The organism is Achromobacter sp. EG18 (assembly GCF_059759395.1).
The window spans coordinates 5,332,362-5,388,305 of record NZ_CM186213.1 but is presented as its reverse complement, the minus strand read 5'-3'; the positions used below and the strand labels follow the sequence as shown (position 1 = coordinate 5,388,305).

Genomic DNA, 55,944 nt, shown 5'->3' with positions numbered 1-55,944 from the left:
AGGCCCGCGCCGAACTGCGAGAAATCCACCGTCAGCGCGTCGGCCTCGACCACCGTCAGGCGGCCTTCCTCGAATTGCTTGCGCAGGCGCGCCGCCAGGTCGCGGTCGATCTCGACCGCGGTCAGGTGATCGAGCCGTTCGAGCAAGGGCCGCGTCAGCGCCGACAGGCCGGGGCCGATCTCGACCACGGTATCGCCGCGGGCGGGATTGACCGCCCGCACGATCGACTCGACCACGCTTTCGTCGGTCAGGAAGTTCTGGCCAAAGCGCTTGCGCGCCTGGTGTTGAGACATGAAAAACCCGGGCTGCGATCAGCGGTTGTTCTGGTTGATACGGTCCTGCTTTTCCAGCCGGTTGTCGATGTACGCCTGGGCGCGCAACTGATCCAGCCAGTCTTCGAAAGCGGGTTGGGCGCGGCGCTCGAACAAGGTCTGGCGCGCCTTCATGCGGGCCAGGTCGTCGGTGGCGTCGTGCTGGCGGCGCTCTTCGACCTGGATCAGGTGCCAGCCAAACGGCGTCTGGATGGGCTGGCTGATCTCGCCGGGCTTGAGCGCGTTCATGGCGGCCTCGAAGGGCGGCACGGTCTCGCCGGGGTTGAGCCAGCCCAGGTCGCCGCCCTGCGGCGCGGTCGCGTCCTGCGAATACTGGCGCGCCATGTCGTCGAACTTGGCATCGCCGGCCACCAGGCGCTGGCGCACTTGCTCCAGGCGTTGGCGGGCCTGCTCGTCGCTCATGACCGTCGAGGTCTTGATCAGGATGTGGCGCGCATGCGTCTGCATCACTTCCACCGGGCCTTGCGGCGCCTGGGCCTGCGGCTGCGGACGGGGCTGCGGCGCCGGCGTGGGAACCGGGGCGCGGGCGGTGCGGCTGGGCGCCGGCTGGGCCGTGCCACGATCCATCACCTTGAGGATATGGAAGCCGTTGCCGCTCTGGAGCAGACCGCTGACCTGGCCCTTCTGCAGATTGGCGATGGCCTTGGCGAACAGGTCGGGCCAACCGTCCAGCGGACGCACGCCCATGACGCCGCCCTGCAGCGCTTCGGGACCGTCCGAACTGGCGGCGGCCAGGCTGGCGAAGTCGTCGCCGCGCTTGACGCGCGCCAGCAGGTCTTCGGCCTTCTTGCGCAGCGCGGCCAGTTGCTCTGGTGACGAGCCTTCCGGCACCCGCACCAGGATCTGGGCCACGGCATAGAGCATCGGGCCGGCCGGCGCGGCGGCCTGCTCGGGCGCGGCTTCCGGTTGCGGCTGCGGCTGGGCCTGCTGCGGCGCGGCCGCGAAGGCCGGATTGCGGCGCTGGTCCTTCAGGAAGGCGTCGACCTCGGCATCGGAGATGACGATGGTGGAATCCACCGCGCGCTGACGCAGGCGGTCCGACCGGATCTCGTCCATCAACGACTTGCGGTAGCTGTCCCAGGAGACGCCGGATTTCTCGATCTCAGCGCGCAGTTGCGCCACGCTGATCTTGTTGCGACCCGCGATCGTGGTGATGGCCTGATCGACCTGGGCGTCAGTGACGCGGATGCCGAGCCGGTCGGCTTCATGACGTTGCACGCGTTCCATGATCAGGCGCTGCAACACCTGATGCTGCAACGCCTTGTCGTCGGGCACCTGGATGCCACGGGTCTTCAATTCAGCGGCAATGCGCAGCGAGGCGTCGCGTAGTTCACGCAGGGTGATCACGTCTTTGTCGACCACGGCCGCGATGCCGTCGACGAACTGCTCCCCGGCCGGCGCCGGTGCGCTTTTCTGCGTGGCGGCGGGCGCGTTCTTGGTCCCCTTGCCATTCGGCTCCACCGCATGCGCGGCGGAGAAGGCGGCGCAAACAGCCAGCAACAGCGCATTGCCGGAGAAGCGGCGCAAAGAGTGCAACCTACGCATCATTCATACCTTTCAAATGTGGTCCCGGTCGGCGCGGGCGGGGTGATGCGCGAGTAACCGGGGATACTTCTGTTCAGCAGGTTCATCGGATCGGTTCCCAGGGAACCCAGGCCGGTCAACTCGAGCTGGAAGAACAGTGCCGTATTGGCGTCGGTGGCCGACACGGCGTAGCGCTGGAAGACCATGCGGCCGACCCAGCAGCAGTCGCCCTTGTATTCGAGGCCGGCGATGGCCTGCGTGACACGGGGCGAATCGGTGGTGCCATTGACCGTGCTGGACGGGCCGTCGCGCAAGGAATAGTCGACCCGGCCCACACCGTACCAGCGCTTGGTGAACGGCCATTGCACCGCCAGACTGATCTGGTTCTGCCCTTGCGGCTGGTAGAGCACGCCGGGCTGCGGATCGCGCTGATAACGATAGGCCAGCGCCACCGTCGTCAAGCGCTGCGGCGACCAGCGGGCGCTAAGCAGCCCGCGCGACCATTGGTTGTCATAGGGGTTGTACTGCGCGGCCACGTCGGTGGTGAGGGTATCGGTCAGCGCCGCGCTGGCGCCCACGAGGAAGTCCGACCGGACATTCTCGCGCGGCGTTTCTCCCGGCAAGGTGACCTTCTGGTCGGCGAAGTACAGGCGCTGCGCCACGGCCACCGAGGCGCGCTCGAAACCGGTCGACGCATCGAGCCAGCGCGTGGTCAGGGCGGCAGTGAGCTGATTGGCGTTGGAAATGCGGTCCCAGCCGCCCGAGTAGATGTTCTCGTCGAAGGCCTGCGAAAAGCTGAAATCGGACAGCGACGTGTCGTAGACCGGAATCTTGGATTGGTCGCGGTACGGCACGCGCAGGTAGTACAGCCGCGGCTCCAGGGTCTGGATCGAATCCTTGCCGAACAGCGTGGTGTCGCGCTCGAAGATCAGGCCGGCATCCAGCGACATGATGGGCACCGTGCGCGACTGCGAGCGCGGGTAGCCGAACGAGGTGCCGGCATTGGCCGTGCCCGAGTTCAAACCGAGCCAGTCGCCGTTATACCAATCGGTCTGGTATTGGGTGTAATTGACCCCGGCCTTGGGAATCACGAACCAGCCCGGACGGACGATCGGATACGACACCGTCGGGTAGGTCTGCAGGCGGTCGCCGTTGGGGCCGTTGCGATTGCCCAGGAACAGCGGCTTGCTGAAACGCACCGCGGTCGAGGTCCAGTCCAGGTCGAAGCCGCCCCAATCGTAGCGTGCGCCTCGCAGGTACAGTTCGGGCTGCTTGTCATAGGGCGGCGTCAACAGCGCATCCGGATCCTGCAGCGTCTGGTACTTGTAGACCTGCGCATAGGCGCTCCAGTACGTCGAGGACCAGCCCACCCGCGCGCGCTGCGGCAGGTAGGTGGTGGATGCCTGGTTCAAACCCAGCTGCGAAATATCGCGGAAGTAATCGTTGTCCGAGACCTTGGCCACGTCCCAGTCGGCGTAGAAGCCGTTGCCGAGCAATTGCTGGTGACGCCACCAGTACATCCAGCGGTCTTCGCCACTGACGTTGTCATGCGGCAGATAGGCGCCGTAGACACTGCCGGCGTAGCTCGCCCCCAGGTAACGGAATTCCCCCCCCAGTTGCAGCCCGCGCTTGGAGAAGTAGCGCGGCTGGAGGGTTGCGTCGTAATTCGGCGCGATGTTCAGGTAGTACGGCAGCGAGAAGTCGAAACCGCCTTTGCTGGTGGTGCCGTAGGTCGGCATCAGGAAACCCGACTTGCGCTCCTTCTTGACCGGGAAGGTCATGTAGGGCGAAGCCAGAATCGGCACGTCTTTGAAGTACAGCACGCCATTGCGCGCCACGCCTTCGTTTTCGTCGAAGTCGATGTCGACCGTGTTGGCCTTGATGTACCACGACGGCGTCTCGCACGAGCAGCCGCTGTAGGTCACCGTGTGCAGCCGCATCTGCGACTTGCTGAAGATGTCGGCTTTGTCGGCCACGGCGAAGCCGCCGGTGGCGCCGAGCCAGAAATTCGGCTTTTCGACTTCGCCCGAATACTTGTCGACGTTGAACTTGGCGTTGGGCCCGGTGACCAGCGTGCCATCGCGCATCATGCGGGCGTTGCCCTGCACGTCGACCTCGCCGGTGTCCTTGCGGTAGTTGATGCGGTCGCCCTTGATCACGCCGTCGATGCGGCGAACCTGCGCCGCGCCGGTCAGGGTCAGGTCGGAATCCGGATCACCCTCGATGGTGTCCGCTTCCATATAGGCGGGAATGTTGCCGTCCGGCAGGCGGTGCATCCGCAGTCCGGGGGACGTGCGCAGCTCGGGGGCCGCGGTGATCGACGTCGCCGAGGAAGCCGAACCTTGGCTGCCCTGGGCCTGAACGGCCCCGGCGACGCTGATAGCAGATAGGATCAACCACCGAACCTTGCGCACGAGTGAAAACAGCCCTTTTTTACGATGGGGGAACCAGGCAAAGGCGCCCGGGAAGGGCCAATGCTAACGGAAACGAGCCGGTATTATAGAGAAGCCGCGCCAGACGCCCAGCCTTATGTGCGCGCAACCCATTTTTCCGCAATATTGCACTTCTGACACGGATCTTCCTTGAAAAACGATCATGACCCCCGCCTGGAGCAGATCCGCGCCTGGCTGCAAGGCCTGCCCGCCGCGCTGGGACTGGCGGTGGATACCCTGCGCCCCGCCTCCGCCGACGCCAGCTTCCGCCGCTATTTCCGACTGGACGCCGCCGGTCGTACCCTGATTGTGATGGACGCCCCGCCCCAGCATGAAGATTGCCGCCCCTTCCTGCATGTGGACCAGCTTCTGAGCGACGCCGGCCTGAACGTGCCCGCCGTCATCGAGCAGGACCTCGGCCAGGGGCTGCTGCTGTTGTCCGACCTGGGCGAGCAGACCTATTACCAGCGCATCCAGGACGGCGTGGACAACGCCAGCCTGCAATCGATGTACCGCGACGCCCTGGCGGCGCTGGTGCGCCTGCAGCAGGCCAGGACCACCGGCCTGGCCCGCTACGACAGCGCGCGGCTGGCCGATGAACTCAAGCTGTTTCCCGAGTGGTACGTACAGAAGCACCACGGCGCCACGCTCGACGACAAGACCGCCCAGGCCCTGGAAAAGATCTTCGCCCTGCTCTCGGCCAGCAATGGCAACCAGCCCACGGTGCTGGTGCATCGCGACTACCATTCGCCCAACCTGATGGTCTGCGACCAGCCGCAATACGGCCCCAACCCCGGCGTCATCGACTTCCAGGACGCCCTGGCCGGCCCCATCACCTATGACCTGGCGTCGCTGGTGACGGATGCCCGGACCACCTGGGAAGAGCCCCAGCAGCTCGACTGGGCCATCCGCTACTGGGAAATGGCGCGCGCGGCCGGGCTGCCGGTCGACGCCGATTTCGCCGAGTTCCACCGCGCCTACGAATGGATGGGCCTGCAGCGCAACCTGCGCATCCTGGGCGTGTTCGCGCGCCTGAACCACCGCGACGGCAAGGCCCACTACCTGGCCCATATGCCGCGGGTGAACGGCTACGTGCGCCAGGTGGCGCAGCGCTACGGCGTCTTCACGCCCCTGCTGCGCCTGCTGGACAGGCTCGACGACCGCCAGGTCAGCGTCGGATACACCTTCTGATGCGCGCCATGATCCTCGCCGCGGGCCGCGGCGAACGCATGCGTCCGCTGACCGACCGGCTGCCCAAGCCGCTGCTGCCGGTCGGCGGCAAGCCGCTGATCGCCTGGCACCTGGAACGGCTGGCCGCGGCCGGCTTCCGGGACGTTGTCATCAACCACGCCTGGCTCGGCCACGAGATCGAGCGCGCCCTGGCCGACGGCGCCGCCTTCGGCCTGCGGATCCGTTATTCGCCCGAGGCCGCCGCCCTGGAAACCGCCGGCGGCATTGCCCAGGCGCTGCCGCTGCTGGGACCGGATCCGTTCCTCGTCATCAACGGCGACATCTGGTGCGACTGGGACCCGGCCGCCGCCCCCGCCCTGGCAACCGCGCTGCCCGCGGGCGGCGCCTGGCTGCTGATGGTCGACAATCCGCCGCAACATCCCCTCGGCGATTTCGCGCTGGACCGCGACGGCCGCGTCCGCGCTGACGGCGAACCCCGTTTGACCTTCTCCGGCATCGGCGTCTACCATCCCATGCTATTCGCGGGCGTGGCCCGCGGCACGGCCGCGCGGCTCGCACCGCTGCTGCGGCAGGCCATGGAGCACGATCACGTCCGCGGCGCGCGCCACACCGGCCGCTGGGTCGACGTCGGCACCCCCCAACGGCTGGCAGACCTCGATGCCGAGCTCGGTTCCAGTCCGGTCTGAGGTCCGCTCGATGCCCACATATTTCACAATATCAAGGTGCGCAACCAGGCTTGTCCGCGTACCCATCGCGCCCGGTTAACCGGGTATTCTCTGACGCTTTGGCCAGTGCGCGCGGCGCGCGGCCAGGCACAACACACAGGACGTTTTCTAGGAATGGGGATGTTTGGAAGATCGCAACGGGCCGTATTCAAGCCCTCCGTATACCAACCCGGCCAACGTACGCGCCGCATGCCGCGCTGGCTGGTCCTGCTGCTGGTGGGCATCGCCCTCGGCGCGGGCGGCGTGCTCTTCCTGCAGACCAACTACGGCCCGCAGCGGCTGACCGTCGAGCAATCCGAACAACTGCACACCGAACTCAGCGCCTCCAAGCTGGAAAACCAGCGCCTGCAAAGCCAGCTCGAAGAAGCCACGCAGCAGCGCGACGCCAACAAATCCGGCCATGAAAAGCTCACCGCGGACCTGGCCGACGCCCGCGCCAAGCTGGACACGCTGAACAAGGAACTGGTGTTGTTCCAGGACGCCATGCCGCCCGATCCGCGCGGCGGCAACCTGGGCATCCGCTCGGCCACCTTCAAGCGCCAGCCCGGCCTGCTCGACTATCAGGTGCTGGTGATGCGCGAAGAGCGCACCGGCGCGCCCTTCAAGGGCACGCTCACCTTCTCGATCGATGGCAGCTACTCCAATGGCCGCGCCGCCACCGTCACGCCGGAAGGCCCCGCCCTCAATGTCGACCGTTACGACTACGCCCTGGGCCAGTTGAAGTTGCCGGACGGCTTCACGCCCAAGGTCGTGGTGCTGCGCGTCATGGACGGCAACCAGAAACAGCAGGCGATGCGCATCTATTACGTGCGCAACTGAGGTGCGCAACTGAACGCCATCGCGCCACACGGAACCCGCCCTCGCCGGCGGGTTTTTTTTGGTCCAGCTGAAATAGTTGCGCTCTCAACTATTTCGATCATATAGTTGCGCAAACAACCAACTATCGGAGACCTGATGACACTGCCTGCCCACGTGCCCGTCCTGATCGTCGGCGGCGGTCCGGTGGGGCTCACCCTGGCCGCCCTGCTCGCGCACTACGGCATCGCCTCGCTCACGCTGGAAGCCGACGACGGCTATTGCGACGGCAGCCGCGCCATCTGCATCTCGCGCCGCTCGCAGGAAATACTCGGCTGGATCGGCGCCGACGCGGCGCTCAATGCCACCGGACTGCCGTGGACCGGCGGCCGCAGCTACTACCGCGACCGCGAAGTGCTGCACTTCGAAATGCCGCACGACCCGCTGCAGCGCTTCGCGCCCATGGTCAACATCCAGCAGTACTTCGTCGAGGAATACGCCCATCAGGCCTTGCAACGCCAGCCAGGCCCGGCGGCACTGCATTGGTCCGCCCGCGCCGTCGGCGTGCGCTCGACGGCGGACGGCGTGCAGGTCGATGTGGACATCGCCGGACACCGCCATGCCTTGCGGGCCGACTGGCTGGTGGCCTGCGATGGCGGGCGCAGCAGCGTGCGCGAAGCGCTCGGCCTGAAGCTGGAGGGCATGCAATACGAAGGCCGCTACGTCATCGTCGATATCGAGCAGGCGTCCCGCCGGCCGGTGGAACGGCTGGCCTGGTTCGATCCACCCTCCAACCCCGGCTCGACGCTGTTGATGCACCGCCAACCCGGCAATGTCTGGCGGGTGGACTACCAGATCCGCGACGACGAAGACGCGGCCGACGCCGTCGCCCCCGGCAACGTGCTGCCCCGCGTGCAGAGCCATCTGGACATGATTGGCGAAACAGCGCCATGGAAGCCGCTCTGGATCTCGCTCTACAACGCCAAATGCCTGACGCTGGAGCGCTACCGCCATGGCCGCGTGCTGTTCGCGGGCGACGCCGCCCACCTGGTGCCGATCTTCGGCGTGCGCGGCCTGAATTCGGGCCTGGACGATGCCGGCAACCTGGCCTGGAAGCTGGCCTGGGTCCTGCGCGGCCAGGCGCCCGACAGCCTGCTCGACAGCTACAGCGACGAACGCGTCCACGCCACCCGCCAGAACCTGGCCTACGGCGCCAAGAGCACCGAATTCATGGCGCCCCCCGACTTCGGCTTTCGGCTGATGCGCGAGGCCGCGCTGCGGCTGGCCTTGAGCGACGAGCGGGTGCGGCCGCTGATCAATCCGCGCCAGTCCGCCCCCATCTCCTACGAGGGCTCGCCGCTGAACCTGGCGGACGATGCCGCCGCGCAGCCCCTGGCCGCCGCGCCCGGCCAGCCGGCTCCCGACCTGCTGCTGGCCGATGCCGACGCCGTTCCGCGCTACCTCAGCGCTTGTTTCGGCCAGGGCTTCGTGCTGCTGGCCTGCGCGCCGGATGCGGCGATGGCCGCTGGCCTGCAAAGGCTGGCCGCCGCCACCCGCCAGGCGCCCTGCCCGCTGGTCACGATCGTGGTGGGCGGGCCCGCGCCGGGCGCCTGGAGCGATCCGCACGGGCATCTGCACGACCGCTTTGGCTCGCAACCCGGCACGGCCTGGCTGCTGCGCCCGGACGGCTACGTGATGGGCCGCTGGGCCATGCCCGACGCAACGGCCCTGCGCGCCGCACTGGCGCCCTACTACCCCATGCTCGAATCGTCCCGCCAGGAGACACAACCATGAACGACGACCAATTGGACCAGGTCTACACCCGGATGGCGCAGGCCCTGACACGGGTGGGCGAAGCGCGGGCGCCGCTGTTCCTGTCGATCCTGGGCCTGTCGGCGCTGGCGCGCCTGCCCGACGCCCAGGCGGCCTGCGCCTTGCTGGCGCAGGCCGAGGCCGCCTGCGCCGCCCCTGTGGCAAACTATCCCGCCGCCACCGCCGACAGCCCGACGTGACCACGCCCGCCCTCGAACGATTCCTGACCTATCGCCTCCACGTGATCAACAAGATCACCGACCGGGACACGAATCGCGCCTACCTGGAAGATTGCGGCATCCCGCTGGGGGAAGCGCGCTGCCTGGCGGCCATCGGCCGCTACGCGCCGCTATCGGTCAACGACCTGGCCCGGGCCGCCAACCTGAACAAAGGCCAGGCCAGCCGTTCGGCCCAGGCCCTGGCCGGGCGCGGGCTGATCGAGAAAAAGGATTCGGCCGCGGACGGCCGCGGCGTCGTGCTGTCCCTGACCCCCACCGGCCAGGCGCAGTATCGGCGCATCATCGACCTGATCGCGCGCCGCAACCAGGATATCTTCGGCTGCCTGAGCGCCAAAGAGCAGCGCCAATTGGGCGACATGCTCGACCGCCTGATCGCGCACCAGCGCGAACGCCCCGAGGCGCCGCAAGACTGAGCGCCGCCGGCTCGTCCGCCCGCCGGTGGGCGGGCGGACTGCCTTCCCGCCGCCTCCTAGAGGCCCGCTTTCGGCGCGGTCGCGCCCATCTGCGCGGCGGCCTCGTCCATGAATTGCGCCATGCGCACATCCAGCTCGGTCACGCCGCCCGCGTCATGCGTGGTCAACATGACGTCCACCCGGTTATAGACATTGGTCCATTCGGGGTGGTGATTGAGCTTCTCGGCGAACATGGCCACGCGCGCCATGAAGCCGAAAGCGGCGTTGAAATTGGGGAACCGGAAGCGCTTTTCGATGGCGTCGCGCATCGCGACCGCCTGCCAACCGGACAGGGCGGCGACCGCGGTGTCGGTGCCAATGCGGGCTGGGGGAAACATGCTCATGGTGAACTCCGCTACGACTTGACCGCGTACAGATAGACTTCGACCCGGCGATTCAGCGCCCGGCCTTCGGCGGTGGCATTGTCGCCGATCGGATCGCTGGGTCCGCGTCCCTCGACCGAAAGCCGTGTCGCCGCCACGCCCTGGCGCGACAGATAATCCGTCACGCTGCGCGCCCGGTTCACCGACAGGGTCTGGTTGTGCGCCAACGCACCCGTGCTGTCGGTATGGCCCACCACCTTGGCGCGCAACTCGGGATGCTGGTTGAGCGAACGCGCCACGCTGTCCAGCACCGGCAGCAACGCCGGCTTGAGATCGGTCTTGTCGGTGTCGAAGGACACATTGCTGGGAATATTGACCTTCAGGCTGCCATCCGGCATTTCGACCACATCGATGCCCAGCGAAGTCGCGCCCGAGCGCTGCACATCGTCCTTCACCACCTTCCAGTTGTAGCCGATCAGGCCGCCGGCCACCGCGCCGATGCCGGCGCCCACGGCCGCGCCGGTGCCATGGCCGATCAGGGCGCCGATGCCGGCCCCCACGGCGGCGCCGGCCCCGGTCCCCACGGCGGTATTGGTTTGCTGCTGGGTGGCGCAACCCGCCAGCAGGGCGCCCGATGCCGCGACTACAGCGATACGCTTGAGCATTGTTCTTGAGTACATGACAACCTCCACGATCCTGTCGGTGCGCCGGCACCATGCCGGCAGGATCATGTTAAGCCCAGGTCCGTCCCCCGTGTCAGCCGGCTACGCGCAACAGTTTGTACCGTCGCGGCCGGCCCCGCCGAACCGGGCCAGCCACGGCAACGCATCTTCCAGTCGCGCCGACTGCGCGGCGGGCGCCGGCGCGCCCGCCGGCAATGCCAGGCCGACACGATTGTGCCAGTAGGTGGCCAGCCCCACCTTGCTGGTGCCGAACAGGTCATATCCGGAACCCGCCACGAACGCCGCCTGCGATGCCGGCGTTTCCAGGCGCGCCAGCGCCAGCTGGTAGGGCCGCGGGTCCGGCTTGTAGTACCCCGCCTCTTCCGAAGTCACCACCACGTCCCAATCCACGCCCAGCAGGTCCGCCGCGCGGTGGCCGAGGCGCCGCGAACAATTGGTCACCACGCCCAGCCGGCAGTGCGGCCGCAAGGCCGCCAGCAACTCCCGCGCTCCATCCCACGCCGCAAGCTGATCCCAACCCGCCTCCAACGCCGCCGGCGCGCTGGCCGGCAATCCGACCGCCACGGCCGCCGCCTCGACCAGTTGCTCATACGGCTGGTATGCGCCGCAGCCATAGGTCAGGCGCAGATATTCCGCGCGCCAGGCCCGGCCTCGCGCCTCGGCCCCCGCGGCGGCATTCCACACCGTCCAGGAATCCAGCAACGCGGTCAACAGATCGAACAACACGACACGGGGATAGGCGGCGGGCGCGGCAACGGCGGACATGGCAATACTCCTTGGAATTCGATGGCACCACTATAGAGACATGGCCGCTGGCCGTGATTTAGCCTGGATGCAAGCACCTTTAAGTTGAACCTTAATGCCGGCAGGCGGGCGCGAAGTCGGCACGGCAGGCTTGCGCGGCGCGATCCAGGGCAGTCCAGGCGATCGCCACGATCACGAAAACGTGCCGTCCGGCGGCGCGCGAACGCGCGGAGCGGCCGGGCTTGCAATTGAATCGGGTCACGATAAAATCGCCGTCGAAACAATTGCAATTGCAATTATCTTGCCCGGCGTGGCGTGATTGGCCGCGGCCGGCCCTTCCCGCCCTTCTCCGGATCACGCAGCATGCGTCTCTTGAACATCGAGTCCTCCCCGCGCGGCCCCCGCTCCGCGTCGATCTCCATCGCCAACGCCTTCATCGATGCCTACGGCAAGGCCTGTCCCGCGCTGCAGGTCGATACGCTGAATGTCTGGGAGGAAGACCTGCCGGAATTCGACGGCAAGGCGATAGGCGCCAAGTACAAAGGCGTGTCGAAAGAACCGCTGGACCCTGCCGAAGCGTCGATCTGGACACGCATCGGCGCGCTCGCGCGGCGCTTCCAGCAAGCGGACCGGATCGTCCTGGGGGTGCCGATGTGGAATTTCGACTACCCCTACAAGCTCAAGCAGCTGATCGACCTGGTCAGCCAGCGCGGAATGTTGTTCGGCTTCGACGGCAAGGCCTACGAACCGCTGCTCGGCATCCCGCGCGCCTTGGTCATCCACGTGCGCGGACAGTGCCACGATCCGTCCACATACGCGGCCAGCCCCGGCTTCGCGCACCAGGCCGACTATCTCGACTTCTGGCTCCGGTTCATCGGCGTCAAGGAGATCCGGCGCCTGATGGTGGAACACACCTGGGATGGCAGAGCGACGGAGACCATTGCGCGAGGCCGGGCTGACGCCGCGACGATGGCGGCGGATTTCTAGTCCGGGGCCGCCCCTCCTCGTCCGCGGGTTCCGGCGGCAGTCTCGTCCGGCGGAGTACTGCCAGGCGGCCATGGCTATCCCGCCTGTCGGTACTTCCTGGTGGCGAGTGCCGGTGACTCCGTGGCGGCGTTATGCCCTTTCCCAGACCAGCTTTTCATTGGACAACGTGTCTTCTCCGTCCCAACGGTACGCCACGAGGGGGCCGCCCGCCGCGGCCGACCAATCCAGGCATGCGAGCTTCCCGCTCTCGATCCTGGGCTGCCCCTTGAACCAATGATGGCCGATGAAAATGGGCGCGCCGGTGGTGGGAGTCCGGTTGAAGCCCTCGGGCAATGCCAAACCATGAATCTGTGCTTCCTGGCCAGCAGGCACCAAGGCGACCTCATGCAAAGCGCTCGCCCAATCGCGCCAATTGGCCAGCCGCACCTCGTAATGACGGTGCCCCTCCTTGTCCTCTATGTAGCGGCCGTCAGGCAAAGCCAACTCCGCGCCTGAAGTGAGCAGCTTTCTCGCTCGCTCCAGATCCGAGCCCTTTTCATGAGTGGCCACCAGCATGGCGTCATCCAGCGGCTGGCCAGGCAGCCAGCCCGCATCGGCCAACGCCTTGACGGCACCGTCGTCCCAGCATGCATGGGCAACGCGAATGCCGCCCAAGTCCATGTAGGGCGGCAACTGGCGGAACCAGGCGACCCAGGCGGCATGCTCCGGGCTGCCTTCACCTATCTGATTGATGAAGGCACTGTGCTGCTTGCGGTTCTTTCGGCTCTTCTCCGAATCGCCACGATTGGGGCGCAGGAACTCGCCTGGATTGTGCGGGTCTTCGGTGGCATAGCCAATGGCGTTGAATTCGTGGTTACCCATGATGCACAAAGCCTGGCCATCATCCATCATGGCGCGGACGATTTCCAGGACACGGCGCTGCCCCGCGCCTCGATCCACCAGATCACCAAGGAATATTGCCTGATGGCCCTGCGGGGCCTTGTAGCCCCTGCCCGCCGGCACGTATCCGAGGCAGCGCAGCAACCCCTCGAGTTTCAGGTCCTCTCCGTGGATGTCGCCAATGATGTCGTACATGCATCCTCCTGTATGGCTTCCCCCTCTGACGATCTGCGGGACGCGCCCGACAGGCTGGGGAGATGACGCCAATCCAACAGCCTCTGCAGCCTTGTCGAGGACGATGATACACACGCGAAAAGGTTGGCGTTGTTCCAGACAACCCAGGGGGTGTAAGGCCAAAACATGTGAGGCCAGAAGATGTATGGCCAAAACTGCGTGGCCAAAACTGCGCGGTCGAAATACGCGCGGCGAAACTCCCGCGGCCAAAATTCCCGAAAAGCAAAAAGCCCACCGTTTCCGGTGGGCTAAGCGCTTGGCACTACTAGAGAATTCTGGTGGGCTGTGAGTGGCTCGAACACTCGACCTACGGATTAAGAGTCCGCTGCTCTACCAACTGAGCTAACAGCCCTGCATGCTCATTCACACCTGCTTGGGATTCGGCGCTTTCGCGTCGTTGCCGCTGCGTTTCGTTGTGTTTGAACTGCGAAGAAGCGAGATTATAGGGAGCTTTTTTTAAATGTGCAAGTCGGTTGTCGATCCGCCGCAAAAAGTTGCCAGTCGGGGACAACCGAAGCGCCGCGATCAGGCCGCGTAGCCGCCATCCACCGCCAGGCTGGCTCCGGTCACGTAGCGCCCGTCCGGCCCGGCCAGGAAGGCGACCATGCCCGCGATGTCGCGCGTCTCACCGTAATGTGGCAGTGACAACACCGCCACCAGGTCGCCGGCGCGTTCGCCGTCGGCCGGGTTCATGTCGGTGTCGATGGGCCCCGGGTGCACCACGTTGGCGGTGATGCCGCGCGCGCCAAGGTCGCGCGCCAGTCCACGCGTCATTCCCAGCAACGCCGACTTGCTGGCCGAGTACAGCGTCACGCCCGCGCGGCCCGAGCGTTCCGCCAGGCAGCTGCCGATATTGATGATGCGCCCGCCGTCCGGCATCGACGCCTGCGCCGCCTGGATGGCCACGAATGGCGCGCGCACGTTGATGTTCATGGTGCGCTCGTAGTCGTCCAGCGTGACCTCGCCCAGCGGGCCGGCGAGAAAGATGCCCGCGTTATTCACCAACACGTCCACCGGCCCGAGTTCGTCGACGGCCTGCTCCACCGCCTGGCGCACCTGCGCCGGATCGGCCGAATCCGCCTGGATGGCCCGCGCGCGGCGGCCGCCGGCTTCCAGCTCGCGTGCCAGCGCGGCGGCGCTGTCGCGCGACGACGCGCTGACATAGGTGAAGGCGACGTCGGCGCCCTCGGCGGCCAGGCGCCGCACGATCGCCGCGCCGATGCCGCGGCTGCCGCCGGTCACGAAAGCCACTTTTCCGTTCAGATTCTGCATGGTTCAACCTTAATTTGTAGTGATCAGTACAAATATGATCCGACGCCCACGAACGGGCGTCAATGATTTTTTTATCGATCAACACAAAATATCTGTCCCGAGTAAAATCACGCGCATATGGCAGAACGTGGGCGCCCCCGGAACTTCGACCGAGCCCAGGCCTTGCGCAAGGCCATGGAAGTCTTCTGGTCGAAGGGATACGAAGGAGCATCGCTAACCGATCTGACGGCCGCGATGGGTATCAACTCGCCCAGCCTCTACGGCGCATTCGGCTCAAAAGAAGGACTATTTCGCGAGGCCGTGCAGCTTTATCGCGACACCGATGGCGCCGCTTCGCGCCGCGCGCTGGCCGCGGGCGCCACCGCCCGCGAAGGGGTCTGCGGCATGCTGCTGGCGGCGGCCGAGCGCTTCACCGCCCCCGGCGCCCCGCCCGGTTGCCTGATCGTGCTGGGCGCGCCGTCCGGCGCGGAAAGCCACGACGGCGTGGGCGTCTTCCTGGGCGACAACCGCCGCGAAATGCAAGGCCGCATCCTCGCCCGCCTGACCGCTGCCGCCAGCGCCGGCGAGCTGCCCGCGGGGGCCGACCTGAAAGGCCTCGCGGCGTTCTACACCACGATCCTTCACGGAATGTCGATCCAGGCGCGCGACGGCGCCAGCCGCAAGACCCTGCAAGCCGTGGCGCGCCAGGCAATGTGCGCCTGGGATGCGCTCACAGGCAGCGCGCCCCAATCCGACCCGCCCTCCGGCCGGGCCCACGCCTGACGCCCCCTTCCATGCTCCGCATCGACCTACGGCGCCTCATCCTCTGGATCAGCCTGCTGTCGATCTTCCTGGTACTGGCGGCGGGCCTGCATGCCAGCTACCTGGTGCAGCGCGACCTGCTGCTGCATAACGCGCTAGAGAGCAACCGGGTCTACGCGGCCAAGCTGGCGGCCACCACCGAGTATTTCCTTGGAGACCTGCGCCGGCACCTGGCCTATAGCGCCGATGCGCTGGCGGACATGGAAGCCCATCCCGAACTCATGGCGTCGGAAACCCGCCGCCAGGAAGAGCAGCTGGGCCATTTCAACTCCAGCTTCGTGGTATCGGCGCAAGGCGAGGTGCTGGCGGTGTCGACCTCGTATCCGCAGCTGCGGGGCCAGCACATGACCAGCGACGCCGCCAAGACGGCGCTGACCACGCGGCGGCCATTCATCAGCGAACCGTTTCGCGCCAGCAACGGGCGCTGGCTGATCCTGTACACCCATCCCATCTTCTCGCGCGACTACCGCTATCTCGGCTATATCGCCGGCACGCTCTACCTGCACGAGGACAACGTGCTGGACCGCCTGCTGGGCCAGCATTTCAACCGCGACGATTCCCTGCTGTACGTGCTGTCGCGCGATGGCACCCTGATCTACCATCCGGACCGCAGCCGCCTCGGCCAGGCGTCCGCCGACAAGGCCGCGCTGGCCGCGGCGTTGCGCGGCGAGACCGGCGAAATCCGTTTCACCGACGCCTCCCGCAACGCGATCCTGGCAGGCTATGCGCCCGTGCCCAGCACCGGCTGGACCATCATCGCGCAACGGCCGGTCGCCAGCACCTTGCTGCCGCTGAACGATCTGCTGATGGCGACGGCGCGCAACACTCTGCCGTTGCTGGTGATGTCGATCGTGCTGATCTGGTTGCTGTCGCGCTGGATCGCCCGCCCGCTCGGCGAGCTGGCCGGCATTGCCAAGCGCATGCAGGACCCCGATTCCGCCGAGCGCATCCGCAAGGTGCGCTCCTGGTATTTCGAAGCCTCGCAGCTCAAGCGCGCGCTGTTGATGGGACTGACGTCGATCCAGCACAAGATCCGCGACCTGCGCCGCGCGTCCACCACCGACACCCTGACCAGCCTGCTGAACCGGCGTGGCCTGAACGAGGCCATGGCGTTGCTGCAGGCGGCCGAGACGCCGCTGGCCATCGTGGCGCTGGACATCGATCACTTCAAGAACATCAACGACCGCTACGGCCACGCCGCCGGCGACCGCGCCCTGCAGATTCTGGCGGCGTTGCTGACCGAAGGTTCACGCGGCGGCGACACCGTCGCCCGCAGCGGCGGCGAGGAATTCGTGATGCTGATGCCCGGCGCGTCGCTGGCGGCCGCGGTGGGCGCCGCCGAGCGCCTGCGCCTGAAACTCGAACGGCTGGGGACCGACACGGGCCTGCCCGCGCCCATCACCCTGTCGGCCGGCGTGGCCTGCTACCCCGCCCATGGCGCGACGCTGGACGAAGTCATGCAACGCGCCGACCGCGCCCTCTACTACGCCAAGAACCACGGCCGCAACGCGGTCTGCGTGGCGGACAACCATGCCGCGGACGGCGCGCGCATGGCGCTGCCGCGCTGACCGCGCCTACTTGCCCTTGGGCTCGGGCGCCTTGGGCGGTGTCCGCATCTGCTTGAGCAGCGTGCCGCAAGAATTGTCGTCGGTCGTGCTGGGCGCGATCAGGGCCAGCAGGCCGGCGGCGGGCGTCAGGATCACGCCCAACGCCACCATGCCCGCGCCGCGCGCCGCCAGCGGTCCCACGTGCACGCCCACGTCCGGCGATCCGAAGGTGCCGCGCACGTACAGCGGCGAACGCAGCGAGAAGATGCGAAAACCCTTGCTGTCCGGCGTGATGTCCAGATCCAGTTTCTCGTTCTTGAAATCGGTGGTGCCTGTGATGTTGATCAGCGCGTTCTCGGTGTCGAACACGAATACGCGCGGTGTCATCACGCCGTTCTTCATCGACAGATCGGCGGCGCCGCAGTTGATCTTCACCTCGTCGTCACCGAACAGTTTGGAGACCACATAATTGCCGACATTGAGTCCGGCGATCTCCATCAGGCTGCGACTGATCACGCCATCGTTGACCAGCATCTTCACATCACCGCTGGCCGATCCCAGCAGCGCGGCCACCGAATTGCCGGTGCCGGACAACGCCAGGTCGCCATTGAGTTCGCCCAGCGTCTTCTGCATGGCCTGCGCGGAGGGAAACAACTGCTTCAGGCGCAGCCGCCGCGCATGCATGTCGACGCGTCCCGTAAGCGTCTGCTGGGAACCGTCCAGCCGCACCGTCGCGGCCATGCTGCCGCCCGCCATGCCGAAGCGCAGCGGGTCCAGCGTCAGCTGGCCGTCCTGCAGCACCAGATGGACCGACAGATCGGACAGGGGCAACTTGGCGTCATGGACGATGCGGCCGGCCTCCAGCGCCACGTCGGCGTCCATGTCGCGCCAGCGATCGGTACGAAACGCCTGGGTCGGCAGGACCTTGCCGCCGGCCCGCTTGGCCGGCGCATCCTTGGGCTTGTCCTGGGCCGGCGCCTGCTTGCCCGAGGGCACGCCGATCAGCGGCCCCAGGTCTTCCATGCGCAACTGCCTGGACGTCAGCTTGCCGGTCAGCTTGGGACGCGGCGCGCTCAACGCGAACGACACGTCGCCGTGCAGGTCGCTGCCGCCGACCCGGCCGTTGAAGTCGCGGTAATCGAAGACGGCGCCGCCGGCGTTGCGCAGCTTGGCCACCAGATGGCCGTCGGTCGAATACGGCGGCGTGTCCGGCAGGGTCACGCCGGTCAGCGGATACAGTTGCGCCATCGACCCCCCGGAGAGTTTCAGCCGCAGGTCCAGCGCGCCCAGGTTCACCGGGTCGGTCAGCGTGCCGGCGACCGCTGCCTTGGTGCCGCCGATTGTCACATCGGCCTGCACCGGGAAGGGCTGCCTGGGGTCCTGCAAGGCGAGCATGCCGCCCACCTTGCCTTCGCCCTTGGTCGCCAGGCCCTTGTATTTGCCCTCGGCCTTCCAGCCGAAAACGTAGTCGCGCGGCGCCGTGGCGGCCGCATCCTCCGGCACGAAGGAAGCGCCCGCGACATCGGCGAAAGGCACCGGTTTGCCCAAGGGGTCGACCACCACGGTCAGGTCGGCCTGCAGGATCGCGTCCGACAGGCCGACCCGCCCCTTGTCGAAGCCGATTTCATTGATATCCAGCACCCAGGGCGACGGCTCGCCCGACTCGGGCAGCGTGAAAACCCAATTGGCGCGGCCATCCGCCAGCCGCTCCAGGTCGGCGGCGGGCTCGGTCAGCTGGATCCGACGTATCACCACCCGCTGGCTCAGCAACGGCAGCGGCGACAGGCTGAACTCGCCGCGTTTCAGGGTGGCGAACTGCGGCGCCTTGCCCCATTCGGTGTTGGCGACGCTGATGTCATTGGCCACGACGCGCGGCCATGGCACCCAGGCACGCCAGCCGCCTTCGTCCGATTCCCGCGACCATTCCACGCTGAGATCGCCATTGATGGCGAAGGGACGGCCGATGGCCGCGCTGACCCGCTCGTTGATCATCGGCCGGGCACGGTTCCAGTCGAAGGTCGCGACCACCACCACCAGCACCGCCACCAGGAGGACAACGCCCCCCACGATTCCGCCCGCTATTTTTGTTTTGCGTGTCATCGTTATGATCCTTGCCGTTGCCGCCGGAATGCCGATACCGGCCCTATTTACCCTCAAGGGTAGCGCGCCCGGCCGGGCGGGTTAAGCTTGCCGGCCCCATAATGTGTACGGATTTTTCCATGTCATAGAGAGCCCGGTCGGCAAAAGTTACAAAGCGGCCGGGCGAAAGCGGAGGTTTCGCTGGCATGGCAGGAATAATCCATACCGAATTTTTGACGCCGACCCTGTTCAAATGCGCGGGGCGATCGACCCGCCGCGCGTTCGGCGCGGAACCGCGGCACTACCTGGAGGCCCGATGCGGCATTCAAGCTTGATTTTCGTGGTGGCGGCCTTTGCGCTGCTCACCCTCAGCCGCCTGGCCCTGGCCGCATGGCAATGGCAGCGCGTACGCAACGCGGGCGGCCTGCTGCCGCTGCTGCTGGGCGGCCTGCGCATCGACGCCCACCAGATCGGCGTCATGGCGGCGCTGCCGGCGGTGTTGTCGCCATGGTTCGGGCATTTGCCATTTGCCGCCACGGCCGCCGGCATCTGGTATCTGGTGGCTTTCATCCTGATGGCGTTCCTCGAGGTGGCCACGCCGCCTTTCATCCTGGAATACGACACCCGTCCCAACCGGCTGTTCGTCGAATACCTGAAGCACCCGCGCGAAGTCTCCGGCATGCTGTGGCGCGGCTACAAGGGGGCGCTGCTGGGCGGCTTCGGCGCCCTGGGGTTGATCGGCTGGGGCGCGTATGAGCTGTTCGGCCACGCCGTGCCCGATGCGCCGCTGGCCTGGTGGCAGATGCCGCTGGCCAGCCTGGCGATCCTGGCCGTGGTAATCCTGGCGATCCGCGGCACGCTGGGCCACCGTCCCATCAATCCGTCATCGGTCGCCTACAGTTCGGACGGCATGCTCAACACCCTGGCGCTGAACTCGCTGTACAACGTGTTCTATGCCGTCTACAGCATGAAGAACGAGAAGTCGGCCTCGGCCGTGTATGGCGGCATGGACGACGACGACATGCATCGCCGCGTGCTGGCGCAAGCCGGCCTGCCTTACCCGCCGGCCAATGCCGACCACCCCAGCCTGCATCGCCAGCCCGCCAGCCGTAAAACCGCCCGCCCCCTCAACCTGGTCATCATCCTGGAAGAGAGCCTGGGCGCCCAATACAGCGCCGGCCTGGGCGGCATGGACCTGACGCCCGAACTGGACGCGCTGGCGCGCCAGGCCTGGACCTTCACCCGCGCCTACGCCACCGGCACGCGCTCCGTGCGCGGCCTGGAGGCCGTGGTGACGGGTTTCCTGCCGACTCCGGCGCAGGCGGTGCTGAAGCTGCCGCGATCGCAGCGCGGCTTCTTCTCGCTGGCCGACCTGCTGGGCCGCCACGGCTACCACTCGCGCTTCATCTACGGCGGCGAATCGCACTTCGACAACATGAAGGGCTTCTTCCTGGGCAACGGTTTCAAGCAGATCGTCGACCGCGAGGACTTCGTCGATCCCGCCTTCGTCGGCACCTGGGGCGCGTCGGACGAGGACATGTTCAACCAGCTCGACCGCCTGCTGCGCGAAGATGGCGACCAGCCCACCTTCACCCTGGCCTTCAGCGTGTCGAACCATTCGCCGTGGGAATATCCGGCGGGCCGCATCCAGACCGACGGCAATCCGGCCACGGTGGAAAACACCGTGCGCTATGCCGACTGGGCGCTGGGCCGCTTCTTCGAGCGCGCCAAGGACGCGCCGTATTGGGAAAACACCGTATTCCTGATTGCCGCCGACCATGACTCGCGCGTGTTCGGCGCCAGCCTGGTGCCGGTGCGCCATTTCCATATACCGGCGGTGATCCTGGGCGCGGGTATCGAAGCGCGGCGCGACGATCGCCTGATCAGCCAGATCGACCTGGCGCCGACGCTGTTGTCGCTGATCGGCGTCGATACCGAGCACCCCATGCTGGGCCACGACCTGACCCGCAGCACCCCGGGCCGCGCCATCATGCAGTACGACAACACCTATGGCTACCTGAAGGAAAACGACCTGCTGGTGATGGCGCCGAACAAGACGCCCGTGCAATACCGCTACACCGCGCCCGAAGACTACGCGCCGGTGGCGCTGGACCCGGAACTGGCCGAGGAAGCGCTGGCACACGCGCTGTGGCCCAGCTGGGCCTACCGCGAGGGCCGCTACTGCATCCCCGCCGCGGCCGCGCCCGTGCAAACCGCGTCCGCGCCGCTGACGGCCACGCGCTGAGCCACGCGGCGGCCGATCACGGGCCGGCGGCCCCGCCCTTGTCCGCGGCAGCCTGGGCCGGCCGCCGGAACGCCTTGCGGGCCCGCTCACTCGGGGCGTGGCAATGGCAGTCGGGATGGTGGTCGTTGACCATGCCCACCGACTGCATGAACGCATAGACGGTGGTCGGCCCCACGAACTTCCAGCCCAGCTTCTTGAGCGCCTTGGACAAGGCCTCGGATTGCGCCGAGGTCGATGCGCCGCGCGTGGACGAGGCCCCGGCCGGGGCCTCGAAGCGCCACAGGAACGCCCCCAGCGAGCCCTCGCGCTCGATCATTTCGAGCGCGCGTTGCGCGTTGTTGATGACGGCCTCGATCTTGCCGCGATGGCGCACGATGCCGGCATCGGCCAGCAGCGCCTGGATCTGCGCTTCGCCGAAGCGCGCGACCTTGGCCGGATCGAAGCCGGCAAAGCCGCGGCGGAACGCCTCGCGCTTGTTCAGGATGGTGCGCCAGCTCAGGCCAGACTGGAAGCCTTCTAGGCACAACTGCTCGAACAGGGCGCGGTCGTCGCCTTGTGGGAAGCCCCATTCGGTATCGTGGTACGCCATGTATTCGGCGGATGTGTCGACCCAGCCGCAGCGGGCAAGGCCGTCGGAGAAGTCGGAATTGGCGTTCATGGAAGCGTCCTGGCGGCTGTCGGGTTTCCGATGCTACCGCAGCAACGTCCCCGAAAAAAGTCGTAGCGGCCGCAAGCCGAATCCAGCTACTATTTCCAACCCTGATCCCGCGCCGGCCGTGTCCGCGCGCCGTCCCGGATCGGCCTGGCGGGCTTGCGGCATGCAAGCCCGTTTTGCGTCCATGCCGGGGCCCGGACTGGGCTTTCGGATCCACCGCCATGTCCCTGCTCGAGACAGCCGCCCTGACCCTGGTGTCGCCCGCCCTGCTGGCCGGCGACAACAACCCCGCCACCAATCCCTGCCTGGACTGCGGCGCCTGTTGCTCGCATTTCCGGGTGTCGTTCTATATCGGCGAACTGGCCGGTGAAAATGGCGGCCAGGTGCCGCTGGATCTGGTCACCCAGATGAGCCCGCTGCGCGCCTGCATGAAAGGCACCGAAATGGGCGGCGGCCGCTGCATCTCGCTGCGCGGCGAGCTGGGCCGGCCGGGCATCCATTGCGCCATCTACGAAAACCGCCCGACACCCTGCCGCGAATTCGACATCTGGCAGCCCGACGGCTCGCCCAACCCCGATTGCCAGCGCCTGAGGCTGGCCCTGGGCCTGCCGGCAGTGCCGCCGCGCCCCGATGCCGAAAACGACCCGCAGGGCCCTTCGCATCCCAATCAGCCCGACCAGCCCGCGGCCGCCTGAGCCCCCGCGCAAGGCGTCCCGGCCCTGCGCAGACAAGCGCCGCTAGCGGGCGGCCACCAGCAGGCCTTGCGCCTCGTCCGGCGCGGTTGCGCCGCGGGTCCGCCGCGATTCTGCGGCGCGCCGCCGCACACGCACGATGCCCGGATCCTTGCCCAGGAATGCCAGCACGTTCTGCATCACGCGCTCGCGCTCGTGATCCACGCAGATCATGTGGTAACTGTCCTGCAGCAACACCACCGACGCGCCGGGAATCCGCGCGCCCAGCAGGCGCGCCGAGCGCGGGCTGGTCAGCTCGTCCTCGACCGCGTGCATCACCAGCGTCGGGCAGCGCATCTGCTCCAGCCCGCGCTTGACCATGCCGCGCAGCCGGTCGACCTGGCGCACGCAGGCCAGCGGCACCCATTGGTAATGGAAGCCGTCGCCCCGCGCGAAACCGGCCTTGATGAAGGCCCGCACCAATTCGCTCTTGACGCCGTAGGGGTCTTCTTCCTCGACCCGGATGCGGCGCGGCACTCCCGGCACGTGGTAAAGCAGGTAGCGCAGGCCGCGATACCACGGCGTGCTCCAGCCATCCAGAAACACAGGCGCGGACAGCGACACCAGCGCGCCCCGGGTATGCGATTCGCGTTTGCACAGTTCCACGGCCAGCAGCGCGCCCAGGCACATGCCGATGACGTGCACGACTTCGTACTGCTCGCACAACTCGCGGTAGCGGCGCGTCACCACGTCCATCCAGTCCTCTACCCGCACGTCCAGCAGGTCCTCGGGCCGGCCGGCGTGACCGGGCAACGTCACGCCATGGGTTTCCACTCCCGCGCGCGCCAGCACTTTGTGCAGCGAGCCCATGTCGAATTCGGTGCCGCCCAGGCCATGGATCAGCAGCGCTCCGGTGCGAGGCGTCGTCACGGCGCGCTCCCGGCCACGGCGTCGAGCTGCCAGGCGTTGCGCGTGGCGGCCAGCAGGCGCGCCAGGACATGGGCGAAGGCGATAACCGGGGCCGGCGCCGCGGCGCCGCCGGCGCTCCCGGCCGGCGGGAAAGCGAAGATTGGTTGGCAAGTCATGGAACACCCTTGATGCATGGGGGGCGGGACGAGAAGACCTGTCCTACCCTGGCGCCATGGTAGGCAAGGGGCGCGCGGGAAGATCCGCAAATCTGTCGGGAAAAAGTGAAGATGCGTAAAGGCTGGACGGCCGCCGCGTCCGGGCGTGGACGGGGCAACCGGCTCGGCGGCCGGACGCGGCCGACGGGAAATGCCGGCAGCCTATTCCCGGCCGGCCAGGTAGCGAGTGGGCGTCATGCCAAAAGCGCTGCGGAAACTGCCGATGAAGGCGCTGGTGCTTTCGTAGCCCACCGACAGCGCCGCCTCGGTCACCGACCCGCCGCGGCAGAGCATTTCCAGCGCGCGCAACAGCCGCGCCTGCTGGCGCCATTGGCCCAGCGTGACGCCGGTCTCCTGGCGGAAACGGCGCATCAGGGTGCGCGACGACATGTTCAACCGTTGCGCCCATTCGTCGATGCCCGAGGTGTCGTCGGGCGTGCCCAGCAGGGAATTGGCCAGGTCCTGCAGGCGCGGATCATGCGGCATCGGCAGCAACACCGGCGCGTGCTCGCGTTGCGTGATCTCGGCCAGCAGCACGTCGAACAGCTGTTCCAGGTAGACGTCGGACAGCTCGCCCGACTGGCTGGTGGTGAAACGCTCGATCAACGCGTCGATCAGCCGCGACGACGGCCAGGAGCGGCAATGATCCGGCAGCCGGGCGCAGGCATCGGCCCGCACGTACAGGAACGAACCGCGCGCCTCGCCGAACCAGCGCGCGGCATGCTGCACCCGGGGAGGAATCCAGCCGAGGCTGCCGGGCAGCACCGTCCAGACCTGGGTGCCGGCCTGCACCAGCACCAGACCCGCATGCACGAGCACCAGCATGCCCTCGTTGTGGGAGTGGTCGGGCACGGAGATGCCCTTGGACGCCCGGGGGTGCTGGATGCTGAATGGCGTCAACAAGACATCGGGGATGGCGTGGTGGACCACGACCAGGTCGGACATGGTTGGCAGATTTGAGCTACAGGTTGACGGGTTCCCGTTAGCGGGACTTTTTGAAAATGTACATCATTCTCATCATTCGGGCAGCAGCCCCGGAATGGAGAATCATCATGGACCATACCCGCCTGCGGGTGGCCGGCATCAAAGCCACCTTCCCGCGCCTGAAGATCCTGGACATCTTCCACCAGCACGCGGACCAGCACCTGAGCGCGGCGGACATCTACCGCAGCCTCATCTCGGAACACAGCAGCATCGGCCTGGCCACGGTTTATCGCGTCATCACGCAACTCGAGGACGCCGGACTGCTCAAACGTACTCAGCTCGACTCGCACTCCACCGTGTACGAACTGAACGACAAGGGACACCACGACCACCTGGTCTGCCGCCATTGCGGCCGGATCCAGGAGTCCAGCGACAGCGCAATGACGCAACTGGTGCGCAAGATCGCCAGGCAAAGCGGCTTCGCGCTGGACTCCTACAGCCTGGTGCTTTACGGCGGCTGCGGCTGCCACAAGGGCGGTCCCGCCCTTTCCATCGGAGAATTCGAATGAACCGCGACCAGTTTTTCTTCCACGACCTATCCCAGTTCCCCATCGTCACCGCCAAGCACGGCAGCGCCCCGGCGGGCTATTCCGCCAGCTGGATCCGCGAGATGGAGATGCTGGTCAACAACCCCCAGACCTTCGTCATGGTGGTGCCCGACATGCGCAACGAAGCCAGCCACGACGATCGCAAGGCCATGATCGAATGGCAGACCAGCAACATGTCGCGGCTGAAGGCGCGCTGCCGCGCCTTCATCGCCGTCGAACGCGACGCCGGCGCGCTGGACAAGATCCGCAAACGCGGCGAGAAAATGGCGCGCGCCTTCGGCATGCCGTTCCTGGCCGTGGCGACGGCCCACGAGGCGGTGCAATGCGCCCGTGAACTGCTGGGCCAGGCCGGCCCCGGCGGCTTCGTGCTGGACTGATCCTCCCTCCGCCACGGTCCACTTTGCAGGCGCGCCCTCCGGCGCGCTTTTTTTCGTCTTCTGCCGGCGCCTGGCCGCAACTCAAGCCACAGCGTCTTATTGCCGAAATTAGAATGCAATATTGATAAATTTGCGATTGTGGCAAAAGGTGTTGCTGGAATAAATTCCACCTCTGGCCCAATCGCCTGTCCCGCAGGCCCCGGGACTGGCATCCCCGCGCACCGGGCTCCCCGGACGGCGCACCCGTCCCGCCGGCCGCGCAACCCGCCATCGCTTCCGTGGTCCGACGCCGTTGGCCGCGGCGTTCACAAGACGCCACGGCGCGCGGCCGCCCCCGACGGCTCTCGGTACGCTTTGCTTACCGGTATGCCAGGGGGCCACCGTCTCGCGCGCTGCTTTTACGGTTGCCAGCCGCCCGGACTCGACACTGCGATTTACGGCACTCATATCAATGAAGCGATTCCAATTCGACAGCACCGCGCTTCGTTACTTTCTCGCCGTCGTCGACACAGGATCCGTCAATGGCGCCGCCGCGCGGCTCAATGTCGTCAGTTCGGCGGTCAGCCGCCAGATCGCCGGCCTGGAACAACGCCTGCACAACCAGTTGTTCGAACGCCATCCCAAGGGCATGCGGGTGACCGAAGCCGGCCGCATCCTGGCGGATCATGCGCGCCGGGTGGAAGCCGACGCCGCCCGCACCTATGCGGAGATCGACGGCCAGAACGGCCGCTATACCCAGACCGTGAAAGTCGCCGGCGCTCCCGGCTTTGCCACCTATGCGCTGCCACGCAAATTCGCCGCTTTCCAGGCCGAGCACCCCTCGGTCCGCTTCAACCTGCATATCCTGGACGCCGGCCAGGTCTCCGAGAGCGTCCGCTCGGCACAGGCCGACATTGGCGTCACCTATAGCCACATCGCGGAAAAGGACATTGCCGTCTTCTACGCGCATCCGGCCGAGATCGTCGCCGTGATGCGGCCCGACCACCCGCTGGCCGCCTGCGAATCCCTGCACCTCACCCAGCTGTCCGCGTATCCGCTGGCATTGCCCGACGGCGGCAGCGCCCTGCGCCAGATCCTGGACACGGCCTGCAGCCTGTACAACATCACGCTGTCGGCGGCATTCACCTCCAATCTGCCGGAAGCGGCCTATCACTATGTCCTGACGGGCGACGCGATCACCCTGTGCGCCCGCCTGACGGCCGCCGATCACCTGGCAAGCGGCCGGCTCATCTGCCGCCCGCTCAACGATGCCCTGCTCAACGCCGGCCAGCTGCAGTTCCAGACGCATGCCTCGCGTCCCTTGTCCGATGCCGCGCACCGGTTCCTGCGCTTCATCCGCAACGACACGCACCGGTTTTTCTAGCCGGCCGGCTGGCATTGCCGAAACCAGAATGCCCCGATGAAAAATGATCAATTGTTAAATATGTAATTCAAATTTACAGTCAGTCCGGATTTTTCCGACACCGCGCTTTGACGGGTCAGCACCAAGACACACATAGGAGCCTGCGAGCATGCTGAAGAACCTGAAGATACGCACCGGCCTGCTGGCCGTCCTGGCCATCTTCGTCCTGGCGCTGGCGGTCGCCACCGGCATGGGCTGGCTGTATGCGCTCGACGCCGACACGGCGGTGGACGACCTGAACTCGGTCGCCACCGAACAGACCCGCCCGCTCTATGACACCCAGACGTTGCTGCTGCGCAGCCGGCTGACGCTGGTGGCCGCCTACCTGGACATCGTGTCCGGCAAGGGCAGCCAGGCGCAAGGCAGCATCGACCAGGCCACGCAATACCTGCGCGAGGCGCGCAAGCGCTTCGCCGTCTACCAGCAGGTGCCCAAGAACACCGAGGCCGGCGCCAAGCTTGCCAGCGAACTGGACAGCGTCTTCAACGGCTACGTGCGCAGCATCGAAACCCTGGAGCAGGCGCTGCAGAAGCAGTCGGCGGAAGGCTACGCGGCCGCGGTCGCCGACACGCGCGGCGCCGACGCCCGCTTCGTCGAGCGGGTCAATGGCTTCCTGGAGCACACCGAACGCCGCAGTGCCGCCATCAACACGGCTTCCGACCAGCGTTACGACCGCGCGGAACTGTCCACCATCATCATGCTGGCCCTGGCCGCCGTCCTGGCGCTGGGCTGCTGGCGCTTCATCAGCCGCCAGGTGCTGCAACCGCTGAAAGACGCCGCCCTGCATTTCGACCGCATCGCCTCGGGCGACCTGACCCAGCGCGTCGCGGTGAACTCGGACAACGAAATCGGCGTCCTGTTCACGGCGCTCAAGCGCATGCAGGAGAGCCTGACCCGTACTGTCGCCGAGGTGCGCCGCAGCGTCACCGAAATCAATACCGGCGCCGCCGAGATCGCCTCGGGCAACACCAATCTGTCGTCCCGCACCGAGGAACAGGCCGCCTCGCTGGAAGAAACCGCCGCCTCCATGGAAGAGCTCGCCACCGCGGTCAAGCAGAACACCGAGCATGCGCACCAGGCCAACGGTCTCGCGGCCGAAAGCCGCGGGGTCGCGCTGCGCGGCGGAGTAGCGGTCGGCCAGGTGGTGGAAACCATGGCCCGGATCTCGGAAAGCTCGCGCCGCATCGCCGAGATCGTCTCGGTGATCGACGGCATCGCCTTCCAGACCAATATCCTGGCCTTGAACGCCGCGGTCGAGGCGGCCCGCGCCGGCGAGCAGGGCAAGGGTTTCGCCGTGGTCGCCGGCGAAGTGCGCACGCTGGCCCAGCGCAGCGCCCAGGCCGCCCGGGAAGTGAAAGACCTGATCGAGCAATCCTCCAGCAATGTCGACAACGGCGCGCAGCAAGTGCGCGTGGCGGGCGACACCATGCAGGAAATCGTCGCCTCGGTGCAGCGCGTCACCCACATCATGGCGGAGATCACCGAAGCCTCGACCGAACAGTCCCTCGGCATCGACCAGATCAACCGCGCCGTCACCCAGATGGACGACGTCACCCAGCAGAATGCGGCGCTGGTCGAGGAAGCCGCGGCCGCGGCCGCATCGCTGGAAGAGCAGGCCAAGCGCCTGGCGGCCACCGCGGCGTTCTTCAAGCTGCCGGCCGAGACCGTCATCGACGTGACGCCGCAGGCCATCGCCGCGCCGCTGCGCGCGGCCTACGTCGCCTGAAACACGCCTGCGGAGACGGCGATTTAAGACTTCGCCGAATCGGCCGTTGTCCTGTAGGTCAGGCCCGCCGCAGCCCTTGCCGCGGCGGGCCTCCACCCGACCACGAGCCCCGACCGACGCATGAACCGCGCCCTCGCCTGCCATTTCTGCCTATCGACGCTGGCCCAAGGCGCGCCGCTGCTGGAAAGAAATGGCTCGTCCATCTGCAAATCCTGTGTCGACGCCTTCTCGGCCGAATTCGCCGAGCGGGCCTGGGCCATGGCGTCGTCGCTGGACGAGCAGCTCGACGTACTGCTGATCGAAAGCAAACGGGCGCTGGAACAAAGCGCCACCCTGGCCGAACGCGCGCGCGGCTGCGGCCTGAGCCTGGCCGACCTGTCGGCCATGCCGCCCCGCACCCTGTCCTGATCCTTGGGTCCCGCCGACGATTGCGGGCGATCGCTTGACCTCAACCGCGGTTGAGGTTCGATACTCCGGCTTCGCCAATACGGTTGTTCCCGGAGTTCCGCATGTCGCCCCGCATCACCCCCGCCTTGTCCTCGCTCGCCTTCATCAACCCGCCGGGCCTGTACGACCCCCGCCCCAATGGCTACTCGCATGTGGCCGTGGCCGACACGCCCGCACGGCTGGTGTTCGCGGCCGGCCAGGGCGGCGAAAACAGCCGGGGCGAACTCTCTCCCGACTTCCTCGTCCAGGTGCGCCAGGCGCTGGACAACGTGCAGACCGCCCTGCACGCGGCCGGCGCCACCCTGTTCGATGTGGCCAAGCTGACGGTGCTGGTGGTCGACCACACCCAGGAACGCCTGGCGCTGTTCTCCAGCGAGATCAAGTCGCGCTGGGGCATCCACCTGGCGCCCGCCTGCACCCTGATCCCGGTGCCGCGGCTGGCGCTCGACGGCATGCTGGTCGAGATCGAGGCGACGGCGCTGCTGCCGCTCTGATCCCCCTGCCTCAGAAAGTGTATTTGGCGGTCAGCAGGAACGACCGCGGCGCGCCGAAATGGTTGTTGTCCTGGGTGCTGCCGATCGCCTGGTAGTAGTACTTGTCGAAGATGTTGTACACGTTCAGGCGCAGATCCAGGTTGCGGCTCGCCTGATACGACACGACCGTATCGACAATGCCGTAGCCCGCCTGCCGCACGTTGTAGCGCGGCAGGCTGATCGGACTTTGCAGGCGGACCGCACCGCCCACGCGCCATGCGTTCAGCGCGCCGGGCAGCGTGACCATGGTGGACAGCTTGAACAGGTGGCGCGGCGTCTGCGTGTCATAGCGCGTGCCGGCCGGACCGTTCTCCGAATCCTTGAGGTACGTGGACTGGTTGTAGGTGTAGCCGGCCATGACCTGCCAACCCGGCGTCAAGGTGCCGGCCAGTTCCAGCTCCACCCCCCGGCTCCGCACCTCGCCCGCTTGCGAATAGCACGACTGGGTCGGATTCGCGCAAGTGGACTGCAACTGCGTGATCGGCAGGTTGCGCTGGTTGATCTGGAAAATCGCGGCGCTGGCATTGAGCCTGCCATCGAAGTACTCACCCTTGACCCCGGCCTCCAGATTGGTGCCCGTCACCGGATCCAGCAACGCGCCCGTCGCCGTCTGGTAGTTCTGTGGCTGGAAAATCGAGGTCCAGCTGGCATACACCGAGTGGTGGGCGTCCAGGTCGTAGACCAGCCCGGCGTAGGGCGTGATCTCATTGCTCACCTCGTAGCCGGCCGGATCGACGTAGTCGCCGGACTTCAGCGTCATGCGGTATTCATACGAATCGACCCGCGCCCCCAGCATCAGCGTCAGGGGATCGGCCAGGCTGAGCCGCGTGGTGGCGTACGCGCTGGACAAGCGCTGGTGGCCCTTGCGCGACCACGGGTAGGTGAACGCGGGCTTGGGCACCGCGCTGGAATCCCAGGTCATCGGATCGACGATCACGTTGTAATCCGTGGGCCAGCCGCCCGGGCCGTCATCGTCCTTGTTGCGGCGAAAGCTGCCGCCCAGCACCAGTTCGTGGGTGCGGCCCAGCAGCTGGAACGGACCGCTCAGGTAGCCGTCGATGCTGTGCTGCGTCTTGTCGTAGGCGTATTGGCCCGCGCCCTGGCCGAAGTTCTCGGAATCCTCCAGGGGATAGAGATATGTGCCCAGCATGTCCAGCTTCGAGCGCAGCACGCGGGCCGTCACCCGGCCTTTCCAGCCGTTCGCGAAACGGTGGTCCAGCTCGGCGAACAGGCTGGAGTTCTCCTTGTTCCAGTAGGCCCAGTCGGGGGTCAGGCGGGTCGACCGATTGAAGTCATAGAACGAGCCGTCACGCCGCGTCGGCAGGCCGTTCCAGTCGGCGCCCGGGTTGTCCTCGCGGTTGTAGTAGCCGCCCACGCTCAGCGTGGTGTTCGCGCCCAGGTCGGCCTCGATCGTGCCGTAGTACAGCTGCCGCTGATGCTCGTACGCCTTCTTGAAGGTGCGTGAATCCTGGTAGGCGACCACGCCACGCGCACGCACGCTGCCGCTGGCGTTCAGGGGCCCCGACCCATCGACCTCGCCACGGTAGTTGTCCCAGCTGCCCGCGCTGGTCGTCACCGAGAACTGCGGCGTGGCGGTCGGCCGCTTGCGCACCAGATTGATCGTGCCCGACGGATTGCCCACGCCGGTCATCAGCCCGGAGGCGCCTCGCAGCACCTCCACGTGGTCATACATCGCCAGGGTGGCGACGCCCTGCGTGTCGTAGTCATAGGCCAGCGGCACGCCATCGGCCAGGAAGGAGCTGATCTCGAACCCGCGCGAGAAGAACTGGGTCCGCTCGCCGCCGCCGATCTGGCGCGTGGTCAGGCCCGTGGTATCGCGCGCCACCTCATCCAATGACTGGAAGCCCCGGTCATCCATCTGCTGCCGCGTCACCACGCTGATCGACTGCGGCGTCTCGCGCTGGGACAACTGGAACTTGGTCGCGGTGCTCATCGAACCGATCGTGTACGCGCCCGAGCCCTCGGTGACCGGCCCCAGCGTGGCGCCCTCGACATTCACCGGCGCCAGCGTGGCAACGCCTGCCGCGCTCCGCCGCAGCGTCAGGGTGCCATCCGCCGCCGTGGACAGCTCCAGGCCCGAGTCGGCCAGCGCGCGCCCGGCGGCCTGCCGCAGCGTCAGGTCACCAGCGACCGCCGGCGCCATCTTGCCGGCCACCAGTTCGGGCGAATACGAGATCACCGCGCCCGCGGTCCGCGCGATTTGGGTCAGCGCGACGTCGAGGGGACCGGCCGCGATGCGATACGACCGGACCTCCTGGGCGACTTGCGCCTGGACCGGGACGGCGCTGACGAAGGCGAGCGCGGCCAGCGCGCGGGAAGCCGGGGACCTGAAGCAGAACATGGAGCACTCCGTGATTGCGTGAAGACGCGTTCCATGTATGTGCAATGGCATCGCCAAAAAAACACCTGGCGCGGAAAATTTCCTGTGGCGCGGCAAGCGCGCCTCAGGCCTGCCGCGCAGCGACGTCGATCATCACCAGCCAGGCGCCGAAGCGGCGCAGGGTGATCGGCTGCGTGTGGCGCAGGGCCTCGAGGGCGCGCTCGGTATCGTCCAGCGGGAACAGGCCGGACACCCGCAGGCGGCTGGCGGCGGCGGACACCCGTATCCAGCCGGAGCGATAGCGCGCCAGCGCATCGACCACCCGTTGCAGCGGCTCGTCGTGGACCTCGATCCGCCCTTCCTGCCAGGCGGCCGCATGGGTCTGCGCCGCCTGGACCGGGTCGATCCTGTGCGCGTCGAACCACGCGCCCTCCCCCTCGGCCAGCAGGCGCTGCTGGCCGCCCACGCTGACGATCCCGGCCTGTCCGGTCAGCGCCACGCACTGGCTGCGGTCCTCGGCGCATTGCACCAGGACACTGCCGCTACGTGGCAGCACCGCGCCTTGCGCGGTCTGGATGCGCAGCGGTGACGCTCCGCCAACCGCGTCGGCGCCGTCGGCCAGCCTCACGACGATGGCGCCCGCTTCCAGTCGTACCAACCGCCGCCCGCCCGAAAAATCGACGCTGGCCGCGGTGCGCGCGTCCAGTTCCATGATGGCGCCATCGGGCAAGGCCACGGTGCGGCGCTGTCCGGTGGCGGTCAGGTAGTCCGCCGCCACATGGGTCAGCGGCAGGAACCGGTCCAGGCTGACGGCGCCGCCGACCAGTCCGCCAGCGGTCAGGAGCAGCTTGTTCAGCCGACGCCGCTGGGCCTCCTGCGGCCGCAGCAAGGAGCGCCGCAACGCGCCGGAAGCGCTCAACAGACGGGGATCGATGGCGTGCAGCGCGCTGCCGAGCGCCGCCTCCAGGTGGTGCCAGGCCGCCTGGTGCGACGGACTGGCGGCCAACCAGGCCTCGAATGCGCGCTGGTCGGCCTCGGTGGCCGCGCCCCCGGACAGACAGAGCCGCCAGGCAATGGCGGCTTCGCGCGCCGCGGCGGCGGACGTGGCGCTCATGCGTCGAACACCGCGCAGCAGCGCTGCAAGGCCTGGGCGATGTACTTGCGTACCATCGTGGGAGACACATCCAGGCGGCCGGCGATATCGACGTGCGTCATGCCGTCGAGCTGGCTGTAGAGAAACGCCATGCGGGCCTTGGAGGACAAGCCATCGAGCACGGCGTCCAGGGCCTGCAATGCCTGCAAGGTCTGGTAGCGGCTCTCCGCCGAGGGTTCCACCAGTTCGGGCTGGATGCGCAGCATGTCGAGCCAGGCCCGCTCCAGTTCACGCCTGCGCCAGAGCCGCCAGGTGATGCGCCGCGCGATCGTGACCAGCATCGCGCGCGGCTCGTGCAACTGGTGCAGCGCCGGCGCTTGCAGCAGCTGGGTGAAGGTCTCGCTGGCGACGTCCTGCGCATCTTCCCGGTTGCGCAGGCCATCGCGCAAGCGCCGCTCGAGCCACGGATGATCGTCTTTGTAGATGCTGGCGAAGCGGGCGTTTCTGGCCAGATGGGAGTCCACGGCGCGCAAAATAGGGAAATAGGAATCGTTATTGATTATGACACGATTCCCCCGCCGGGATGCGATGCTGGCCCTGCCAGAAGAAAACCGCGGCAAGGCCTGCGTCGCAAAAAAAAAACGCCGCTATGAAAGCGGCGTCTTTTCGATGCGGCGGCGCCAGAGGCAATCTGGCCGCCAGGAACAAAGACCTGAACAACCTCGCAGGCACTTGGCTCCAACAAATTTGGGTGGTGGGCTGAGCGAGACTCGAACTCGCGACCAACGGATTAAAAGTCCGCTGCTCTACCGACTGAGCTATCAGCCCGACCGAAGCCAGAAATTATGGCTGATTTCGCAGACCTTGTCAAAAAATGGAGACGAGGCGCCTCAATGACGCAACATCCGTTCGCGCCCCGCCCAACGCGCCAGTGCACACGCCCCCGCGGTCGCCCCGACGGGACCATGAAAAATGGCCGTCCCGCGCGCGCCAACGAAAAACGGCCGCTTGCGCGGCCGTTCTGCATCGGAGAGGCGATCCTGGCTTACCAGGCGGCGACCACCGCGCCCTTGAACTTGGTCTCGATGAACTGCTTCACGGCCGGGCTGTGGTAGATGCTCACCAGCTTGGCGAACTCGGGACGGTCCTTGTCCTTTTCACGCACCACCAGCACGTTGGCGTACGGCGAGTTGGGCGATTCCTGGGCGATGGCGTCGGTGGCCGGGTTCAGGCCCGCTTCCAACGCGAAGTTGGTATTCACGGCGGAGGCGTCGGTATCGTCCAGCGAACGCGGCAGCTGGGCGGCGTCCAGTTCGATGAAGCGCAGCTTCTTCGGGTTCTCGATGACGTCGATCGGGGTGGCCTTCAGGCCCGCTTCCGGACGCAGCTTGATCAGGCCATTGGCCTGCAGCAGCAACAGGGCGCGGCCGCCGTTGGTGGGATCGTTCGGCAGCGCGATGCGGGCGCCGTCCTTCAGCTCGGACAGCGACTTGATCTTCTTGCTGTAGATGCCGATCGGAAAGATCACGGTCTTGGCGATGCTGACCAGCTTGTAGCCGCGGTCGGCGTTGGCGTTGTCCAGGTACGGCTGGTGCTGGTAGCTGTTCAGATCCAGGTCGCCCGAGGCCAGCGCGACGTTCGGCTGCACGTAGTCGGTGAACTCGATCACCTGGATGTTCAGGCCCTGCTTGGCGGCTTCCTGCTTGACTACGTCGAAGATCTGGGCGTGCGGGCCGGCCGTGACGCCGACCTTCAGCGGCTTGTCCTGGGCCAGCGCGGGCTGGGCGAATACGGCGGCGCCGAGGGCGAACGCGGCCAGCGACTTCAAAACCTTGATGCTCATGTTGCGAATATCCCGAATGTCGGAAGGAGGAGAAGAATGTTCGGTGTGCTCAACGGTGCGAGATGCGGCGCACGTAGCGATCGCCCAGGCTCTGGATCAGTTGCACCAGCACGATCAGCACGATGACCACGGCGGCCATCACGTCGGACTGGAAGCGCTGGTAGCCGTAGCGGATCGCCAGGTCGCCGAGGCCACCGCCGCCGATGGCGCCGGCCATGGCCGAGTAGCCGATCAGGCTGACCACGGTGACGATGGTGGCGGCGATCAGGCCGGGCAGCGCCTCGGGCAACAGCACCTTCATGATGATCTGCATCGGCGAGGCGCCCATGGCGCGCGCGGCGGTGATCAGGCCCGGATCGACTTCGCGCATGGCGTTTTCGGCGATGCGCGCCATGAACGGGATCGCGGCCACCGACAGCGGCACGATGGCGGCGGTGGTACCGATCGAGGTCTGCGCCACCAGGCGCGTGAACGGGATGATGGCGACCATCAGGATCACGAACGGCACCGAGCGGGTGGCGTTGATGACCGCGCCCAGCGCGTGGTTGACGGCCTGGTTCTCCAGCATGTTGCCGCGCGCGGTGACGGTCAGGATCACGCCCAGCGGAATGCCGACCAGCACCGCGATGGCGCTGGCCACGCCCACCATCAGCAGGGTGTCAAGCAGCGACGTAATAAGCAGGTCGATCAGTTGCGGACTCATGGGCAATTTCTTCAACGGTGATGTCACGGGCGGTCAACGCGGCGATGGCGTCCTTGACCGCGGCGGGCGCGCCTTGGGCCAGCACGAACATCGTGCCGACGGCCACGCCCTGGATGTCTTCGACGCGCGCCTGCACCAGGCCCACGTCCAGCGAATACTGCGTCGACAGGTCGGACAGGAACGAGCCCGACGCGTCGGTGCCGGTCAGCGACAGGCGCAGCAGGCGCACGGCCTGGCCCGGCTTGGCGGCGGCCAGCGTCTCGATGCGCTGCTTGACGGCAGCCAGCGTGGCGTCGGTCAGGTCCGACGCGGTCGCGGCCGACACCATGGCGCGGGTCACTTCGTGGCGCGGCTGCGCGAACACTTCGCGCGTGCTGCCCATCTCGACCACTTCGCCCTGCGACAGCACGGCCACGCGGTCGCAGACCTCGCGCACCACTTCCATCTGGTGCGTGATCATGACCACGGTGACACCGGTCTTGCGATTGATGTCGCGCAGCAGCGCCAGGATGTTGTGCGTGGTCTCGGGGTCGAGCGCGGAGGTGGCTTCGTCGCTGAGCAGCACGTCCGGATTGTTGGCCAGGGCGCGCGCGATGCCGACACGCTGCTTCTGGCCGCCGCTGATCTGGCTGGGATAACGGTCGCGCAGGTGCTCCAGGCCCACCAGCGCCAAGAGGCGCTCGACGCGGGCCGGGATCTCGCTCTTGGCGACGCCGGCGATTTCCAGCGGCAACGCCACGTTGCCATACACCGTGCGGCGCGACAGCAGGTTGAAGCCCTGGAACACCATGCCGATACGGCGGCGCTGAGCGCGCAACTGCGCCTCGCTCAGCCCGGTCAGGGCCTGGCCGCCGATGGCGATGGAACCTTCGTTCGGGCGCTCCAGCAGGTTGATGCACTGGACCAGCGTGCTTTTACCGGCCCCGCTGGGGCCGATGATGCCGAAGACCTCGCCCTGCTGGATATGCAGGTTGATGCCACGCAGCGCCTGGAACTGGCCGTGCGGCGTGGCGTAGGTCTTGGATAGGTTCTCGATCTGAATCATGGCAAGCGATTTTGTATCTTTTCTCTTCTAAAGAGAACGACCGTTTTTTCCATTTTTAATAACTAACAGTAATATAAAAGACGCCCGCGCAAAGACGTAAAGGGCAGTCGGGAAGGAAAGCCTTCCTGACTGCCCTTTTTTTATCGGCGGCCGGCGCGCCGGCCTCGCCTGGCTTCAGCGAGCGCGCGAGATGCGGACTTCCGCGCCGCGGCGCTTGACCTCCAGCCCCTCGGACGGCGAAATGCGCAGGCCTTCCAGCCCCTTGATGTAGCTGGAGCCCTGCATCTGCATGACGCGGATCTTGTTGCGCATGACCACCGGGTTGTGCACCGGCATGCCGAACATCCAGACTTCGTCCAGGATGCGGGCCGAATTGAATTCGCCGGTATGCTGCGCCGCCGGACCGAGACAGAGCATGTGCCCTTCGCGCCCGAACACCGGGTATTGTCCCGGCTCGCAGTCGATGGTCCAGGTGGTGCCGCCTTCATAGCGATGGCCGGTGTTCAGGTCCCACCACGCTTCGCCCTTGGGCAGATACACCCGCACCTGCTTGCCCGGCGCGGTGATCGGCGCCACCAGCAAGGCCGGCCCCAGCAGGTATTGCAGGTCCCATTCGTGGGCATGCGGATCATTCGGGAACGACAGCGCCATGGAACGCTGCACCGGCAGGCCGGTGCGCGCGGCATCCTCGATGGCGCCCAGCACGTAGGGCACCAGGCGGTAACGCCACTGCATCCAGGTCTTGACGTGGGCCAGGGTCTCGTCACCGAAGTCCCACGGCAGCAGGCCGGCCACGCCCTGGAACGAGAAATTCGCCGAGAACACGCCGGCGGTCAGCCAGCGCAGGTACAACTCGGGCGTCATGTCGGCGGTGCCGCGCCCGCCCGTGCCGATGCCGTGCACCTGGACCGGCAGGCCCGAGGCGCCGATCGACAGCGCGGTACGCAGGGTATGGCGCAAGCCTTCCCAGGTGTTGTCGACCTGCGGCCCCACCTGCCACGGCAGGCGCTGCGCGGCCGGGAACAGGTCGGTGCTGGGCACCACGCCTTCGGGCGGCACCTTCAAGCCGGCGACGGCGTCGAACAGCGCGCGGCGCACCAGCAGCGGATACATGCTGCGCAGCGCCGGGCCGGTCTCGCCATTGCGGGCGGATACGCCGTCGGGGATGGCGATCTGGGCGTCGCAGGCCGGCGCGTCCAGGCCGTCCTCGACCAGTTGGCGATGGCGCTCGACCCACAGGTTGTAGATGTCGCGATAGGTCAGGTCCAGCAGGCCATAGGGCTGGCCCGAGGTGGCGGCATTGCCGTCGAACACCTGCGCCGAACCGTCTTCGCGCGTCAGCAGCCAGCCACGGTCCTCGAGTTCCTCGAACAGCGGACTGGTCTTGATGACACCCGGGAAACCCGAGGCCGCCACATGCACGTTGTGCTTGTGGAACAGCGCCAGCATCTGCTTGGCGTCGGGGAAGCGCTGGGCGTCCCATTCGAACACGGTCTTGTCGGCCTGGAAGCCCCAGGCCGCCGGCTGCGCCAGCGTCACGGCGTCGACCGGGATCTGGTTCTCGCGCATGCGGCCCAGCAGCGCCACGGTCTGCGTCGGCATTTCGCCGCTGGCCTGCTGCAGCCAGGCGCCCATGGCCCACAGCACCGGCTGGCCGGCGCGGCCGGTCAGCGCGGTGTACTGGTTCAGAATTTCGGCGGGCTCGCCAGCGAACAGGAACAGGTCCAGCACCACGTCGTCGACACTGACGACATAGGCAGAATCGGCCGGTGCCACGCCGACCGAGTGTTCGACCCGGCGCATCGTGTTGACGTACAGGCCCCAGCCGCGCGGACTCCATGCCAGCGGCAGGGCGCGATGCTCGGGGTCGTCGGACACGACGGATTCTTCGCGGCGATTCAGGTCGCCCGGGGTTTCGCCCAGGCCGTAGACGCGTTCGTCCGGCAGCAGGGTGAAACCGGCGGTCCAGGCTGCGGCGTCGGCCTGGTCCAGCGCGTTGTGCCCGAATGCGGGCGTATGCGCGGAAACCTCGGACTCGAACACCCGCTCTTCGTTGCGGTAGAGCGCGAAGCGGACGGGATTGGATTGGATTTCCAGGGCCACATCGCCCTGGGTGATGCGCCAACCGTCGCCGCCGTCGCGCGGGGCGATGGCGGCCTCGCCCACCGCCTCCTGGCGCGCGAGCAACATCTCGGCCACGGCGCGCGCGCGCGCGCCGGGTTTGTCATCGGTAAGGTGGTTCGCCTCGCCGCAGCGCAGGCGGAACACACCAGGCGCATGCGCCTCGACTACCAGGTGCAACCCATCGCCCGTGTCGAAATCGATGCGACTGGGGCGGGACGTCAGCAGCTCGATGTTGTCGAGCTGGGTAGTATGGGCAAAGTCGAACTTGGGCGGCACAGAGCATCCCCCGGCTTAAGCCAAAAACCATCAAAAGACGCTATTTTGACGGATTTGAGCTTTGAAATAAACTCGGTCCCTCTTTTGGACGGCGATATCATCCAAAAAAGGGGTCACAAAGCCCCCGGCGGGCCGGCATCCAGAGCGTTGCCGACGCGCCGCCGAAACGCCTGGTTTGTCCGCAACGCGAACCCATTTGGCGCCAAATCCTGGCATTTGCCACAATTCTACGCTAGCGGACGCATCGCCCCGCGCCAGCCCGAAGTTTTTTTCAGCGGGGCGCGATCAGGCCAGCCAGATCCGTTTCAAGAGGTGACGGCTCGCCGCAGAGGCGGGCCCCGATCAGGTCGCCCATCAGCGCCGACCACGACAGGCCGCGCGAGGCATAGCCGACGGCCAGCCACAGGCCCGGCGCATGCGGCAATTCGCCCACCGCCGGCAGACGCCCCGGCAACACTGCGCGCCACCCCGCCCAGCCCGGCAGGCTGCCCGGCGCCAGGGCATGGAAGGCGGCAAAACCTTCGCCCAGCAGGCCGGCCGCCTTGTCCAAGGTGACGCGCTGGCCCTCGGCGCCGATGCGCGCCTCGCTGGCGCCATGCACGTAGGTGCTGCCCGCCACACAGCCGCGACCGGTGTCAGGCAGCAGATAGCCTTCGCCTCCCACCACGCAACGCGGGCCGCCGCCCAGCGCGCCCGCCGGCACCAGCGTGACTTCACCCGCCAGCGCATGCATCTGCGCCACCCGCGGCAAGGGCGCCAGCAGATTGCTGGCGGCCAGCACCTGTTGCGCGCCAAAAGCGTTGGCAAGGATCACATGATCGGCCCGCGCCAGCGTCGCCCCCGCCGCATCCAGCGCGCGCCAGCCGTCGGCGCCGCGCTCCACCCGGGCCACACTGCCCGGCACCGCCCGCACGCCCGGCGTTGCCAGCAAGGCCGGAATCAATTCGCTGGGCTGCACCAACATGCCCTGCCCAAAAAACACGCCGCCGCGCGCCAGCGGCAGGCCCGCCAGCGCGCTGGCTTCGTCGCGGCTCACCGCGCGCGCCCAGTCGGCGGGGAAGCCCAGGGTTGCCAAGGTGTCCGCCAGTGCCGCCGCGCGGCCCGCATCACGCTCGAGCTGGATCGTGCCGCAGACCCGCGGCGCCGCGCCACCCGGCAGGCCGGCCCAACGCGCCAGGGCGCGGCCGCTGCCGGCGCGCGACAATCGCGCGCGGGCATTGTCGTCACGAGCCAGCACCGGCGTCAGCGCCGCCGCCACATGGCCGGCATGGGCCGGCACGCCCCGCGCCAGGCCGGCGTCCAGCACGGTCACGTCCCAGCCGCGCAAGGCCAGCGCTTGCGCGATGCCCGCGCCGGCCAACCCGCCGCCCACCACCAGCGCATGCCGGGCGTTTTCGCCGACCGCGACCGGCGCAGCGTCCGCGCCCGCTGTCGCCGTGCCCACCGTCATGTGCCATTTGCCGCCGTAGCCCGGCGCGCGCCGCACCGCGAAACCCGCCTCCTGCAAGGCCCGCCGCAGCTCTCCCGTGCAGGCCCAGGTGGCGACCGTGGCGTCCGGCGCAGCCAGCCGCGCCAGGTCCTTCAGCAAGGGCGCTTCCCACATGCGGGGGTTGCGCTCGGGCGCAAAGCCGTCCAGGAAATACGCGTCCACGCGCGCCGACAGGCGCGGCGCCAGCGCCTGCGCGTCGCCGAACCCGAGCGTCAGCGTCACCGCGCCCCCCTCGAATTCGAGCCGATGCAGCCCGGGCAGCAAGGGCGGCCATTGCGCCGCCAGCTGCGCCGCCAGCGGCGCCAGGGCCTCGGGCGCATGCCGCGCCAGCAGGGCTGCCAGGTCTTCACCGCCGAAAGGATGCGCCTCCAGCGATACGACGTGCAGGCGACGCGCGCGTTGCGGGTCGTCGCGCCACGCGCGCCACAGCGCCAGGAAGTTCAGGCCCAGGCCAAAGCCGGTTTCGCACACCGTGAACGCATCGCGCCCGCGCCATCGCTCCGGCAGGCCGTTACCGCGCAGGAATACATGCTCGGCCTGCCCCAGGGCGCCGGACGGCGAATGGTAGACATCGCCATACGCGGGACTGTAGAGCCGGCCCTGCTCGTCGAATCCGGCAACGGCGGGGGTCAGGGGCACATAGGACGAAGACATGGGACGGCGGCTCAAGTAAAAATCGGGAATATCGGCAAGGCGGGATTATCGGACGACGCGGCCGCGTGCGTTGGATGCACACCACGCGTGGCGCGGCTTTTGCCCCGCCGCAACGGTCCTGACGCATACCTGGGCTTACACTGGTTTCATGGAAACCTACGACACGCCCCGCTCGCTGACCTCGCCCATCGACCTGTGCGCGGCACTGGACGCCGCGGTCACAGCGGCCCATGCCGGCGCGGCCATCCTGCAATCCTACGCGCACCACCGCGCCGACCTCGTGATCGATCGCAAGGCGCGCAACGATCTCGTCTCGCAAGCCGATCGCGAGGCCGAGGCGGCCATCATCGACGAACTGCGGGCCCGCACGCCCCGGTTCGGCATCGTCGCCGAGGAAACCGGCGGCCAGGCGCAGGGCGCCGCCACCTGGTACATCGACCCGCTCGACGGCACCACCAACTTCCTGCACGACATTCCCCACTACGCGGTCTCGATTGCCCTGATCGCGCACGCCGGCACCGCCATCTCGGCCAATGAACGCCTGGCGCAGGACATGCCGGTGGCCGGCGTGGTCTACGATCCCAGCCGCGAGGAACTCTTCACCGCGGTGTATGGCCTGGGCGCCTGGCTCAATGGCCGCCGCATCAGCTGCTCGCGCACCCGCACGATCGAAGACTCGGTGCTGGCCACGGGCTTCCCTTTCCGCGATTTCTCCTTCGCCAGCCAGTACATGCCCATGCTGCACGACGCCATCAACCGCGCCCGCGGCGTGCGGCGCATGGGCGCGGCGGCGCTCGACCTGGCCTGGACCGCCTGCGGCCGCTACGACGGCTATTGGGAAATGGGCCTGGCGCCGTGGGACGTGGCCGCCGGCACGCTGATCGTGCGCGAGGCGGGCGGCGCCTGCAGCGATATGCACCAGCGGGATTCCTGGCCCATCGGCGGACGCGTCGTGGCCGGCAACCCCGACATCGAACGCGCCCTGCACGCGATGATCGCCCCGCACCTGGACCAGCCGGACTGACGCCCGGCAGCCCACAGGGTCAAGCCGCCTGGCCCTGTCCGGCAGCGGCTTCGGCATCCGGACGCAACTCGCGCCGCAGGATCTTGCCGACATTGCTTTTGGGCAGCTCGTCACGGAACTCCACGAAGCGCGGCCGCTTGTAGCCGGTCAGCTTGTCCTTGCACCACTGCTGCACCTGGGCCTCGGTCAGCGCGGGATCCTTCTTCACCACGAACACCTTGACCGCCTCGCCCGAGTGCTCGTCCGGCACGCCGATGGCCGCGCATTCGAGCACGCCCGGCATCTGCGACACCGCCGCCTCCACCTCGTTCGGATAGACCTTGAAGCCCGACACGGTGATCATGTCCTTCTTGCGATCGACGATGCGCGTGTAGCCCTTGTCGTCCATGATGCCGATATCGCCGGTGCGGAAATAGCCGTCCGCCGTCATGACATGACGGGTCTCTTCGGGCTTCTGCCAGTAGCCGGCCATGACCTGCGGCCCGCGGATGCAGACTTCGCCGCGCTCGCCCAGCGGCACCTCGTTGCCCGCATCGTCCAGGATGGCGACATAGGTGGACGGCAACGGCAGGCCGATGGAACCCGAATACGCCGTGGCATCGCAGGGATTGACCGTGGCCACCGGCGAGGTTTCCGACAGGCCATAGCCTTCGATCAGGGGCCGCCCGGTGATCTTCAGCCAGCGTTCGGCCACCGCCTGCTGCACCGCCATGCCGCCCCCCAGCGCCAGCCGCAATCCCGAAAAATCCAGCCTGGCGAAATCCTCGTTGTGCACCAGCGCGTTGAACAGCGTATTGACGCCGGGGAACACGTTGATGGGCGTCTTGCGCCAGGCGTTGATCAGCGACGGCTGGTCGCGCGGATTGATGATGAGCACGTTGCGCATGCCCGCGTACATGCCATACAGGCCGCAGACCGTCATGGCGAACACGTGGTAAAGCGGCAGCGCGCTCAGCACGGTGATCTGCCGATCCGCCATGTCGCGCAGCGCCGGCGCCGCCACCGCCTCCATCTGCTTCACGTTGGCGGTCAGGTTGCGATGCGTCAGCATGGCGCCCTTGGGCACCCCGGTGGTGCCGCCGGTATATTGCAGCACCGCCAGGTCGTCCATCGAGATGGTCGGCGCGGTGAACGGCAGGCCGGCTCCCTTGGCCAGCACCTTCGGCAGCGTCAGCGCGCCATCGATCCGCCAGGGCGGCACCATCTTCTTGATGTAGCGCGCCGCCAGGTTTACCAGCGGCGCCTTCAGCCCGCCCAGCAGATCGCCCGGTCCGGTCACCACGATGTGCCTGAGCTGGCCGCGGTCGGCCACGCTCTGCAGCGTGTGGGCGAAATTCTCGAGAATGACGATGACCGCCGCGCCGCTGTCGAGCAACTGCCGCTGCAATTCGTCGGCCGTGTACAGCGGGTTGACGTTGACCACCGCATGACCGGTGCGCAAGGTGCCCAGCAGGGCCACCAGGTAGGCCGGCACGTTGGGCATCATCAGCGCGACCCGCGACCCCTTCGGCAGCCCCAGGCCCTGCAACCAGCCTGCGAATCCGCGGGCATGCGCATCCAGCTGCGCATAGGTGATGTCGCTGCCCATGGCGGTGCAGGCGACGCGTCCCGCGTACTGCTTGCAGGCCCGGTCCAGCAGGTCGGTCAGCGATGCATAGCCGTCGATGGAGATGTCGGCGGGAACCCCTTGCGGGTAATGGGCAAGCCACGGGCGAGTCATGGTGTTTGTCTCCATTAAATTGGTTTTTGAATGATGATAACCTTGTTGCGTTCCCAAATTCCGCCTGGTTCTTCCCATGAAACTGCTCGATCCCATCGTTGCCTGGCGCGACGATATCTCCCAGATCCGGCGCGACATCCACGCGCATCCCGAATTGGCGTTCGAGGAATTCCGCACCGCCGACGTGGTGGCGGCCAAGCTCGAGGAATGGGGCATTGAAATCCATCGCGGCCTCGGCGGCACCGGCGTGGTCGGCATCATCCGCGGCGACCGTCCCGGCGAGCGCGCCGTCGGCCTGCGCGCCGACATGGACGCCCTGCCCATGCAGGAAGCCAACACCTTCGCCCACGCCAGCAAGCACGCCGGCAAGATGCACGCCTGCGGCCACGACGGCCACACCGCCATGCTGCTGGCCGCCGCGCGCTACCTGGCGCAGCACCGCGACTTCGCCGGCACGGTCTACGTCATCTTCCAACCCGCCGAGGAGGGCGGCGGCGGCGCCAAGCGCATGATCGACGACGGCCTGTTCACGCGCTTCCCCATGGAAGCGGTGTTCGGCATGCACAACTGGCCCGGCATGGCGCCCGGCCAGTTCGGCGTGACCGCCGGCCCCATCATGGCTTCCAGCAACGAGTTCTCCATCGTCATCAAGGGCAAAGGCACCCACGCCGGCATGCCCAACCTGGGCATCGACCCGGTCATGGCGGCGGTGCAGCTGGCGCAATCGCTGCAGACCATCATCACGCGCAATCGCAACCCGCTCGACGCGGCGGTGCTGAGCATCACGCAGATCCACGCCGGCAGCGCCGACAACGTGGTGCCCAACCACGCCGAACTGCGCGGCACGGTGCGCACCTTCACGCTGGAGGTGCTGGACCTGATCGAACGCCGTATGGAAGAGATCGCGCGCCACACCTGCGCGGCGATGGATTGCGAAGTGGAATTCACCTTCCAGCGCAACTACCCGCCCACCATCAACCATCCGGAAGAAGCGGCTTTCTGTGCCGAAGTCATGCGCGACATCGTCGGCGACGACAAGGTCAACGACCACGTGCAGCCGACCATGGGCGCCGAGGACTTCGCCTTCATGCTGCAGGAATTGCCGGGCTGCTACGTCTGGATCGGCAACGGCGTCGGCGATCACCGCGCCGCCGGCCATGGCCTGGGCCCGTGCATGCTGCACAACGGCAGCTATGACTTCAATGACGAACTGCTGCCGCTGGGCGGCACCTACTGGGTACAGCTGGCGCTCAAGCGCCTGGCCAAGGCCTGACGCGGCGCCGGGAAAGGCGCCTGCCTCACGAAGAAGGCAACGGCTTCCCCGCGCTAGATGACTCCCTGCCCCGCCCGCACTGCCTGGCACATCGCCAGGAAGCGCTGGGCGGCGCGCGCGGCCGCGTCGGCATGCGGCACCAGGATGCTCAAGGTGCGCGTCAAGGGTCGCGGCAACAGCCGCAGCGCCGCCAGCGCGCCATCCTCGTGCCGCATCGACATGGCCGACACGAACCCCACGCCGAGGCCGGCGCGCACGGCCTGCTTCACGCCTTCCACCCCGGCCAGCTCCAAGCCGACCGAGGGCGCCAGGCCGGCATCGGTGAAGGCGCGCTCGACCAGCCGCCGCACGCCCGAACCGGGTTCGCGCATCACCAGCGGCGAAGCCGCCAGATCCCGCAGCGTGACCGCGCCCTTGCCCGCCAGGGCATGGTCGGCGCGCACGATGGCCACCACCTCGTCCTGCCGCCAGGCATGTACGGCGGTGTCGGCCGGCAGGCCCGCGGGCACGTCGCCTTCGATGAAGGCCAGGTCCAGCGCCGGCAGGCGTTCGACGATTTCCCGGGTATTGCCATCGGACAGGTGCAGGCTGACGGCCGGAAAGGCATGGCGGAAATCGGCCACCAGGCCTGGCAGCAGGTAGCTGGCCGGCGTGGTACTGGCCCCCAACCGCAGCACGCCGGTTTCCAGGCCGCGCCACGATTCGCGCACGGCCTGCGCCTGGCGGTACACCTGGCGCAGTTGGCGCGCCTGCTCGGCCAGGCGCTCGCCCGCCTCGGTCAAGGCGATGCCGTGGCCGCTGCGGCGATACAGCGGCTCGCCGAACCATTCCTGCAAGGCCCGCAGCTGGCCCGAAACCGCCGGCTGCGACAGATGGAGCTGCTGGGCGGCGCGGCTGATATTGCCGGCGTCGGCCACGGTGGCGAAGGTGAGCAATTGATCGGGAGTCATGAGTTCGCCGCGAGCCGGCGGCCATAGCGGCACTGATATCAGAATTTCTGATATTTAATATCAAAAATGAAAATTTTCCAAATAACAGCGCCGAAATTAATATTTCGCCTAGTTATTTAGATATGCAGAAAGGCCCGCCATGAGCACCGCCACCACGACCGCCCCGCCATCCGCCGCCGCGCCTGCCGCAACTGCCGGCGCGCCGGCCGCCACCGCCACGCCCTGGCGCGACAAGCTCAACGGCGTCCTGTTCGTCGGTCTCATGTCGGCCGCGGTCATGCAGCTGGCGGACTTCCCCGCCATCCGCCAACTGGGCTTTTCGCCGCTGGTGGTCGGCATCGTATGCGGCATGCTCTACGGCAACTTCCTGCGCGGCACCATGCCGGTCGACTGGGGCGTGGGCGTCAACTTCACCGCGCGCCGCCTGCTGCGCATCGCGGTGGCCTTCTATGGCCTGAACATCAGCATCCAGCAGATCGCCGCCGTCGGCCTGCCCGGCCTGGCGGTGTCGGTGGCGGTGGTGGTGGGCACGCTGCTGCTGGGCACCTGGGTCGGCCAGCGCATGCTGGGGCTGGACCGCGACACCGCCATGCTGACCGCCGCCGGCAGCGCCATCTGCGGCGCGGCGGCCGTGCTGGCCTTCGAGCCGACCCTGCGCGCGCAGCCGCACAAGAGCGCCGTGGCGGTGGCCACCGTGGTGCTGTTCGGCACGCTGTCGATGTTCCTGTATCCGGTGCTGTACCACGCCGGCTGGCTGCCTTTCGACACCCAGGCGCTGGGCATCTACATCGGCGGCACCATCCACGAAGTGGCGCAGGTGGTCGGCGCGGCCAGCAACATCGACCCCGCCACCACGGAAGTGGCCACCATCGTCAAGATGACCCGCGTCGCCCTGCTGGTGCCGGTGCTGCTGATTCTCGGCCTGTACCTGCGCAGCGCCGCCAGCCACGCCGGCGGCAACGCCAAGGGCGCCAAGCTGCCGATCCCCTGGTTCGCGGTCGGCTTCCTGGTCCTGGCCATCGTCAATTCGCTCAACATCATCCCGACGGACGTCGCCGACGCCATCCGCCGCCTGGACGTCTTCGCCCTGACCATGGCCATGACGGCGCTGGGCATCGAGACCCGCTTCGCCAACATCCGCAAGGCCGGTCCGCGCGTGATGGCGCTGGGCCTGATCCTGTACGCCTGGCTGCTGGTCGGCGGCTACGGCATCGTCAAGCTTGCGTCCTGATCCGCGCCGGCTTCGATAAAGCGCTTCGACGGGGCGCCGGTCCGCGCCGGCGCCCCGTTTTTCCTGCATAATCGGCTGGTTGCCTTGCATTGGAGCCGGCCGCATGACCTCCAGCACCAAAACTCCCTTCACGACCTTGCCCGCCAATCGCGACGCCGTATTGCGCGTCATGCCGATGCCGGCGGATGCCAACATCCACGGGGACGTTTTCGGCGGCTGGATCATGTCCCAGGTCGACATCGCCGGGTCCATTCCCGCCGCCCGCCGCGCGGCCGGCCGCGTGGCCACCGTCGCCGTCAACGCCTTCCAGTTCAAGCAACCCGTGTTCGTGGGCGACCTGCTCAGTTTCTACGCGTCCATCGTAAAGACCGGCAAGACCTCCATCACCGTGTCGGTCGAGGTCTACGCGGAACGCCAGCGCCTGGACGCCGAAGTCGTCAAGGTCACCGAGGCCACGCTGACCTACGTCGCCACCGACGAAGCGCGGCGCAGCCGCCCTCTTCCCATTCTTTGAGTCGTAACGCATGACGCAGTCCGCCGCCGCGCAGAAACCGCCCGCGACGCCCCGCCGCCTCGACCCGGAAGACGCGCAGCACGCCCTGGCCGAAGTCCAGGAACGCCTGCGCCGCCAGCAACTGGTCGCCGACCTGGTGCATCGCCAGGAAGAAGGCGACGCCAAGGCCAACCTGGTCGAAGACCTGGTGCACCGCCAGCACGAGGCGGAACTCAAGACCCTGTTGGACGGCCTGCATCCCGCGGATATCGCGTTCATCCTGGAATCGCTGCCCAAGGACGAACGCCAGTCCATCTGGAAGCTGGTCAGCCCCGAGCACGACGCCGACGTGCTGCTCGAGGTCGAGGACTGGGTCCGTGAATCGCTGATCGAAGCGATGGACCGCCAGGACCTGGTGGCCGCCACCGGCAACATGGATGCCGACGAGCTGGCCGACCTGGCGCCCGACCTGCCGCCGGACGTGGTGGCCGAGGTGCAGAAGGGCCTGACCGAGGAAGAACGGGCCCAGTTGCTGGAAGCCATGGGCTATCCGGAAGACAGCGTCGGCGCCATCATGGACTTCGAAATGGTCCGGGTGCGCGAGGATGTCACGCTCGAAGTGGTGCTGCGCTACCTGCGCCGCCTGCACGAACTGCCCGACCACACCGACCAGATCTTCGTGGTCGACCGCCAGGACAAGCTGCAGGGCATCCTGCCGCTGTCGCGCCTGCTGGTCAGCGAACCCGAGACCGAAGTGCGCGCGGTCATGAACTCGGACTTCCTGACACTCAATCCGCTCGATTCCGACGCCGACGCCGCCGGCGCATTCGAGCGCTACGATCTGGTTTCGGCCCCCGTGATGGACGACCAGGGCCGCCTGATCGGCCGCGTCACCATCGCCGACGTGGTCGACGTGATGCGCGAAGACTCCCAGGAACAGGCGCTGTCGCGCGCCGGCCTGCAGGAAGAGGACATCTTCGCGCCGGTCAGCACGGCGCTGCGCAACCGCGCGCCCTGGCTGCTGTTCAACCTCTGTACCGCCGCCACGGCCTCGTTCGTGGCCTCGCAATTCGAGGGCACGGTCAGCCAGATCGTGATCCTGGCGTTCCTGATGTCCATCGTCGCCGGCATCGGCGGCAATTCGGGCAACCAGACCATGACGCTGATCATCCGCGCCCTGGCCATGGGCCGCATCACCGGCCGCAACCTGTGGCAGTTGGTCAAGCGCGAACTGTTCGTGACCTTGATGGTGGGCCTGTGCGGCAGCCTGGTGGCGGCCTTGTTCGCCTGGGCGATCTCGCACTCGATCTCGATCGCGCTGGTGATGATGGCCGCCATGGTCTGCAACATGCTGGTGGGCGCCTCGGTCGGCGTGCTGGTGCCGATGGTGCGGGCCCGCTTCGGCAAGGATCCCGCCATGGGTTCGTCGGTGCTGTTGACCTTCGCCACGGACTCGCTGGGCTTTTTCATCTTCCTGGGACTGGCCACCATTTTCCTGCTGTAGCGCGTCCACAACGGACCTGCACGTGATTGTTTCACGGCATGTCCCAGGCCCGCATTTGACAGCTGCGTGACAGTAAAGATGACAGGCGCTCCGTTACAGTAACGGGGTTGTCATCATCTTTCGTGTTTCCGCAATGACCGCCAGACTCCGGGCAGTGCTTTTTTGCCTGCTGCTCTCGACCTTCAGCGCCGCCGCGCATGCCTGCGAAAACCTGCCCTCGTGGGCCCAATCCGCCTGCAACCGCCTGGACCAGATCTGGACGGAAGGCGGCAATGACCTCTATTTCAGCGGCTACGCCTGGCACAACCGCGCCATGTACAGCCGCGACAAGATCAACAGCTTCAACGAACTGGCGTGGGGCGGCGGCTACGGACGCAGCATCTACGACGAAGACGGCGACTGGCAGGGCCTGTACGCCATGGCGTTCCTGGATTCGCACAGCAAGGTCGAACCGATCGCCGGCTACGGCTTCCTGAAGATCGGACGGGTCAGCGAGAATTTCCGGCTCGGCGCCGGCTACACCGTGTTCCTGACGGCACGCCACGACATCATGAGCTACGTGCCGTTCCCCGGCGTGCTGCCACTGGTCTCGGCCGGCTACAAGGACACCATGCTGTACGCCACCTACATCCCCGGCTCGCGTGGCGCCGGCAACGTGTTGTTCATGTTCGGCCGCTGGTCCTTCTGACGGCCAGGCACCGCCGCGCCCGCGGCGGCCCGCGCGTTCAGCAGGGCTGCATGCCCAGGCGGCGCACCAGCTCGCCCAGGCGCCAATCGTCAATGCCGTGGGCGCGCAGCGCCTTCTCGGTCTCCACCACGTAGTCCAGGCACGGACCCGAATGTCCCACCGCATTGCGCACCGACGCCAGCAGGCGGTCATCGGTGAGGTCGGCGGCGTATTCCTGGCAGGCGCGATTGAGCAGGAACACCAGCCCGCGCACTGGCGCCTGATCGGTATGGCAGGTCAGCCAGCGCGGCGTGTAGGCGCCGGTCACCATCTCGCGGCGCCACAGCGCCGCGAACACCGTGGGGACATCGCTGGCCGCGATCTGGAAGGCCACGCCGCGGCAGCAGCCGCCGCGGTCCAGCCCGAACACCAGGCCGGGATTGTCGGGCGAACCGCGATGGTCGTGCGACCACAGGCAGAGCGAACGATGGTAGCCACGCACGGTCGCCAGGCGGCGTTCGCGCCACGCGAAGCCGGGATGCCAGATCAGGGAACCATAGGCGAACACCCACAGGTCGTCGGCGCCATTCCATCCAACCAAAAGATCTTCCACCGACGCGGGTAGCGTCTTCGCCAGTCCGGCGCAGCCGGCGGGTACTGCCAACGACATAGGGTCCTCTGATATCCCGGGTTCATTCCCATGGCGGGAACGATGGATATGCTACGCCGCCTGCCGCGCAAAAGAATTGCGAGATGGGGCGCCTGCAACACGCGGAAAGAAATTTGTATTCGCGGCGGCCGCGCGCGGGAGAAAAAAATTGCGTCCGGGCGCCAGGCCGCCGCCACGGACCCGCGCGGCGCCGCGGCGCGGGGACACGCCGCCCGCGGCCCGCAGCCGGTCAGAGCGCGTCCAGCGGCAGCTCGGTGGTGCTCTTGATCACTTCCATGGAAAAGCTGGCGCTCACGTCCAGCAGGTCCACGGCGGCGATCAGGCGGCGGTAGAAGCGGTCATAGGCCGCCATGTCCTCGACCACCACCTTGAGCAGGTAATCGATATCCCCGGCCATGCGATGGAATTCGACCACGTTGGGCAGCGCCATGACCGCGTTGATCAGGCTCTGGGTCCACTTCTCGTTGTGCTGGCTGGTCTTGATGGACACGAACACGGTCAGGTTCAGGCCCAGCGCGCGGGGATCCAGCAGGATCGCATTGCGCGCAATGACCCCGTCGTCCTTGAGTTTCTGGATGCGGCGCCAGCACGGCGTGACGGACAGGTTGACCTGCTCGGCGATTTCGGCGACCGAACAGGTGGCATCCTTCTGCAACAACGCCAGGATCTTGATGTCGGTCTGGTCCATGGAGGCTCCTCAAGCGGTATCGGCGCATCTTGCCTTGGCGCCTCCGCGCCGTCCACCCGAGGAACACCCTAGGCGGCCCTTGGCGCGGCGTCAGTACGTGCCCGGGTAGCCGCCGCCATCGAGCAGGATGTTCTGCGCTGTCATGTAGCCGGCCTGCGCCGAACAGACGTAGGCGCACAGCGCGCCCAGCTCCTCGGGCTGGCCATAGCGGCCGGCCGGGCTGGCGCGGCCGCGCTCGTCCCACAGCTGCTCGAAGGTCTTGCCGCCCTCTTCCAGCATGCCGCGGATGTGGCGAGCCTGCGCATCGGTGGCGAAGGCGCCGGGCAACAGGTTGTTGATGGTGACGTTGTGCCTGACGGTCTGCCGCGCCAGGCCGCTGACAAAGCCGATCAGCCCCGCCCGCGCGCCATTGGACAGCCCCAGTTCGGCATGCGGCGCCTTGACGCTGCGCGACACGATGTTGACGATGCGGCCGAAGCGCCGCTCGATCATGCCGTCGACCACGCGGCGGATCATGTCGATCGGGCCCAGCATCATCGCGTCCAGCGCCGCGATCCAGTCGTCGTGCGACCAATCGCGGAAATCGCCCGGCATGGGACCGTCGGCGTTGTTCACCAGGATGTCCGGACGCGGGCAGGCGGCCAACGCGGCATCGCGCCCTTCGGGACGGGTCAGGTCGGCCGAGACCCAGCCCACGCCGATGCCCGCCACGCGCGAGATCTCGGCCGCCGCCTGCTCCAGCGTCTGCGGATTGCGGGCGGCGATCGTCACCGCCACGCCCTCGCGCGCCAATTGCAGGGCGCAGGCGCGGCCCATGCCGCGGCTGCCGCCGAATACCAGTGCCGTCTTGCCGCTGATCCCGAGATCCATGCCAACCCCCTCCAGAGTGGTACCAAGAAGCGAACCAGTATAGGAGCCGGGGCGGCGCGCGGGGGGTGGAATTTTTTTCTAAACATCGGTTCGACACGGGCCAATTTGGCAAAGGCATTCCAACCCGAATCCCTAAGATGAAGGCTTGTCCTTCAGGCGTGCCACCATGCCCAACCTTCCACTCGCCACCGCCGACCTGCGTACGCTGTGTGAATCGGTGCAGGCCGCCCAGATGAACGCGGCGCGCGCCTTCCTGCGCGAGCTTGCCGCCACCGTCGCCAATGCGGGCGACATGCTGCGCGCGCTGCCACCCGACCTGCGCGACGGCCGGCCCGAGCACTACACCCGCCACATCGCCTATGCCGATCCGCACGGCGCCTTCACCGTCGCCTACCTGATCTGGCGCCCGGGGCAATTCAGCCCGGTGCACGGCCACAAGACCTGGTGCACCTACCAGGTGCTGCAAGGCGAGCTGGTCGAAACCCATTACCGCTGGGATCCGGCGGCGGGCGCGGCCCGGCCTTGCGGCCAGGTCAGCCGCCGCCCGGGCGACATCGTCACCGCCACCCAGGGCCTGCACCAGATCCACCGCCTCGGCAACGCCGGCCCGGGCGTCGCCGTGTCGCTGCACATCTACGGAGTCGACCAGGCCGACCTCTGCACCGGCGTCAACCATCTGGTGCCCACGCCGGCGCCCCACTGAACGCGCGCCACGGCGCCCGTCCCGCGGCATCGAGCCATGAAAAAAGCGGAGCCAACCCTGGCCCCGCTTCGCATTCCCTGCCTGGCCTTCAGCCCATCCACTGGCTGACCGGCGCCGCCGCGTCCTGCAACGGCTGCGCCACCACGTCGATCAACGCCGGGCCGTCATGCTCCATGGCCGCCTTGATCGCCGCGTCCAGCTTGGCCGGGTCCTCGACCCGCCAGGCCTTCACGCCATAGGCCTCGGCGATGCGGGCGTGGTCGGTGCGGTCGAAGTCCACGCTGTAATAGCGCTTGTCGTAGCCGGCCTTCTGGCTGGCCTTGATCCAGCCATAGACCGAGTTCGAAAACACCACCATCAGCAGCGGCGCCTTGTGGCGCACGATGGTCTCGAGCTCGCCGACCGTGAAGCCGAAGCTGCCGTCGCCCATCACCGACACGCACTTGGCATTCGGCCGCCCGACCCAGGCGCCCAGCGCCGCCGACATCGAGAACCCCAATGCGCCATGGGCGCGGTTGGTGATGAAATGGCGGCCGGGCCGCGACACATCGTAGTAGGCCGAGAAGTACGGGCATGGCGTGCCGGGGTCGGCGCACACCACCGCGTCGTCGGGCAGCAGGCGATTGAGCGACTGCACCACGCGTTCCGGACGGATCGGCGCGTCCAGGCTGCTTGCCAGCGGCTCCAGCTGCGCGCGCCGCGCGGCCTTGGCGCGGCCCGCCAGCACCGCGCCATCGGCCGCGTCGGACGGTCGGTGGGCGAGGCGCTCGCGCACCTCGGCGCCCAGCGCCTGCAAGGCCAGCCTGGCATCGCCCACCATGCCGACCTCGGTCAGGTAGTTGGCGCCGATCACCATCGGGTCGATATCGATGTGCAGGATCGGCACGTCGCGGTTCGGGAAGCGCCAGTGCTCGGTCGAGGTCGAACCCGCGCGGCAACCGACGAACAGCACCACGTCGGCGGCGGCCACCACGTCGCGCGTGGCCATCACGCCTCCGTTCGACCCCACCACGCCCGCGTTCAGCGGATGCGTGTCGGCCAGGCTGCCCTGGCCGCTGACGGTCACGCACACCGCCGCCTTCAGGCTCTCGGCCAGTTCCTGCAGCGCGCCGCTGGCGCCGGCGATCACCACGCCGCCGCCGCAGATGATGACCGGCGAACGCGCGCCCACCAGGCGCTGCGCCGCACGCGCCACGTCCGCCGGATCCGGCGCGTAGCGCAGCGACGGGAATTGCGCGTGTTCCGGTTGAGCCCAGACGTCGGCGGCATCGACCTGCTGCTTCATCACGTCATAGGGGAAGCACAGGTGCGCCGAGCCGGGCTTGCCGGTGGTCATGGCGCGGAACGCCGCTCGCACCATGCCGGGAATCTGGTCGGCGCGATCGATGGTTCGGTTCCATTTGGTCAGCGGCCGGTACAACGCCTCCTGGTCCAGCTCGGTCAGCGGGTACTTGCCGCGCGAGCCCACCGCCACGTCGGACGTGATGCCCAGCACCGGAATGGACGACTCGTTGGCCTCCACCAGCCCCGGCAGCAGATAGGTCGCGCCGCCGCCGCTCGGCCCTTCGCACACGCCGACCTTGCCGGTCACGCGAGCGTAGGCGTCGGCCATGTAGCCGGCGCTGCGTTCGTCGCGGGTCAGAATGTGCTGCATGCCGTGATCGAGCCGGTAGAGCGCGTCGTAGAACGGCAGGCTGGTATCGCCGCACAGGCCGAAAATATGTTTGACGCCGTTGTGTTGCAGCATCCGCACCATTGCTTCGGCGCCGGTCAAGGTATCCATGTCTTCTCCACGCGATGCGCGGACCGGGCGGCGCGCCATCGCGCCCCGCCCCGGCCGCTCAGTTATCCAGGTTGATGTTGCTGCTCTTGATGAACTTGCTCCAGCGGTCGTACTCCGCCTTCACGTAGGCATCCAGCGCCGGGCCGTTCGACGCCACGATCTCGAAGCCCGCCTCTTCCAGCTTCTTCTTGACGTCCGCATCGGCCAACACCGTGTTGAATGCCTGCGTCAGCTTCTTGATGGTCGCCTCGGGCGTGCCCTTGGGCGCGAACATGCCGCTCCACGAATAGGCCACGAACCCTGGGAAGCCAGACTCGGCCACCGTCGGCACGTTGGGCAGGTCCGGCAGGCGCTTTTCGCCGGCCACCGCCAGCGGCTTGATCTTGCCGGCCTGGATCTGGCCGCGCAGCGCGGCAAAGCTCAACCAGGTCATGTTGGCCTGGCCGCCCACCACGGCCTGGATGGCCGGCCCGCCGCCGCCATACGGCACGTGCAGCAGCTCCACCTTGGACAGGCGCTTGAGTTCTTCGGGCGCCAGGTGGTTCAGCGACCCCACGCCGGTGGAGGCATAGTTGAACTTGTTGGGCGGCTGCTTGGCCGCGGCCGCCAGGAATTCCTTCAGGTTGTCGCCCGGCACGCCCGGGTTGGCGCCCAGCACCAGCGGAAAGCGCACGGTCTGGGTGATGGCGACGAAGTCCTTGAAGGTGTCGTACGGCAGCTTGGGTTTCACCGCCGGGTTGATGCCGTGGTTGTCGAAGCTGACCAGCAGCGTGCTGCCGTCAGGCTCGGCCCGCGCCACGAAGGCGGTGGCGATCTGGCTGGCCGCGCCCGGGCGGTTTTCCACCACCACGGCGCGGCCGCCCAGCTCCTTGGACAGCCGCGGCTGCAGGATGCGAGCCAGGATGTCGGTGCTGCCGCCCGGCGGATACGGCACCACCAGGATCAGCGGCTTTTCTTCCGCCCGGGCGGGCGCGGCGGCCAGGCCGCCCCCCAGCGCGGCGAGCGCGCAGACGGCCGCCAAGGCGCGCCGCATGGTT

Annotated in this window: 52 protein-coding genes and 2 tRNA genes (2 of these 54 running past the window's edge); 24 read left to right on the top strand and 30 right to left on the bottom strand. The window is 67.4% G+C overall.

Annotated features, from left to right (window positions below):
* The 3 genes in view from rsmA to AC6CR5_RS24915 are tightly spaced (at most 18 nt apart) and all read right to left on the bottom strand, a layout consistent with a single transcriptional unit that may run on beyond the window.
* Positions 1–293, bottom strand: the 5' portion of a protein-coding gene (gene rsmA / locus AC6CR5_RS24925) for a 16S rRNA (adenine(1518)-N(6)/adenine(1519)-N(6))-dimethyltransferase RsmA (RefSeq protein WP_024067780.1). Its footprint begins 499 nt before the window's first position; 293 of the gene's 792 nt are visible here — the first part of the coding sequence; the start codon lies at positions 291–293; the stop codon falls past the left edge of the window.
* Between the two features lie 18 nt (positions 294–311).
* Positions 312–1,880, bottom strand: coding sequence for a peptidylprolyl isomerase (locus AC6CR5_RS24920; protein WP_498085020.1), 1,569 nt, complete (start codon positions 1,878–1,880; stop codon positions 312–314).
* Positions 1,877–4,270 (bottom strand): LPS-assembly protein LptD, encoded by a 2,394-nt coding sequence (locus tag AC6CR5_RS24915; protein WP_054446916.1) that lies wholly within the window; start codon positions 4,268–4,270, stop codon positions 1,877–1,879. Before AC6CR5_RS24915 ends, AC6CR5_RS24920 begins: the two co-directional genes overlap by 4 nt.
* A 168-nt stretch (positions 4,271–4,438) precedes the next feature.
* Between AC6CR5_RS24915 and AC6CR5_RS24910 the strand changes: the two genes are divergently transcribed.
* The 6 genes from AC6CR5_RS24910 (at position 4,439) to AC6CR5_RS24885 (ending at position 9,463) form a co-directional block, all read left to right on the top strand.
* Positions 4,439–5,479: an aminoglycoside phosphotransferase family protein gene (locus AC6CR5_RS24910; protein WP_498085019.1), complete on the top strand. Its 1,041-nt coding sequence runs from the start codon at positions 4,439–4,441 to the stop codon at positions 5,477–5,479.
* On the top strand, positions 5,479–6,165 hold the full coding sequence (gene murU / locus AC6CR5_RS24905) for an N-acetylmuramate alpha-1-phosphate uridylyltransferase MurU (RefSeq protein WP_070780795.1): 687 nt from the start codon (positions 5,479–5,481) through the stop codon (positions 6,163–6,165). The genes AC6CR5_RS24910 and murU overlap by 1 nt, the downstream gene beginning before the upstream one ends.
* 159 nt (positions 6,166–6,324) lie before the next feature.
* Complete coding sequence (locus AC6CR5_RS24900) at positions 6,325–7,023, top strand: DUF6776 family protein (RefSeq protein ID WP_006388844.1); 699 nt, start codon at positions 6,325–6,327, stop codon at positions 7,021–7,023.
* A 135-nt stretch (positions 7,024–7,158) separates the two neighbouring features.
* Complete coding sequence (locus AC6CR5_RS24895) at positions 7,159–8,793, top strand: FAD-dependent monooxygenase (RefSeq protein ID WP_241059498.1); 1,635 nt, start codon at positions 7,159–7,161, stop codon at positions 8,791–8,793.
* Positions 8,790–9,011, top strand: a complete 222-nt coding sequence (locus tag AC6CR5_RS24890) for a hypothetical protein (RefSeq protein ID WP_006388842.1) — start codon at positions 8,790–8,792, stop codon at positions 9,009–9,011. The genes AC6CR5_RS24895 and AC6CR5_RS24890 overlap by 4 nt, the downstream gene beginning before the upstream one ends.
* Positions 9,008–9,463: a MarR family winged helix-turn-helix transcriptional regulator gene (locus tag AC6CR5_RS24885; RefSeq protein ID WP_498085018.1), complete on the top strand. Its 456-nt coding sequence runs from the start codon at positions 9,008–9,010 to the stop codon at positions 9,461–9,463. Before AC6CR5_RS24890 ends, AC6CR5_RS24885 begins: the two co-directional genes overlap by 4 nt.
* Before the next feature lie 56 nt (positions 9,464–9,519).
* Here the strand turns inward: AC6CR5_RS24885 and AC6CR5_RS24880 are convergent, their stop codons facing one another.
* The 3 genes from AC6CR5_RS24880 to AC6CR5_RS24870 all read right to left on the bottom strand — a co-directional run bounded on the left by AC6CR5_RS24880 (position 9,520) and on the right by AC6CR5_RS24870 (position 11,273).
* On the bottom strand, positions 9,520–9,846 hold the full coding sequence (locus AC6CR5_RS24880; RefSeq protein ID WP_020925100.1) for a 4a-hydroxytetrahydrobiopterin dehydratase: 327 nt from the start codon (positions 9,844–9,846) through the stop codon (positions 9,520–9,522).
* Between the two features lie 11 nt (positions 9,847–9,857).
* Positions 9,858–10,505, bottom strand: coding sequence for a YiaD family glycine zipper/OmpA-like lipoprotein (locus AC6CR5_RS24875; protein WP_035183793.1), 648 nt, complete (start codon positions 10,503–10,505; stop codon positions 9,858–9,860).
* An 84-nt stretch (positions 10,506–10,589) separates the two neighbouring features.
* Positions 10,590–11,273, bottom strand: coding sequence for an HAD family hydrolase (locus AC6CR5_RS24870; RefSeq protein ID WP_238920174.1), 684 nt, complete (start codon positions 11,271–11,273; stop codon positions 10,590–10,592).
* Positions 11,274–11,615: 342 nt separating this feature from the next.
* Between AC6CR5_RS24870 and AC6CR5_RS24865 the strand changes: the two genes are divergently transcribed.
* Positions 11,616–12,239 carry an FMN-dependent NADH-azoreductase gene (locus tag AC6CR5_RS24865; protein ID WP_173000777.1) on the top strand — a complete coding sequence of 208 codons (624 nt, stop codon included), beginning with the start codon at positions 11,616–11,618 and terminating at the stop codon, positions 12,237–12,239.
* A 129-nt stretch (positions 12,240–12,368) separates the two neighbouring features.
* Here AC6CR5_RS24865 and AC6CR5_RS24860 read toward each other — a convergent pair whose 3' ends face one another.
* From AC6CR5_RS24860 to AC6CR5_RS24850, 3 genes are all read right to left on the bottom strand, one after another.
* Positions 12,369–13,313 carry a metallophosphoesterase gene (locus tag AC6CR5_RS24860; RefSeq protein ID WP_173000776.1) on the bottom strand — a complete coding sequence of 315 codons (945 nt, stop codon included), beginning with the start codon at positions 13,311–13,313 and terminating at the stop codon, positions 12,369–12,371.
* Positions 13,314–13,628: 315 nt separating this feature from the next.
* Positions 13,629–13,704: transfer RNA gene (locus AC6CR5_RS24855), tRNA-Lys, on the bottom strand.
* Between the two features lie 173 nt (positions 13,705–13,877).
* Positions 13,878–14,624 (bottom strand): SDR family NAD(P)-dependent oxidoreductase, encoded by a 747-nt coding sequence (locus tag AC6CR5_RS24850; RefSeq protein WP_150101519.1) that lies wholly within the window; start codon positions 14,622–14,624, stop codon positions 13,878–13,880.
* A 117-nt stretch (positions 14,625–14,741) separates the two neighbouring features.
* On the opposite strand from AC6CR5_RS24850, the gene AC6CR5_RS24845 reads away from it, so the two are divergent.
* Complete coding sequence (locus AC6CR5_RS24845) at positions 14,742–15,386, top strand: TetR/AcrR family transcriptional regulator (RefSeq protein ID WP_200220855.1); 645 nt, start codon at positions 14,742–14,744, stop codon at positions 15,384–15,386.
* 11 nt (positions 15,387–15,397) lie between these two features.
* Positions 15,398–16,993, top strand: coding sequence for a sensor domain-containing diguanylate cyclase (locus AC6CR5_RS24840; protein WP_238920173.1), 1,596 nt, complete (start codon positions 15,398–15,400; stop codon positions 16,991–16,993).
* 6 nt (positions 16,994–16,999) lie between these two features.
* Here the strand turns inward: AC6CR5_RS24840 and AC6CR5_RS24835 are convergent, their stop codons facing one another.
* Positions 17,000–19,072, bottom strand: coding sequence for an AsmA family protein (locus AC6CR5_RS24835; protein ID WP_150101521.1), 2,073 nt, complete (start codon positions 19,070–19,072; stop codon positions 17,000–17,002).
* Positions 19,073–19,367: 295 nt separating this feature from the next.
* On the opposite strand from AC6CR5_RS24835, the gene AC6CR5_RS24830 reads away from it, so the two are divergent.
* Positions 19,368–21,296: an LTA synthase family protein gene (locus AC6CR5_RS24830; protein WP_238920171.1), complete on the top strand. Its 1,929-nt coding sequence runs from the start codon at positions 19,368–19,370 to the stop codon at positions 21,294–21,296.
* 16 nt (positions 21,297–21,312) lie between these two features.
* Here the strand turns inward: AC6CR5_RS24830 and AC6CR5_RS24825 are convergent, their stop codons facing one another.
* Complete coding sequence (locus tag AC6CR5_RS24825; protein ID WP_026382373.1) at positions 21,313–21,954, bottom strand: DNA-3-methyladenine glycosylase I; 642 nt, start codon at positions 21,952–21,954, stop codon at positions 21,313–21,315.
* Positions 21,955–22,172: 218 nt separating this feature from the next.
* Between AC6CR5_RS24825 and AC6CR5_RS24820 the strand changes: the two genes are divergently transcribed.
* Complete coding sequence (locus AC6CR5_RS24820) at positions 22,173–22,646, top strand: YkgJ family cysteine cluster protein (protein ID WP_006388825.1); 474 nt, start codon at positions 22,173–22,175, stop codon at positions 22,644–22,646.
* 42 nt (positions 22,647–22,688) lie between these two features.
* On the opposite strand, the gene AC6CR5_RS24815 is transcribed toward AC6CR5_RS24820, so the two are convergent.
* The 3 genes from AC6CR5_RS24815 to AC6CR5_RS24805 form a co-directional block, all read right to left on the bottom strand.
* Positions 22,689–23,552 carry an alpha/beta hydrolase gene (locus AC6CR5_RS24815; protein ID WP_006388824.1) on the bottom strand — a complete coding sequence of 288 codons (864 nt, stop codon included), beginning with the start codon at positions 23,550–23,552 and terminating at the stop codon, positions 22,689–22,691.
* A complete protein-coding gene (locus AC6CR5_RS24810; protein ID WP_020925112.1) occupies positions 23,549–23,707 on the bottom strand; it encodes a hypothetical protein in 159 nt (52 codons plus the stop codon). Before AC6CR5_RS24810 ends, AC6CR5_RS24815 begins: the two co-directional genes overlap by 4 nt.
* A gap of 201 nt (positions 23,708–23,908) precedes the next feature.
* Complete coding sequence (locus tag AC6CR5_RS24805; protein ID WP_082391670.1) at positions 23,909–24,691, bottom strand: helix-turn-helix transcriptional regulator; 783 nt, start codon at positions 24,689–24,691, stop codon at positions 23,909–23,911.
* A gap of 107 nt (positions 24,692–24,798) precedes the next feature.
* Here AC6CR5_RS24805 and AC6CR5_RS24800 point away from each other — a divergent pair, with 107 nt between their 5' ends.
* From AC6CR5_RS24800 to AC6CR5_RS24775, 6 genes are all read left to right on the top strand, one after another.
* Entirely contained in the window at positions 24,799–25,239 is a 441-nt protein-coding gene (locus tag AC6CR5_RS24800) for a Fur family transcriptional regulator (RefSeq protein ID WP_006388822.1), read from the top strand.
* The gene (locus AC6CR5_RS24795; RefSeq protein ID WP_006388821.1) at positions 25,236–25,655 is read left to right on the top strand and encodes a hypothetical protein; all 420 of its coding nucleotides are present in this window, start codon (positions 25,236–25,238) and stop codon (positions 25,653–25,655) included. The genes AC6CR5_RS24800 and AC6CR5_RS24795 overlap by 4 nt, the downstream gene beginning before the upstream one ends.
* Before the next feature lie 451 nt (positions 25,656–26,106).
* Positions 26,107–27,018 carry a LysR family transcriptional regulator gene (locus AC6CR5_RS24790; RefSeq protein ID WP_006388820.1) on the top strand — a complete coding sequence of 304 codons (912 nt, stop codon included), beginning with the start codon at positions 26,107–26,109 and terminating at the stop codon, positions 27,016–27,018.
* 148 nt (positions 27,019–27,166) lie between these two features.
* The gene (locus AC6CR5_RS24785; RefSeq protein ID WP_053498598.1) at positions 27,167–28,783 is read left to right on the top strand and encodes a methyl-accepting chemotaxis protein; all 1,617 of its coding nucleotides are present in this window, start codon (positions 27,167–27,169) and stop codon (positions 28,781–28,783) included.
* A gap of 120 nt (positions 28,784–28,903) precedes the next feature.
* Complete coding sequence (locus AC6CR5_RS24780; protein ID WP_006388818.1) at positions 28,904–29,191, top strand: hypothetical protein; 288 nt, start codon at positions 28,904–28,906, stop codon at positions 29,189–29,191.
* A 101-nt stretch (positions 29,192–29,292) separates the two neighbouring features.
* Positions 29,293–29,724, top strand: coding sequence for a RidA family protein (locus tag AC6CR5_RS24775; protein ID WP_020925115.1), 432 nt, complete (start codon positions 29,293–29,295; stop codon positions 29,722–29,724).
* Between the two features lie 10 nt (positions 29,725–29,734).
* Here the strand turns inward: AC6CR5_RS24775 and AC6CR5_RS24770 are convergent, their stop codons facing one another.
* From AC6CR5_RS24770 to mnmC, 9 genes are all read right to left on the bottom strand, one after another.
* Positions 29,735–32,125 carry a TonB-dependent siderophore receptor gene (locus tag AC6CR5_RS24770; RefSeq protein WP_498085017.1) on the bottom strand — a complete coding sequence of 797 codons (2,391 nt, stop codon included), beginning with the start codon at positions 32,123–32,125 and terminating at the stop codon, positions 29,735–29,737.
* Between the two features lie 103 nt (positions 32,126–32,228).
* On the bottom strand, positions 32,229–33,218 hold the full coding sequence (locus AC6CR5_RS24765) for a FecR family protein (protein ID WP_026382376.1): 990 nt from the start codon (positions 33,216–33,218) through the stop codon (positions 32,229–32,231).
* Complete coding sequence (locus AC6CR5_RS24760) at positions 33,215–33,721, bottom strand: sigma-70 family RNA polymerase sigma factor (protein WP_006388814.1); 507 nt, start codon at positions 33,719–33,721, stop codon at positions 33,215–33,217. Before AC6CR5_RS24760 ends, AC6CR5_RS24765 begins: the two co-directional genes overlap by 4 nt.
* Positions 33,722–33,949: 228 nt before the next feature.
* Positions 33,950–34,025 (bottom strand) — tRNA-Lys (locus AC6CR5_RS24755).
* A 217-nt stretch (positions 34,026–34,242) separates the two neighbouring features.
* Positions 34,243–35,040, bottom strand: a complete 798-nt coding sequence (locus tag AC6CR5_RS24750) for a MetQ/NlpA family ABC transporter substrate-binding protein (protein ID WP_006388813.1) — start codon at positions 35,038–35,040, stop codon at positions 34,243–34,245.
* 49 nt (positions 35,041–35,089) lie between these two features.
* On the bottom strand, positions 35,090–35,743 hold the full coding sequence (locus AC6CR5_RS24745) for a methionine ABC transporter permease (RefSeq protein ID WP_006388812.1): 654 nt from the start codon (positions 35,741–35,743) through the stop codon (positions 35,090–35,092).
* Positions 35,700–36,788 (bottom strand): methionine ABC transporter ATP-binding protein, encoded by a 1,089-nt coding sequence (locus AC6CR5_RS24740; RefSeq protein WP_054433524.1) that lies wholly within the window; start codon positions 36,786–36,788, stop codon positions 35,700–35,702. Before AC6CR5_RS24740 ends, AC6CR5_RS24745 begins: the two co-directional genes overlap by 44 nt.
* A gap of 174 nt (positions 36,789–36,962) precedes the next feature.
* Complete coding sequence (locus tag AC6CR5_RS24735; RefSeq protein ID WP_498085016.1) at positions 36,963–39,188, bottom strand: glycoside hydrolase family 31 protein; 2,226 nt, start codon at positions 39,186–39,188, stop codon at positions 36,963–36,965.
* Between the two features lie 271 nt (positions 39,189–39,459).
* Positions 39,460–41,331, bottom strand: a complete 1,872-nt coding sequence (mnmC, locus tag AC6CR5_RS24730) for a bifunctional tRNA (5-methylaminomethyl-2-thiouridine)(34)-methyltransferase MnmC2/FAD-dependent 5-carboxymethylaminomethyl-2-thiouridine(34) oxidoreductase MnmC1 (protein WP_269877790.1) — start codon at positions 41,329–41,331, stop codon at positions 39,460–39,462.
* A gap of 148 nt (positions 41,332–41,479) precedes the next feature.
* On the opposite strand from mnmC, the gene AC6CR5_RS24725 reads away from it, so the two are divergent.
* Positions 41,480–42,355, top strand: coding sequence for an inositol monophosphatase family protein (locus AC6CR5_RS24725; protein ID WP_006388807.1), 876 nt, complete (start codon positions 41,480–41,482; stop codon positions 42,353–42,355).
* Between the two features lie 19 nt (positions 42,356–42,374).
* On the opposite strand, the gene AC6CR5_RS24720 is transcribed toward AC6CR5_RS24725, so the two are convergent.
* A complete protein-coding gene (locus tag AC6CR5_RS24720) occupies positions 42,375–44,075 on the bottom strand; it encodes an AMP-binding protein (protein WP_006388806.1) in 1,701 nt (566 codons plus the stop codon).
* A gap of 76 nt (positions 44,076–44,151) precedes the next feature.
* Between AC6CR5_RS24720 and AC6CR5_RS24715 the strand changes: the two genes are divergently transcribed.
* The gene (locus AC6CR5_RS24715) at positions 44,152–45,348 is read left to right on the top strand and encodes a M20 aminoacylase family protein (protein WP_006388805.1); all 1,197 of its coding nucleotides are present in this window, start codon (positions 44,152–44,154) and stop codon (positions 45,346–45,348) included.
* 53 nt (positions 45,349–45,401) lie between these two features.
* Here the strand turns inward: AC6CR5_RS24715 and AC6CR5_RS24710 are convergent, their stop codons facing one another.
* Positions 45,402–46,298: a LysR family transcriptional regulator gene (locus tag AC6CR5_RS24710; RefSeq protein ID WP_006388804.1), complete on the bottom strand. Its 897-nt coding sequence runs from the start codon at positions 46,296–46,298 to the stop codon at positions 45,402–45,404.
* Positions 46,299–46,437: 139 nt separating this feature from the next.
* Here AC6CR5_RS24710 and AC6CR5_RS24705 point away from each other — a divergent pair, with 139 nt between their 5' ends.
* From AC6CR5_RS24705 to pagP, 4 genes are all read left to right on the top strand, one after another.
* The gene (locus tag AC6CR5_RS24705; protein WP_448684659.1) at positions 46,438–47,529 is read left to right on the top strand and encodes a YeiH family protein; all 1,092 of its coding nucleotides are present in this window, start codon (positions 46,438–46,440) and stop codon (positions 47,527–47,529) included.
* A 103-nt stretch (positions 47,530–47,632) separates the two neighbouring features.
* Positions 47,633–48,043 (top strand): acyl-CoA thioesterase, encoded by a 411-nt coding sequence (locus AC6CR5_RS24700; protein ID WP_006388802.1) that lies wholly within the window; start codon positions 47,633–47,635, stop codon positions 48,041–48,043.
* Between the two features lie 10 nt (positions 48,044–48,053).
* A complete protein-coding gene (gene mgtE, locus AC6CR5_RS24695; protein ID WP_006388801.1) occupies positions 48,054–49,526 on the top strand; it encodes a magnesium transporter in 1,473 nt (490 codons plus the stop codon).
* Positions 49,527–49,659: 133 nt separating this feature from the next.
* Positions 49,660–50,214, top strand: a complete 555-nt coding sequence (pagP, locus tag AC6CR5_RS24690; protein ID WP_006388800.1) for a lipid IV(A) palmitoyltransferase PagP — start codon at positions 49,660–49,662, stop codon at positions 50,212–50,214.
* A gap of 37 nt (positions 50,215–50,251) precedes the next feature.
* On the opposite strand, the gene AC6CR5_RS24685 is transcribed toward pagP, so the two are convergent.
* The 3 genes from AC6CR5_RS24685 to AC6CR5_RS24675 all read right to left on the bottom strand — a co-directional run bounded on the left by AC6CR5_RS24685 (position 50,252) and on the right by AC6CR5_RS24675 (position 52,421).
* A complete protein-coding gene (locus AC6CR5_RS24685) occupies positions 50,252–50,863 on the bottom strand; it encodes a gamma-glutamylcyclotransferase (RefSeq protein ID WP_045952871.1) in 612 nt (203 codons plus the stop codon).
* Positions 50,864–51,092: 229 nt separating this feature from the next.
* A complete protein-coding gene (locus AC6CR5_RS24680; protein ID WP_006388798.1) occupies positions 51,093–51,551 on the bottom strand; it encodes an Lrp/AsnC family transcriptional regulator in 459 nt (152 codons plus the stop codon).
* Between the two features lie 90 nt (positions 51,552–51,641).
* A complete protein-coding gene (locus AC6CR5_RS24675) occupies positions 51,642–52,421 on the bottom strand; it encodes an SDR family oxidoreductase (protein WP_006388797.1) in 780 nt (259 codons plus the stop codon).
* A gap of 166 nt (positions 52,422–52,587) precedes the next feature.
* Between AC6CR5_RS24675 and AC6CR5_RS24670 the strand changes: the two genes are divergently transcribed.
* On the top strand, positions 52,588–53,124 hold the full coding sequence (locus tag AC6CR5_RS24670; RefSeq protein WP_053499431.1) for a cysteine dioxygenase family protein: 537 nt from the start codon (positions 52,588–52,590) through the stop codon (positions 53,122–53,124).
* An 88-nt stretch (positions 53,125–53,212) separates the two neighbouring features.
* On the opposite strand, the gene AC6CR5_RS24665 is transcribed toward AC6CR5_RS24670, so the two are convergent.
* Together AC6CR5_RS24665 and AC6CR5_RS24660 are read right to left on the bottom strand one after the other, a co-directional pair.
* Positions 53,213–54,907, bottom strand: a complete 1,695-nt coding sequence (locus AC6CR5_RS24665) for a thiamine pyrophosphate-binding protein (RefSeq protein WP_020925128.1) — start codon at positions 54,905–54,907, stop codon at positions 53,213–53,215.
* Positions 54,908–54,965: 58 nt separating this feature from the next.
* On the bottom strand, positions 54,966–55,944 hold the 3' portion of the coding sequence (locus tag AC6CR5_RS24660) for a tripartite tricarboxylate transporter substrate binding protein (RefSeq protein ID WP_006388793.1). The gene runs 11 nt beyond the window's last position; 979 of the gene's 990 nt are visible here — the last part of the coding sequence; its start codon lies off the right edge, out of view; its stop codon occupies positions 54,966–54,968.

Excerpts from the sequence above, each read along its gene's own strand:
- AC6CR5_RS24920 (WP_498085020.1), bottom strand. The coding sequence starts at position 1,880 with ATGATGCGTAGGTTGCACTCTTTGCGCCGCTTCTCCGGCAATGCGCTG.
- murU (WP_070780795.1), top strand. The coding sequence starts at position 5,479 with ATGCGCGCCATGATCCTCGCCGCGGGCCGCGGCGAACGCATGCGTCCG.
- AC6CR5_RS24900 (WP_006388844.1), top strand. The coding sequence starts at position 6,325 with ATGTTTGGAAGATCGCAACGGGCCGTATTCAAGCCCTCCGTATACCAA.
- AC6CR5_RS24895 (WP_241059498.1), top strand. The coding sequence starts at position 7,159 with ATGACACTGCCTGCCCACGTGCCCGTCCTGATCGTCGGCGGCGGTCCG.
- AC6CR5_RS24890 (WP_006388842.1), top strand. The coding sequence starts at position 8,790 with ATGAACGACGACCAATTGGACCAGGTCTACACCCGGATGGCGCAGGCC.
- AC6CR5_RS24880 (WP_020925100.1), bottom strand. The coding sequence starts at position 9,846 with ATGAGCATGTTTCCCCCAGCCCGCATTGGCACCGACACCGCGGTCGCC.
- AC6CR5_RS24875 (WP_035183793.1), bottom strand. The coding sequence starts at position 10,505 with ATGTACTCAAGAACAATGCTCAAGCGTATCGCTGTAGTCGCGGCATCG.
- AC6CR5_RS24870 (WP_238920174.1), bottom strand. The coding sequence starts at position 11,273 with ATGTCCGCCGTTGCCGCGCCCGCCGCCTATCCCCGTGTCGTGTTGTTC.
- AC6CR5_RS24865 (WP_173000777.1), top strand. The coding sequence starts at position 11,616 with ATGCGTCTCTTGAACATCGAGTCCTCCCCGCGCGGCCCCCGCTCCGCG.
- AC6CR5_RS24860 (WP_173000776.1), bottom strand. The coding sequence starts at position 13,313 with ATGTACGACATCATTGGCGACATCCACGGAGAGGACCTGAAACTCGAG.
- AC6CR5_RS24850 (WP_150101519.1), bottom strand. The coding sequence starts at position 14,624 with ATGCAGAATCTGAACGGAAAAGTGGCTTTCGTGACCGGCGGCAGCCGC.
- AC6CR5_RS24845 (WP_200220855.1), top strand. The coding sequence starts at position 14,742 with ATGGCAGAACGTGGGCGCCCCCGGAACTTCGACCGAGCCCAGGCCTTG.
- AC6CR5_RS24840 (WP_238920173.1), top strand. The coding sequence starts at position 15,398 with ATGCTCCGCATCGACCTACGGCGCCTCATCCTCTGGATCAGCCTGCTG.
- AC6CR5_RS24835 (WP_150101521.1), bottom strand. The coding sequence starts at position 19,072 with ATGACACGCAAAACAAAAATAGCGGGCGGAATCGTGGGGGGCGTTGTC.
- AC6CR5_RS24830 (WP_238920171.1), top strand. The coding sequence starts at position 19,368 with ATGCGGCATTCAAGCTTGATTTTCGTGGTGGCGGCCTTTGCGCTGCTC.
- AC6CR5_RS24825 (WP_026382373.1), bottom strand. The coding sequence starts at position 21,954 with ATGAACGCCAATTCCGACTTCTCCGACGGCCTTGCCCGCTGCGGCTGG.
- AC6CR5_RS24820 (WP_006388825.1), top strand. The coding sequence starts at position 22,173 with ATGTCCCTGCTCGAGACAGCCGCCCTGACCCTGGTGTCGCCCGCCCTG.
- AC6CR5_RS24810 (WP_020925112.1), bottom strand. The coding sequence starts at position 23,707 with ATGACTTGCCAACCAATCTTCGCTTTCCCGCCGGCCGGGAGCGCCGGC.
- AC6CR5_RS24805 (WP_082391670.1), bottom strand. The coding sequence starts at position 24,691 with ATGTCCGACCTGGTCGTGGTCCACCACGCCATCCCCGATGTCTTGTTG.
- AC6CR5_RS24800 (WP_006388822.1), top strand. The coding sequence starts at position 24,799 with ATGGACCATACCCGCCTGCGGGTGGCCGGCATCAAAGCCACCTTCCCG.
- AC6CR5_RS24795 (WP_006388821.1), top strand. The coding sequence starts at position 25,236 with ATGAACCGCGACCAGTTTTTCTTCCACGACCTATCCCAGTTCCCCATC.
- AC6CR5_RS24790 (WP_006388820.1), top strand. The coding sequence starts at position 26,107 with ATGAAGCGATTCCAATTCGACAGCACCGCGCTTCGTTACTTTCTCGCC.
- AC6CR5_RS24785 (WP_053498598.1), top strand. The coding sequence starts at position 27,167 with ATGCTGAAGAACCTGAAGATACGCACCGGCCTGCTGGCCGTCCTGGCC.
- AC6CR5_RS24780 (WP_006388818.1), top strand. The coding sequence starts at position 28,904 with ATGAACCGCGCCCTCGCCTGCCATTTCTGCCTATCGACGCTGGCCCAA.
- AC6CR5_RS24775 (WP_020925115.1), top strand. The coding sequence starts at position 29,293 with ATGTCGCCCCGCATCACCCCCGCCTTGTCCTCGCTCGCCTTCATCAAC.
- AC6CR5_RS24770 (WP_498085017.1), bottom strand. The coding sequence starts at position 32,125 with ATGTTCTGCTTCAGGTCCCCGGCTTCCCGCGCGCTGGCCGCGCTCGCC.
- AC6CR5_RS24765 (WP_026382376.1), bottom strand. The coding sequence starts at position 33,218 with ATGAGCGCCACGTCCGCCGCCGCGGCGCGCGAAGCCGCCATTGCCTGG.
- AC6CR5_RS24750 (WP_006388813.1), bottom strand. The coding sequence starts at position 35,040 with ATGAGCATCAAGGTTTTGAAGTCGCTGGCCGCGTTCGCCCTCGGCGCC.
- AC6CR5_RS24745 (WP_006388812.1), bottom strand. The coding sequence starts at position 35,743 with ATGAGTCCGCAACTGATCGACCTGCTTATTACGTCGCTGCTTGACACC.
- AC6CR5_RS24740 (WP_054433524.1), bottom strand. The coding sequence starts at position 36,788 with ATGATTCAGATCGAGAACCTATCCAAGACCTACGCCACGCCGCACGGC.
- mnmC (WP_269877790.1), bottom strand. The coding sequence starts at position 41,331 with ATGTCTTCGTCCTATGTGCCCCTGACCCCCGCCGTTGCCGGATTCGAC.
- AC6CR5_RS24725 (WP_006388807.1), top strand. The coding sequence starts at position 41,480 with ATGGAAACCTACGACACGCCCCGCTCGCTGACCTCGCCCATCGACCTG.
- AC6CR5_RS24720 (WP_006388806.1), bottom strand. The coding sequence starts at position 44,075 with ATGACTCGCCCGTGGCTTGCCCATTACCCGCAAGGGGTTCCCGCCGAC.
- AC6CR5_RS24715 (WP_006388805.1), top strand. The coding sequence starts at position 44,152 with ATGAAACTGCTCGATCCCATCGTTGCCTGGCGCGACGATATCTCCCAG.
- AC6CR5_RS24710 (WP_006388804.1), bottom strand. The coding sequence starts at position 46,298 with ATGACTCCCGATCAATTGCTCACCTTCGCCACCGTGGCCGACGCCGGC.
- AC6CR5_RS24705 (WP_448684659.1), top strand. The coding sequence starts at position 46,438 with ATGAGCACCGCCACCACGACCGCCCCGCCATCCGCCGCCGCGCCTGCC.
- AC6CR5_RS24700 (WP_006388802.1), top strand. The coding sequence starts at position 47,633 with ATGACCTCCAGCACCAAAACTCCCTTCACGACCTTGCCCGCCAATCGC.
- mgtE (WP_006388801.1), top strand. The coding sequence starts at position 48,054 with ATGACGCAGTCCGCCGCCGCGCAGAAACCGCCCGCGACGCCCCGCCGC.
- pagP (WP_006388800.1), top strand. The coding sequence starts at position 49,660 with ATGACCGCCAGACTCCGGGCAGTGCTTTTTTGCCTGCTGCTCTCGACC.
- AC6CR5_RS24685 (WP_045952871.1), bottom strand. The coding sequence starts at position 50,863 with ATGTCGTTGGCAGTACCCGCCGGCTGCGCCGGACTGGCGAAGACGCTA.
- AC6CR5_RS24680 (WP_006388798.1), bottom strand. The coding sequence starts at position 51,551 with ATGGACCAGACCGACATCAAGATCCTGGCGTTGTTGCAGAAGGATGCC.
- AC6CR5_RS24675 (WP_006388797.1), bottom strand. The coding sequence starts at position 52,421 with ATGGATCTCGGGATCAGCGGCAAGACGGCACTGGTATTCGGCGGCAGC.
- AC6CR5_RS24670 (WP_053499431.1), top strand. The coding sequence starts at position 52,588 with ATGCCCAACCTTCCACTCGCCACCGCCGACCTGCGTACGCTGTGTGAA.
- AC6CR5_RS24665 (WP_020925128.1), bottom strand. The coding sequence starts at position 54,907 with ATGGATACCTTGACCGGCGCCGAAGCAATGGTGCGGATGCTGCAACAC.